The sequence below is a fragment of the Lederbergia graminis genome, assembly GCF_042655485.1.
In the GTDB taxonomy this organism is placed as follows: domain Bacteria; phylum Bacillota; class Bacilli; order Bacillales; family Bacillaceae_C; genus Lederbergia; species Lederbergia graminis.
Map to the genome: position 1 here is coordinate 115,344 of NZ_JBHSMC010000005.1, position 49,022 is coordinate 164,365.

The window sequence follows — 49,022 nt, forward strand, 5'->3', positions numbered from 1 at the left end:
TAATTGTGGTGTTTCTATATTAACTCCGGCATGTTCTCCAAGCTTTTTTAAAGCCATTCGATTTTGTTTCAAACTATCAATCGCAATTTTTCCATTGTCATCTAAGAAACTATTGATTAAATTGTTTACTGCAATTTTACTTTCTTTTAAAAATAGATCATATAATGATGGTTGTTCTTGCTTTAGTTTCATAACAATGTTCACCATTGGAGCGGTAGATGCCTCACTGCTTGTCCATCCAACAACTAAATTAAAATATTCCGGAGGTGTCAGTGGCTTAATTATTAAACCTGGCCATTGCTCGCTAAGTAATGTTGAAATATGAACTTTTTCCTCTATTTGTTTCTTTATCCAATTCAATTCGAACGTACTGAACCCTAACCATCCGCCAAATGTCGAAGCAGCAATATCAGCGCACGAACCGTTACCTTGTGTCTTAATATGTGCCATAGCAGCTAACTTGAAGATATTTTCCTTCATTGGCTTTATTTTTTCATTTTGATAAAAATGAAATAGAGCAGAAATGACAGAAACTACGACTGCTGCGCTAGACCCTAACCCGTACTTCTTACCTGATACATCATCTAATTCACTCGTTATCGATAAAGCAAACGGTCTTATTTCAACAGAGTTTTCCTGCAAAAGCGTATAAAACAATGAAATTGCATTCTTGATAAAAGCTAATTTAGAACCTTCCGGATGAAAGGTAAGCTCACCATCTTTCCAGCTCCAACTAACCGAATCATACCCTAACTGTGGCAAATGTAATTGATTTTCCTTATATGCTTTAATTTCCGTTTCCATATAACGATTAACAGCTATTACAATCGCTAAGTTTCCAGGCTCCAGAACTGCATATTCTCCTGCAATAAATAATTTACCAGGAACTTTAATTTTATATGAATTATACATTTGTTACATCCTCATTTAGTAGATCACAGGAATGAATCTTCTTCTTATTTGCTAAGTAGCTAATTCCTGGGCCAGGTTGACAAGTATGGATATCTTTCACCATTGGAAGTCCTTGTAGTGTTTTATAAACTATTTCTTCATTTTTAGATTCACATATAACTTTGACATTTGGACCAGCATCAATTGTAAAATATGCTTCAATACCTTTTGCACGCAATTCTTGAATCACATTCATTATCTCTATCGTAGCACCTTGCCAATACATAAACGGTGGATTAGCACCTAAAGTAGTGGCATGCATCTTCAAAGCATTTTTCTCTAAAACAGTTCCCAGCTTTTCAAAATCACGTTCATTTATTGCATGACGTGCAATAGAAAGATCTTGGTCAATCGTTTCTAGCCAACCCGAGTAGAAAACTGAAGTTTGGACGGTTCGTTTCATCCCTTCTCTACTTAATATCTTTTTCGGTTTAGATTCCAACAGTACAGACAGTATGCTTAGCTTCCATTCATTTGGGTGTAACAGTTGTTCTGCATAGGAGTCGGTTCCATCCTCTTTTTCCCCTTTATGCCATTCTACAAAGCCACCATATATGGAGCGACAAGCTGATCCTGAACCTTGTCGTGCAATTTGTGATAATTCTCTAGAATCTAAATCTAAACCAATTGCCTTTGTTGCTGCAGCTGCCAATGCAGCGAAGCCAGATGCAGATGATGCAAATCCTGCAGACGTCGGAACATCATTAATGGAATCTACTACCGCAAAAATATTCCGTCCCACTAGCTTTCGAATTATATTCAAGGGCCGTGAAATCTTTTCTGTTTCCTCTTTACTAGCGATATTTCCATTTAATAAAAACATATCTTCATTTAAACAAGAACAAAATTGCACTGTTGTTGTCGTATAAAACTTATCTAATGTGATGGAGATACTATTATTCATAGGTAATATAAGTTCTTCATTACGTTTACCCCAATATTTTATTAGTGCAATATTCGTGTGGGCACGTGCTGTTACTGCCTCCAATTCATTCACCCCTATCTAAGCCAAATTGAAAATACCATGTTTGGTTCGCTCCTGCTTTTTTTAATTGTTTTGAAACGATTCTTGCATGTTCGATACTATTTGCCAAAGCAATTATGCAACCGCCTCTTCCTCCACCTGTTAATTTAGCTCCGAGTGCTCCTTCTTGCAATGCTACATCTACTAAATAATCTATACCTTGATCACTTACACCTAATAGAACTAATTCCTTTTGTGCAAGATTCATCATTTCTCCAAGTGTAGTCGCATCACCTATTAGTAGAGCTTCTTTTGCTTTATACGTATATAGTTCTAATAGATTGATGGAATTCTCTGTTCTACTTGGTTCTGCTATATACTTTTCACGTATACTTTCTACTGCAGTACGTGTATCACCGACTCTACCAGAATCTCCTACAACGACATAAAACGGGTCTTGTATATGTAACGGAATGATAGGTTTCTTTTTTTGAAACCAAATGGGGTGCTCGCTGGATGCAGCAAACATATCTATCCCACTAGGATTCCCGTGAGCATATTTTTCAGCATTATGGACTAAATGCATTAGTAGTTTTTCATCGATTGGTAGCTTATAAAAGGAAAATAAACTGCGAACAATCGCAATTGCTAATGCAGCACTAGACCCTAATCCTCTCCCAATAGGAATGCTGGAAGATATTCTTATAAGAAAACCCTCCTGAGGCTTATTTAACAACTTACAGGTTTCCAATATACAAGCAGAAATTCCAATAAGCATATCTGGGATTTCTGATAGTAAACCACTATAGTAAGGAGATTCCATCATAATCGGACCATTCATCCCAAATACTTCTGACTTCGCCTCTATCGTTGGAAAAGGAAGTGCTATTGCAGGTTTTCCATAAACTACCGAGTGCTCACCAATCAATATTAGTTTGCTGTAGGATGTACCAATGCCGAAATCATTAGAGGTTTTATTCAAATAATACACCTCCATCTTTCCATCTTTTTTACATGTTGATTATCCCGCTAATTTACTTATTAACCAAGGTGCTGAATAAAGTATCATGAATAAGACACCGTAATTTATTCCCCAACGATGTAATAATCCCGCAACTAAACCAATTAGAATTACACCACCAATGTTTAACCAACCTGCGTCCATAAATGCAAGTAAGATAACAAGACCAAAAAATAATCCTAGCATTGCTTCATGAGGAACCCATTTAAAAACAAAAACACAAATTTGTTGAGAATACTTCACAATCACAAAATAGGTTATGCCTAGTGCAACGATAGCACCTATTATAGTAGCCCATACAAAATCAGACATCGACAATATATGATGCATGTTATGTTCTAAAGTAAATACAGGAGGTGCATTAAATAAAGCATTTGCAGGTCCCAAGGCAACAGAAGACAAAGGGATTCCTAATGCAATTAATGGGATAAGTGTACCGGATATGTATGTAGCATTTGCTAAAGCCTCCATACATGCTATTGCTAACGATGATTTCTTTACTGAATCTTTGATTCGACTTGAAAACAATTCCCCAACTAATACAGTTGTTCCAACAGCACTCAATATAAAGGTCATTGAACCAATTACAGAAGAAATAGAGCTTTTCACAACTTCTTCCCTTGTTAATATTTTAAATGGATTTGGAAATTTCATTTTTTCTTTGTTTTTATTTAGGAGAATTGTTTTTTTACCATAACGTTCAAGGCTATTTCGTTTTTCTTTATTTAGTAATTCAAATAATGTAATAATAACTGGCCCAATTGTAATTCCTAAGAAAAAAGATATAAATACATTTGTGCCTTCAGGGACAATTCCTAACCCCCAATATAAATGTCTTAATCCTTGTATTAGTAATGCAAATGGAATGATAGCTGCTAGTGCAAGTAACCTATTTTTTGATAAAAGTGCTAATATAATCGTACCGATGAAAAAAAGAGGATTGGCAAAATCTTTTATGGCGTCGGCTACTGGTATTAGTGCATTTGCAAGGAGCAAACTAACTGGTACTGCTACTAATGTTCCAACAACGGATCCGGAGACCATCTTACGAATACTCACATCTGCAAATCCATGTTTTTTTAATACTAGAGCATGTTCTACCATAGGAGTTGCCATTACTCCCCCAGGAATTCCGGCAACAGCAACTGGGACAGAATCAGTTAATTTATTTGCAATGATTGCAGACATAAAGAAAGTTAGAACTAATATTGGTTCTAGCCCAGATAATACAATTACTAACATTACAGGCGCTATCGTTGCCGTTTCATCTGTACCGGGGGCTATTCCAACGATTGTATAGATTACTGCACCTAATATCGCAACCATTACCATTTGTAATATTAATATCGGATCCATTATTCATCGTCCTCTGCATCTTGAAAAGTTCGTTTTGGTTTTACTAGAATACTGCATATAATAAAACCGATTATTGCGCCTCCTAAACCGAAAAACAATGGCTTTGGTGGATCATTAGGTGCAATAAAATACCCAACTAACGTCGTTACACTACATATTAGAAGTGATAGTACTAGGTCTTTAATATTAACAAGGTCTTCCCATACCTCCACATTGTTCCTATCTTTATCGATAATTATCCGATTACTATCTCGATTATTTCCCATTATCAAAACCTCTTTCTCTTTCAAACCTTCATACCTAGTTTCAGTACAATTGAAAAGGATTATTCACAAACTTATTATATTGATATTGAGAATCATTATCAACTATATTGTTGATAACTTCACAATATCTCATATATAAAATTATTTGCACAGTATATTAAAAAATTTTAGTTCTTTAAGAAGTGCATATGATTAGCTTTACCGTTATTAGTTACATTATATTAAGGTATATAATATTGATGGAGGTTGATAATGATGTCATCTATATCCTTACAACATTTTCAATTTGCTAGAAGTGGAACATTAGGTTTGCTGAAAGGAATAAATGAAACAAAATGGGATGAGCAACCTATTGGATTTCCCAATAATATCCGATGGAATGCTGGGCATATTTTTGTTTCAGCTGAATTCTTTTTACATCAAGCGGATGAAGAGTATGAAATGAAGCATGGTGATTGGGCGGGGCTTTTTGCTACTGGTACAAAACCAGCAGATTGGAGCAATAATATTCCTAGTGCTTCTGATATTATTTCAGCTCTTGAAGAGCAAGCTAAACGAGTTGAAGCTCATTTCAGAGATAAAACTGTGAATAGCGCAAGTAAATCAGTCACAATAGGTCCACTTGAAATGAATACTGTTGACGCTTTAGTTCAGTTTAATACATTTCATGAAGGAAATCATATAGGCATCATAAAATCGCTAAACAATGTTTTAAAGTAATCCACACCACTACGGAGGAATCTATCAATGAAATGTAAATTAAATCGAAACGCAGCAAAATACTTCAAAAAGTTGTTAGCTACGGAAGAGGCAGAAGGAAAGATGATTAGAGTGTTTGTAACTCATCAACATGGTGACCATGCGCACTATGATTATATGTTAGATACACCAACTGAAAACGATGAAGTGGTTCATACCGATAAAGAAATTGATATTATTTTGGAAAAAAACAACCCATTCTTAGATGGAGTTTGGCTACAGTATTTTTATGTTCCAAGAGAAGAAATGTCTATTACAAATCCTTCATTTGGACATCATCATCATTAAGTTCTTTTAGGCATTAACCAAATGTCATATCGAACAATGCGCATGTAATAATAGTGCAAAGGAGAGACAGATCGCTTTCCCATAAGCCCTCTGGTATTTCCTCCGATTATTAAAATTAAAATAAGATCTGAGCTTCCTTGAAGAAATTCAAGTAAAAGTTCAGATCTTATTTTTTATCTATTAAAGCATTATACGAAAGAAGGTTACTTCTTACGTTTCATACTCTCACTCTAATTTCATTTAAGAAATTGCTTAACATTTGTTTTCCTGTCTCTGTTCCCACTGACTCTGGATGAAATTGTAATCCATATAATGGATATTTTTCGTGCACCATCGCCATAATTTCTTGATCATCATTAGATGTAGCGGTTACTTTCAATTCATCAGGTAACGTAGTTTTTTCTACAATTAATGAATGATAACGCATTACATCTAGAGGATTTGGTAATTGTTCAAAGATACCTTCCTCTCCATGTGTTATAGAAGAAATTTTACCGTGCATGACCTTCTCGGCTTTTTCTACTCTTGCTCCAAATGCATAACCGATGGATTGATGGCCTAAACAAATTCCTAATATTGGTATTTTTTTATATAAAGACTTAATGATGTCGACACATATTCCTGCATTTTCAGGCCGACCTGGTCCTGGGGATAATACGATTGCTTCTGGATTTAAGTCTTCAATTTCTTTGATAGTTACCTTATCATTTCGCTTAACAACGATTTCTTCACCAAGCTCACCTAAATACTGATATAGATTAAAAGTGAATGAGTCATAATTATCGATAAGTAAAATCATTTGTCTTCCTCCAAAAATGCTCTTAGTTTATGAATCGTTTCTTCATATTCTTTTTGAGGTACAGAATCATACACAATACCAGCACCTGCTTGAATATAAACTTGATTATCTTTAATAAACGCAGTTCTAATTGCTAATGCAAAATCCATATTACCATTTGCTGATAAATACCCAACAGCTCCTGAGTAGACTCCACGTTTTACATCTTCTAATTCATTAATTATTTCCATTGCTCTTATCTTCGGTGCACCAGAGACAGTACCAGCAGGTAAGCATGCAATTAAAGCATCAATTGGTGAATAAGCTGAAGTAAGTTCTCCGCTCACTTCTGAAACAATGTGCATCACATGTTTATATTTTTCAATCTTCATATACTTATCAATCTGTACAGACCCAAATTCACTAACTCTCCCAATATCATTACGACCAAGGTCTACTAACATTCGATGTTCAGCCAATTCTTTTTCATCTGCAAGTAATTCTAGCTCCAGTTGCTTATCTTCTTCCTGCGTATTTCCACGTGGCCTAGTCCCTGCAATTGGATTTGTTATTACTTTATTGTCCGTAGCTTTAATTAAACTTTCAGGTGATACGCCAGCAACAATAAAGTCGTCAAAATCAAAGTAATACATATAGGGTGAAGGGTTCTTCACTCTCAACTTTCTGTAAAAGGAAAAAGCCTCTCCTTCAATCGTAGCTTTCATACGCTGTGATAACACAACTTGGAAAATATCTCCTTCTACAATGTATTCTTTCGCTTTTTTTACCATTTGTATAAAATCATCTTCTGTAATTGTAGATTCATAAGCGGAAATGTTCACTGGTAATTGATCCATTTCTTTACCATCTTGAATTTCAGCTTTAATGTCTTGAAGTCGTGATTGCAATTGCTCACTTGTCGTACTTTCACGTAGCGGTGTAGCTACTAAGTATACTTTCTGCTCTAAATGATCAAATACGATGACTTCTTCAAACATCATGAAATGCACGTCAGGAATTTGCAATTCATCTTTTGGAATTTCTCCAATTTGTTCATAATGACGTACAACATCATACCCAACAAATCCTACCGCACCACCAATAAAAGGAATCTTTTCCTTACCAACAGAAATTTCCTTTGGCATTATGTCTTTTAACAATTCTAATGGTTTTTGAGATATCGGTTCTTCTCCTTCCTCCGTTACAAGAATAGAACCATATTCATACCCTTTTAATTCAAAAGTAGGTTGTGCTCCAATAAAAGAATAACGACCAGAATTTTCATGTTTTAACGAACTTTCAAGTAAAAACTTTTTCTTCCCAGATAACCGTTGATAAATGGAAATAGGTGTCAATGTATCTCCTTGCAATTCCTCCACAAAATAATTACTTTCACTAATTGTCTTTATCATCTAAGTATCTCCTTTCGGCTCTATGAAATAAAAAAGTCCTCTATACACAATTAGTCATTGTATATAGAGGACGATTGGACTGACCGTGGTGCCACCTCAATTGGAGCATAATTGCTCCCGCTCAACAGGTAAATTTCATACCTTTCCATTAACGGTGGATGCCGTGCAACCATACTGTTAATTCAGGCTGCCTCTCATAAGTCCATTCCACGGAATGTTCATACCGGTTCCCAGCTAACCCGGCTCTCTGAAATGAACATACTCCATGTACTACTCTTAATCATCGATTTATTAAAATATTTTTTTTATACACAAAAAGGGCCTCTATCCATAAAAAGGACGAGAGACCCGTGGTGCCACCTTTATTAGCTAAATACTTTAGCTCACTTTCCTATTACCTGTAAGATAATATTGTCTCTTATAACGATGAGACTGTTCGCCAAAGCCTACTACATTCGTTAAATCGGTTCGGTTTGGGGGCTCGGAAGTCCATTCGCTTAGCATCCACACTGATTTTCACCAACCATCAGCTCTCTACAAGTTTCAGCTAAGGTACTACTCTTCGTCATTGCCGAAGTTATATTAGCTTTATAATAATGATAGTTAATTCAAAAGTCAATAATTTATTTCCCTGTTTCAGAAAATTCTTTTATTCTTGTTTCGATTTGATCACGTACCCGTTGAAAAACTTTCCATTTTTCTTCCTCTGACCCTACTGCTTTTGCAGGATCGTCAAAGCCCCAATGCCATCTTGTTTTTTCTGGAGGTGTTGTTGGACATTTATCATTTGCATCTCCACAGAGTGTGACAATATAATCTGCCTTTTCTAATAATGATTTGTCAATGATATCTGAAGTTTGAAAAGAAATATCCACTTCAACTTCTGCCATTGCTTTCACAGCGTTTGGATTTAGTCCATGTGATTCAATTCCTGCAGAATATACTTCAAATCTATCCCCAAGATATTTCTTTCCAAAACCTTCTGCCATCTGACTTCTGCATGAATTTCCAGTACATAAAAAGTATATTATTTTCTTATCCATAGATAAATCTCCTCTTATTGAATGATTAATAGCCATACATATAATCCGACTAACGTTACAAATAGGGTAGGAATCGTTAAGATAATACCGACTTTAAAATAATAACCCCACGAGATATGAACTCCTTTTGTTTTCAGAACATGCAACCACAATAAGGTAGCTAATGAACCGATAGGAGTAATTTTAGGACCTAAATCAGAGCCAATTATATTTGCATATATAAGTGCTTCTCTTGTAATTCCAATAGTATTAGTATCATAGATTGCTAGCGCATCTATCATTACTGTCGGTAAATTATTCATGATAGATGATAATATAGCAGCAATAAACCCCATACTAATCGTTGCAACAAATAAGCCTTGATCAGCAGTATACTGAATAATATCTGTAAGTACATTTGTTAAGCCAACATTTCTAAGTCCATAAACAACTACATACATTCCGATTGAAAAGAAGACGATTGACCATGGAGCTCCTTTTATGACGGACTTTGTATTTATCGCAGGTCTATTATGTGCTGCTATTAGAAATATGATGGCAATTATTCCAGCAATAACTGAAACTGGCACACGGAAAAATTCACTCGTGAAATAACCTATAAGTAAAATGGTTAGGACAAACCAAGATATACGAAACATCTTTTTATCTCTTATTGCGTCATTTGGTGTTTTCAATTGACTTATATCATATTCTTTTGGAATACTCTTGCGGAAAAATAAATATAAAACAGTAATACTTGCTAATAAACTAAAAATATTAGGAACTATCATGCGAAAAGCATACTCAGCAAATCCAATTCCAAAAAAATCAGCCGAAACTATATTAACGAGATTACTCACAACAAGTGGTAGCGAAGTTGTATCCGCAATAAATCCCGACGCCATGATAAATGGTAGAATCATTTTTTCTTTAAAATGAAGTGTACGGACCATAGCAAGTACAATCGGTGTTAAAATAAGCGCAGCGCCATCATTAGCAAATAAACCGGCCACTAGAGCACCTAAAATGATGACTAGCAAAAACATTTTTACACCACTGCCTGCTGATATTCTTGCCATATGCAATGCAGCCCATTCAAAAAATCCAATTTCATCTAAAATCAAACTAATAATGATTAATGCTACAAATGTAAGTGTTGCATTCCAAACGATACTAGTTACATCCATTACATCACTAAATGTAACTACATTAAAAAGTAATGCTAGTAGTGCACCACCACATGCTGACCAACCTATTGATAAGCCCTTAGGCTGCCAAATAACAAAAATGAGTGTAACGATAAAAATCGTAATTGCCAAAAAAACGGACATCATTTTCCCCTTTTCCTAGTTGCATATACAACGATCTGATGATATATCTACTGAAGGCATAAGATTTACAATATGTAAAATGACAGGATACATTTCACATTGCTTATTTAAAGAATAATAAACCCATCGCCCTCTTTTTTCTTCACTCGTTATTCCTGCATCCCGTAATTTTTTCATATGCTGACTAACAGCAGGCTGACTCATGCCTAGAAACTCCATTAATTCACAAGCACAAAAGGAATCTCGAACTAAATAGGAGATTATTTTAAGTCTTGTTTCATCACTGATAGCTTTTAATAATGAATCCATTTCTTTTATTTGCACTTAATCACCACCTAATTACATAAGAAAACACTTATGTATAGTAACATATTTACATAGTAATTTATATACTTATTTTTTACCTCACTACTCTGACAGTTGGTTGATTTCCGCTGCAGGAGCTCGCTTTCCGCGGGCTTCGAAAAGCAAAAGGCGCTTGGGACTTGAAGGAAGGCTAATTTCGCAACATCCTGTTGGCAAGCTCAAACAGCGACGTCCTGTCGCTTCGCCTGCATTAGTACATCCGTGTACGTCGCAACGCCTCCCTGACCCGCCCCGTGCGGGCCCGCGACAAGCAAAAGTTCTGAGAAAAAGAAAGGCGTTCTTTGCTTTCATATCTCAGGTTATTTACTTCGAGCCGATATCGCCTGCAGCTAGACAAGGTTCAGAAGCCTCCTCGGCGCTTTTTGCGCCTGTCTAGCTCAGGCTCCTAGCGGCTAGCGAACTCGACATTCCTTCCCCTACAATCAACATAGTGTTACAGTTTAAAAAAATAAATATTAATATACAAACAAAAAATCGTGCATTATCATAAAGTTGTAAGTGGGAAAAACATACAATTAAAAATGAACGATTTTACATTAATATTCATTGTTACTTTTTATATAAAGGCTCTGTTAAAGTTCATTGTTGTTATCAACTTAGTTGATTGTAGCGGATGTACACGAGACTCCTGCGGGAACAGCACGAGCCGAAGATCCACTTGGCAAAGCGGTTTTCTTTGCCAAGTTAGCTGAGGCCGTGCCCGCGGAAAGCGAGTGTACAGGAGCGAAAATCAAAACCAGTAGAGAAAACGCAGAAGTTTTCTTTACTGGTTTCAGTTTATGAACTTATTAGTTAGTTTATCGTTGTTAGAATTTGAATTCTTCTCCGACTTTATATTGTTCGTCTTCTAAAACTAAAATACCTTTCTCTTGTGGGGCATTTGGTAGTTCTAGTTCTCTCGCTGCGCAAATCATACCGCTAGATGGGACACCACGTAGTTCGGCATCCTTTATCACTAATCCGCTTGGCATTACTGCTCCCACTTTCGCTACTACTACTTTTTGTCCTGCTTCGACATTAGGAGCACCACATACAATTTGTAACTCTTCTGTTCCTACATCGACTGTACACACACTTAATTTGTCTGCATTCGGGTGCTTCTCTTTTTGCTTAACATAGCCGACTACAAATTTAGGTGAAAAATCAGCTTCTATTTTCTCATCAATGCCATTTTGTTCAAGAGCTTTATTCAGTTTAGACACAATATCATCGTTTAATTCTACTACCCCATTTGCATCTAGTTGCACATAGTTTGATGCATTAAAGATATTGAATCCACCTGTTTTATTTGTTTTTGCATCAAAAATACGAGCTACATCGCCTTTTCGTTCAAAAGTTTTATTTTCAACTTCATTTATACTAATTAAAATTACATCTCCGATACCATTTCGATTATAAAATACGTTCATTATTTATCTTCCTTTCCTGTTTCTCTTGTGCGATTTTTTCCCAAAATAAAAATAGGTTCAAGCTTTCCATTTTCATAAATGAAAGATAGAGCCGTAATTGGCACATGTCCCGAAGTAAAAAAGCTCATTGTCATTTGCGCTAGAACATCATAACCTGTACCATTACGAATGTCAGCTATAATTAGAACATCTTGATGCGGAACAGCAACAGCCATTTCCCCTTTTATTGTTTCAGCTTTTTCTTCCAGAAACTTCTCATTTAGAATACGGCTAGCATCATATCCATCATTTGTATTTAAAAAGTAAAAATCATTTCCGGCAACTGTATCTTTTTTCATTTTTGTAGATAAAGATCTCACATTAAAACGTGCAATTTCTCGTATATTTGTTGGATCTAATCCTTCTTTTTCAATTAAGTTATCATCTATTAGACGATATGTATTACCAAGATCAAGAGCATAGTATATTCTTGTTTCTGCCGTATGTTCATCGGTCATAAACTTTACATCATCCTCTGAACTCGTTGGAAATGAAGTGGATCTAATAACAGGTAATATTTTTTTCTCGCTTCCTGAAATAGTATGTTCCTTACCCATAACATTAAGTGCATTTTCAACATAATACACTACTTCGTCTATAGCTTTTTCTTTTTGTTCATGCCATTTTGCTACAATTCCGGAAAGCGCAACGACAGTCCCTTTCCCTGTTTCTTCATTTTCAATCCGCAAACTTTCTTTGTCGCGGTCATATGTAAAAGTACGTCCTGGTTTTGCTAGACGTTTCTCTAGTTCTCTTCGTAATTTACTTTCATTCATTTTATTCACCCCTCCTTGGGCACAATTACATACATTCCATTTTACACGATTCATCATTAATCCACAAAAAAATAAAACCTCTACCAACTCGGCAGAGGTTTCGAAACATATTAATTTGCTAAGCCATTAATAAATTCTTCAATTTCTTCTTGCGTTTTACGATCTTTACTTACAAAACGACCTGCTTCTTCCCCATTGTGGTAAGCGATGAAACTCGGTATCCCAAAAATATCTAATTCGCTGCATAAATCGATGAACTCATCACGATCTACAAGGATAAAATTATATTCCGGATAGTCTGCTTCTATTCTTGGTAAGAATGGCTCAATGAATCTGCAATCTCCACACCAATCAGCAGAAAACATAAAAATTGTTCTTTCTTCTTTCTTTAATTCTTGAAACTGCTCGACAGACTGTAACTTTTCCATTATGATTCCTCCTGTATTTTAAGCTTCTACTTTTTATCATACTTATCATAGCAAAAGGAGAAATAAGTACAACAACAATTTTTAATTATCTGTAGATTCATCTTCATTTTCGATAAAAGAAGTTGAGGCTACAATCTCCATTAATAATTTGGCATCTTCTGCTACATTCTTTAAAGCAGATTTAGTAGAGGCTTTCACCCCACCAATCCCAACTGTAACAATATATTCATCTTCCTCATTAGAATTATTTATAATAATAAATCCAAATCGATTATCGTCTTCAAAAGATTTCTCACCAAGAACTTTGTCAGGAGCAGCAATTAGTCCATTATATAATGCTTTACTTGTTGCTTCTTCAAATTGATTATAAAAAAGGATAATCGGCTCTTCCCCATGTTCTAGAAAGATATTATTTGCTGTTTCCTTTTCTATTTTACTATCTGAAGGGAGATGAAAAGAAATCGATTGAACTTCTTTATTTGCTTCTTTAGGCTTTGCTTTAAAAGCTTGTTCCACATTTTCTATAGCTTTTTCTTTTTGTTCTTCTATCGTTGTACCACAAGCTACAAGAATTGGAACAATCATGAGGAGAATCAAGCTTAGGGTGACTTTTTTCACATTCATTCCTCCTTTACTACAGGGCATATAGTACTATCATACTACTGAAAAAAATAATATTACAACCCTTATCATTATTTTTTCTATACTAATCATAATAATGGAAGAATTACAAATCACAAATAATTGATTAGTTATCTTGTGAATACTGTCTCTGACCAATTAACAGTTTACATATATGAGTAAACATCTCCGTCCTGTCAATTAGTCCATTTGTGAAAATACCAATAGCCCCTTCCTTTGATCTAATATTTTCACGTTTGCAATACTCTTCCATTACATTTCCTAAAACTTGTCCATTTCTGAGCTTGGAAGCAATAATCTCTGGTAATTTAATTCTTGCACCACCAGATAAAATAGTTTCCTTTCCTTTTTCAGCCAGCGCGCCATAATTAATTAAATAGAGTCCATAGGGGGTTTCCGTCACTCCACCTTCTAAACCAAATGCCATTTCTACATCGGCTTGCAGTAGACAATATTCTGCTCGATTTACAGCCCCTCTCATCGTTTCTTCATCCGAAAAAGGCATATCACTCACACTTGATGGTGCATCAATTGGAAACAATGTATGAATGAGTTCAGCACTATCTAGTGCAAGTTTAGCAGCATTAATTTTCGCTTTGTTTTTGGACCCAATTGCAATATTCACTAGGAACTGCTCCTTTCCATTCCAACAATAGAAATAGAGACGATAGATTATCCATCGCCTCTATAGCATTCCACTACTATTTTTGAATAATCTCATTTATAGTTGTTTTGTCACAAGCTTTTACTAATTTCACAATTAATTCTTTTGCTGCTGCGTAATCATCCACATGAACAATAGAAGCATGTGTATGTATGTAACGTGAACAAATTCCAATTACTCCACTTGGAACTCCTTCATTCGATACATGTACTCGCCCTGCGTCTGTACCACCTTGAGACACAAAGTATTGATATGGAATACGATTGGATTCTGCCGTATCAAGGATAAATTCACGCATTCCTTTATGTGTCACCATCGAGCGATCAAATATTCGGAGGAGTGCCCCTTTCCCAAGTTGACCAAATTCGTTTTTATCTCCTGACATATCATTTGCAGGACTTGCATCCAACGCAAAGAAAATATCTGGTTTTATCATATTTGCCGCAGTAGCTGCTCCTCTAAGACCAACTTCCTCTTGAACTGTGGCTCCAGAGTAAAGGATATTTGGTATATCGCTTCCTTGTAGTTCTTTTAATAACTCAATGGATAATCCACACCCATATCGATTATCCCAAGCTTTTGCCATAATTTTTTTTGGATTTGCCATTGGTGTAAAAGGACATACAGGTACAATCTGTTGCCCAGGCTTAATCCCAATTTTTTTTGCATCACTAAGATCATCAGCACCAATATCAATTAACATGTTTTTAACATCCATTGGTTTTTTCCGTTGATTATCACTTAATAAATGCGGTGGTATGGACCCAATAACACCAGGTACTTTCCCGTTATCTGTAATAATTTCTACTCGTTGTGCTAGCAGTACTTGACTCCACCAGCCACCTAAGGTTTGAAAACGAATCATTCCGTTATCTGTAATATCTGTCACCATAAAGCCAACTTCATCCATATGACCTGCAACCATAACAGTTGGTCCATCTTCATTACCACGTTTTATACCAAAAATCCCACCGAGGCGATCCTGCACGATTTCATCCGCATATTTCGCTAATTGTTCACGCATAAATCTTCTTACTGCATGTTCATTTCCCGGTGTTCCAGGAAGTTCGGTAAGGGTTTTAAACAATTCCATTGTTTCATTATTCATCATCTGTCCTCCTGAATTATATCGAAATCTTATGACACTAACTCATATTTTACAGAATTCCCTACTTAGACGCCATTAATATTACTTCGTAACTCGTAATAATTAAACTATCGTAGTTGGTATACAATTATTGTATACTGATATTATGTAAATTTGCGGGGGTGTATTGCTTGAATTGGAAAACATTTGTTATTGGGACAGCTACAGGTATTATTGGTGGCTATCTTGTAAGTAAAAGTATTCAAGACCAAATGCCGATTCCAGGTGAAAAGGTGTTGGCAAGTGTAAAGCGTGCATTTAAGAAAGAAGGTAGTATTGATGGTTCTTGGCTACAAATGAAACCTGAAAATTATTCCAAGTATGCATTACATACAAAGGTTTATCGTGGTGGAATCATGCGCACAGTAAATGGAGAACGCCAACAATTTGAATTTATTGCAGATGCATATACAGGAAGCGTCATTGATATTTATCCCATATGAGAGTGAAAGCAATAAATTTAACTATAAAGCTTGTTTAATCCGCAACGGAAACTAAGTGTATTTCCGTTGCGTTATTATTTCCAATAGCCTTTCATTTCTTCTTATCTAAATGGAATTACTCTATTCTTTCCCTCATTACTGAAGCAATAATACTTCCTTCTTCATCCCATTTTATGGCTCTATAGTGAGCGTCATGATAAAAAATGAACCAATCCTGAGCTTGCATTGTCTCCGTTACCCATTTCTGCTTGTTACGAATTGAGTCCATTGGATAATCGTCATATGCTAGTACCCAAAGTACATTTTGATGTGCATGTGTTGGCATTAAATCCCCCATATGAACTACTCTTTCCCCAGCGCTTTCAATTACAATCAAGGAATGCCCCGCACTATGACCACCAGTGTGAACCATTTTTATTGTATCCTCAATGATTAACTCATTTTTAAACGTTACCATTTGTTCCTCAATACATTTCCAGTTTTCTTCCCAATATGTATTACGTGATCGTATATTTGGATTACGCATTTCATTCCATTCCACTTCAGATGTGTAAATAATTGCATTAGGAAAAACAGATTGATAACCATTATTCGAAGGTGTAGTTAAACCACATGCATGATCAAAATGGAGGTGAGTCATACAAATGATATCAATATCTATAGGCTTAAGACCGAGACGTGCTAACGATGTATTGATGGAAGACTCTTCCGTCACACCAAAATTCCGCTTTTGTTTATCGGTTAATTTACCGTTCCCTATTCCAGATTCAATTAATACATGTTTCCCATTCACGTTTAAGTATATGGGATCTGTGCGTAGTTCAATTTGATTTTTCTCATTTACAGGATATTTACGAGACCAAAGCGGCTTTGGGACAACTCCAAACATGGCACCACCGTCCATATGTGTAACACCACCATTAAGCCAAGTCAAGGTAATTTCTCCAATTTTTAATGTCTCCATATCGTCGCCTCGATTCTTTTTGTCTTCATTTTAACAAAAAAACCACTGAAATTAATCAGTGGTTAGATCTATTTTTATATTGTACTTCGCAGCGATAAATTGGGTGCCCCATACTTGAGAACTTTTCTTCATATTCTGTCATAATATTGCCTTCAAAATCACTATTGTGTAAATCAAGACTGACAAATTTCAATAATAATCCGTATTTTGAAAAACTCATTAATGAATATTCAAATAGCCCGCGATTATCTGTCTTAAAATGAATCTCCCCTTCGTCAATTAACACTTCTTCATAAATTCTCAAAAATGATTCATATGTTAACCGACGTTTTTCATGACGGTTTTTAGGCCATGGATCAGAGAAGTTCAAATACACACGGGATACATCACCTTTTTCGAAAAATTCTCGTAGGTCTTCCCCATTCGTGTGTAAAAGCTTTACATTAGGTAGTTCTGCTTCGATTAATCGATCTAGGGCAGTTACAATGACACTTTCTTGCAGTTCAATTCCAATATAATTTATTTCTGGGTTCATACGAGCCATCTCTGTGACAAACTGTCCTTTACCTGTACCCACTTCTATATGGATTGGATTTTTATTATCAAATAATAAATTCCATTTACCTCTATAATTTTCAGGATTTGGTACTATATATTGAGGATAATTTTGAATTTTTTCCTTCGCCCATGGTTTATGTCTTAAACGCATTTCATTACACCTCATTACCAGATTTTACATTTAAATAACGTATAAAGATGATAGTTCCTGAGTAAACTACCTTCGATTGTATCAACGTATGAAAGGGAGTTTACTATGTCATTAAACCATCAAGATCAAGTTAATTTAATACAAGATATATTAGTGAATCATCTTGAGGATTGTTGTGGTTCTGTTTCCGAATGTGAACAACTAGGGAGGTTGGTTAAGTCACTCCTCACGAATAGTGCTGTTCCTAGCGAAATGCAACCTGTTCTTGAAGATATTTATAACTATTGTCAATCCGGAAAAAACTCCCCTGATTTAGAAAATCATATAAATACCCACCAGGACGAACTATCCCAGTGGGTAGGACAAATTAATAGTTTTTCATAAATATTGGGGGGTGCACAAGCACTCTCCCAAGTTTTAATTAAATTCCATTCCGCTAATAAAATCCATCCAAAATTCCACTTCATCCATACGGTCTTTACTTTTTAGCCATTGTATGGATTGCAATGTTTGTGCCAATGTATACCACTTCATTCGTAGTTCCAAATGTTTTGTTAAGTTTAAACCATATTGTTTTAACCAAACATCCCAATCCTCTTTGGGAATATACCAATGAAGTAATAAACCTAAGTCAAGAGCAGGATCAGCTATCATTGCGCCGTCCCAATCAATTAAATATAGTTCATTATCGTCAGAGAGTAACCAATTATTATGATTGACATCACCATGACAAACAGCCCACTCGTCACATTTAATATTTGGAATTTCTTTTTTTAGAAATGTAATCACTTTTTTAACAATATTCAATTGTAACAAATCAGCATCCAATTTGGATTCTATATCTTTTACCATTTCAATTGGTTCATAAGGAGTTTTGCCTAATCTCATCAACATAGTCAAAAGCGGGCGTGATTCATGAATTTTTCTAAGTAGCTTAGCTGCTCTTTCTTGAGCCATTTCCCTAGGTTTAAACTCTCTACCAATTAAACATTGCTGTGCGGTAATTACATCACCATTTTCCATTCTCTTCGTCCAAATTAGTTTAGGTACAATACCTTCAGCTGACAAAACAGCTAGGAATGGAGAAGAATTACGTTTCAAAAATAACATTTCATTATCTTTTTTTGCAAAGAAAGCTTCACCTGTTGCACCGCCAGCAGGGGTTATCTCCCAATCCTGCCCTAATAAATGTTCCACCTAAATTCACCTTCATTTATGTCAACGAGAATATTACCCCGAATCATCAGTTCAAAAGATACAGATAAGCCCCAAAATAAACAAATTAAGGAGCAAATACTGCAAAAAATTATTATACTATAGCTATCCATTATTAGATTTTATCCTTAATCGACTTTTTTCGTCAAGCTGTTTTTACAAAAGTTCATTTTTCATTAAGTTTTATTATTTGTTAACACTCTCCATCTATGCTTGGAAAGTTTTATGAACAATGGTGTTTCGCCAATGTTCTCACCATCTGCATGTGCTGGCAATGGGGATGAATAATTAATGGATATGTTCTTTCCTTTATATAAATCTACTTCTTTATAATTTATATGAGTACCCCAAAAAACGGAAATAAAAACAAAGAGAAGTTTAATTCTAGAAAGATTGTGAACTACCACTATATTAAATTCTCCATCTTGTGGATCAGCTTTAGGTGCTATCTTCATTCCACCACCATAAAAAGGTTGATTAGAGACAGTTACGAACCAGGTTCGATAAAATACTTCCTTCTTACCATCTATTATGAGGTTTAATGTCGTTGGTTGATAACGAAATAACTCCATTATTAAGTAAAAAACATATATTAGACTACCTAATGAAAAAATATTTAACCATTTCTTCATTTTTGACCCATTCGCTTTTCTAGAGATCTCTGCATCAAAGCCAGCACCAATACTATTGATAAAATAACCAGACTGTTTTCCCGCATAATAACCCGCATCAAAACTCTCAGCTGATTCATTGAGAAGCGTCAAAATAACTTCTGTCGCTTTTTTCGGATTAAGTGGGATTTGATAACCTCTTGCAAAGTCATTACCAGATCCTGCCGGTATATATCCAACAACTGCATGTGGGTATGAAATCGCGCCATTAATTACTTCATGTATCGTTCCATCTCCACCCACAGCGATGAATAATAATTCTTTTTTCTCAGTGGATGCAATTCTTTTCACTATATTAGTTGCATCTCCACGTGCTTCTGTAAAATATGCTTTGTATTGTAAATTAGCTAAATTTCCTTTAATTTGCTTCCATACTCTATAGCTAAGTCCATTTTTGGCTAGCGGGTTGATAATAAAAAATAATTTGCGATTAATATTCGACATTACTCTCTTGATTCCAATCTGGTCTTGTAAAGGAAATTGTATGACATTGGTCTAACAATGTTTTTGCTGCTCGTAATTGCATCATCTTTATCGGTGTTGTAGAACTTCTCATTCTCTGAAACCATTGATCATACGACCGTTTATCTAATATTTCAAGATCATCAGGTGCATCTGGATAATCAATGTAACCATTTCTAGAAACAATTGCTTTTCGTATAGGGAGATCTACTGTTCCAATTTTAAATAGTTGTGTAACAATTTTCTCCATGCGCTTAGCTGACATTACTGGATTTAATACTTTAAATTCTTCTCTATTGTTGGATTTTACGAGCCAAAAATGTTCTTTTGATCCTATAAAAGAATCGTTCTCCTCTTCCTCTACGAAAGCAAGACACCAAATTTCTGTCGGTGTAATAAGTAGCACTTCTAATTCCACTGGTGCCTTTTTAAGTAAAAATACTGGCTCATACAATACAAAAAACGAATCAGGAAAACGTTGTAAAAAGTAGCGAATTTTTTTATCCTCGTAGTATTGTGAGTCGATAAATGATTTTTCGGCAATTGTTGAACTTGCCCAATTCAGTTGAAATTTTAATAAGTTATCAAGGAATTTTTGTTTTAATTCTGCTTTTGTAGCTATTTCGTGAAGGGAATTTAACTGTATCGTTTCATCGTTCTCTTCCACAACAACGACCTCTTCATCTTTCTCCTTTTTACGGAATAATCGAAATAGAATTCCTCCTTTTTGTTTTTCTTCATTTGTATCATCCGCTTGATGATACACTGTTGGAGATTCCCATTCCTTCACTAAGCTTTCCCAATGTTGCTTCTTTAGCCTAACAAATTGTGCTGGATATCGGGATATATCCATTTCATATCGTGATATATAATCTTGTAATTTAATTAACTGAGCCACTTTAATATCCTTCCTCATCCTTCATATTTGCAACTTGAACCTCTTCCGTATTTCGTATTTAGGTGTCCTATCAAGATGGGTTTGAAATAATGTTACAGCTTGAATAGTATCACTTAATACAGGAAATTTCTGCTCACTATAGCTCCTAAACTCTTGAAGATTAAATGGATCGTCACTGTCCCATTTTCTAGCAAGAGTTATATGAGGATTATATGGACGTTTATCCAGTTTCAATCCATTTTCAACACAATGTTCATATATGATTTTTTGTAACTGTATTAACGGTTCTGATTGCTCCATACCTGCCCACAGAATCCTTGGTGCATCACTTTTACCAAAAACTCCTGTATGCTCAATAGTGAGGTTAATTTCTGATGTATTCTTTAATTTCCAATCTAAGTCTTGATTTAAGCTTGTTAATTGTTCACTGTTGATATGACCTAAAAATGCTAATGTGATATGGTAATCCTCATGATGTACCCATTTTTTAAAAGGAAACCTTTCTTTCATCTCATTCGAGAACATTAATAATGATTTTTTTACCTCATTTGATAATGACAATGCATAAAAATAATGGCTTTTTGTCATAGATGTATTTTCCTTTCTCGATACATATATAATGTTAAGTTTAACAAAATTAAGATACTAAAAAAAGCTGGCTTCCAGCTAGGAAACCAGTTTATTAAATAGGAATTAATACATTAAACTTTACTTACATGCAAGTTCATATATTGCTTGTGCGTATATTGCAGTGGCTTTGAACAAATCATCCAATTCTATGTATTCGTCTTTTTGATGAGCTACATCCGGGCGTCCTGGAAATAGTGCACCAAATGCAACGCCTGATTCCAACGCTCTTGCATATGTTCCTCCACCTATAGCTAATAATTTAGCCTGTTCTTGAGTTTGTTCTTCATATACTTTTTGTAAAACTTTTATGAGTGGATTATTTTCTGGAACATGATGTGGCTTGGAATCAGAAAAATTCTCAATTGTAAATCCAGCCTGATTCACCTTTTCCCTCAGTTTTGTCATATTTTTATCGATATCAAAAGTTACAGGATAACGCATATTAAGTCCGAAACGTCCACCGTCATGTTCATTATATGACATTTTCCCTACATTAATTGTTAAATCTCCCGTTATATCATCCGCGTACTGCACTCCTAATGCTCTTCCACGAGAATCACCAAAAAAGAACTTAACAGCAGATTGTATATATGTGTTTGCTTTTGGATCTAAATCCATTGTGGATAAGAAACTGGCAAGGATTAATCCGGCATTTTTTCCGTTATCTGGTTCCATTCCATGTGCCGATACTCCTTCAAGTTCAAGAACTGTAAAACCACTTTCTAGATAATAGTTCCCTTTTAATTGCTGTACTTTTAAAAACTCATTGAATGTTTGCATTATCTGTGTATGGTTTTTATCCACATCGATAATTGCTCTTGCATAATCAGGTACCATATTATAACGTCTTCCAGACTCAAATGATAATAAAGTAATTGCTCCTTTAGATGGAGTTAGTTGATTTTTTTGTACTAAATCATAATCAGCAATTCCTTTTTCAGCATGAATAATCGGAAAATCAGCATCTGGTGCAAATCCCATCTCTGGCATCTCTTCATGTTGGAAATAATGCTCCACACAACGCCAATCACTTTCTTCATCAGTTCCTATGATCATTCGTACTCTTTTCTGAAATGGAACCCCTAACTCCTTGACAATTTTCATCGCATAATATGCTGCCATTGTTGGTCCTTTATCGTCAATTGATCCGCGCGCATATATTCTTCCTTCTTTTACTTCACCACCATATGGATCAACAGACCATCCATCCCCTTCAGGAACAACATCGACATGACATAAAATACCAATCAAATCGTTACCTGTCCCTATTTCTAAGTGACCAGCGAGATTGCCTGTATTCTTAGGAATAAATCCATCTTTTTCCCCTAATTGCAACATATAGTCTAATGCCTTTTTGACATTTTGACCTAACGGTGCATCTGGTGTTGCATCTTGCTCGTTTAAAACACTAGGAATTTTTAAAAGCCCTTGTAAATCCGCAATAAGGTCCTCTTTCCGTTTATTTACTTCTTCCTGCCAGTTTATATTGTTCATTCCTTTGACTCCTTTTCCAAAAAACATTAATTATATTGTACATTTTATCTTCCATTAATAGAAATTAAATAAAAGGTAACTTACTACGTATCCATATATTAAAAATCATTGATAAACTGATAAATATAACAAAAGGAATTACAAGCACAATTGTTAACTGTTTTCTACCTGCAAAATAACCTTCCTCATTTTTGTATTTTTTTGTAAAAGGATGATTTCCTAATATTTTATCCCATAACGAATTTATCCAACTAAGTAAAAATAAAGACCCAGCTATAATAATTGTTATTTTTAGCCACATAGGTGGAAGAATAATAGTTGCAGCACTTGTTATTCCAATTATTTGAAAATAACCTGTTATATATTGTATATTCCGTGCATTTACTTTCATAAACAATTCAAGAAATCCATTTTTAGGTGTTCTTCGGTTAAATATCCTACCTGATTTGGAAAATGTAACTGGACTTTTTCTTGATGAGTATCGCTTGGGCATTTTCTCTATATCCATAGATAATGAGAAAATCATATCGATTATCTTTGTCTTTTCAAATCGATCTATCGCTAAATCTTGTTCAAGGCGATGGTTATCTTTATACCTTGGCCAAATAAGGATAATGGAAACAATAGTTAATGTAATAGTTATCCCCAAAATTATCGCTATTTGATTATTAATAAAGGCTTGATAACAAAAACTCCAAACGAGAATAGTACCAAGCAATAGAGGTATACCGCTAATTAATGTACGCCATCCTGTTACCTCTACATTTAACTTTCCCTTTATCCCCATAATTACCCATTTAATAGATAAACATAAGCCTCCAAAAAGGAGTAATTGATGCAGATTATAGCCATAATGTTGAAACCAAAAAGGCGCGATAAAAACAAATGAAAATAGAAGGAGTACAATTTCATAGATATAGGAGTAAATAATCCCCCAACGTCTCATGTGTAACAACAATACTTCGTTTTTTCGCAAAAAAATGCTATCTGCTTCCTTAACATATGTCCGAAAATGGTTACCCCAAAAAAATAAAAAGAAAACAATGAATATCCAATAGAAAGAGATATTATGTATCCAATTAGGTAACTCTTCCCACCAGGATTTGTAGATTGCTATCGTGATAACGGTAAGGGGGATGACAAAGTAAACGAAAACTGTCCAATCAACTACCGACTTCATTATTTTATATTGGTAAGTCCAATTTTGTTTCACTCTTATACATAATAATTGGATACCATTCATTCTGTATCACCTTCGAGTGACAAACATGAATAAAGTGTTCCATCTGTTGCATTACATTTCTCTAGAACGGTTTCTAATGTTCCAGCAGCCTTCATAGTTCCTTGTTCAATTATGACGAAAGAGTCACATATGCGTTGCGCCGTATCTAATATATGTGTACACATTAATATACCTGTACCTTTATTTCGTTCTTCCTCAATCATATTTAACAATAGTATCGTTGATGCTGGATCAAGTCCCATAAAGGGTTCATCTATTATTAACAAATCAGGTTTTGTAAATAACGCAAGAACTGTCATTCCTTTTTGTTGCATACCCTTTGAAAAAGTATTAGGGAATTCGTGTATATGTTGTAATAAATGAAACTTTTTTAGAAGCTCCTTAGCATAGATTAGACTTGAATCATGTAAATTTTCCACTGCAGCAACAAACTCAAAATGTTCCCACAGTGTTAATTCATCATAAAAAACGGGACGTTCTGGAATATAGGAATATGTACTATTTTCTTCTCTATGTATCTCTCCTTCCACAAAAGCTAATTGTTCCAAGATTGATTTTATCGTGGTACTTTTACCAGCACCGTTTGCTCCAATCATTCCAACTAGTTCAGAACGTCTTATAGAGAATTCGATGTCTCTAATGATCTCCATGTTTTGCTTGTAACCTGCTTTCTTAATTTTCACATCAAGTAAACTCAAATATAACCACTCCTAGGAATAACTTATATCTCTTTACGTATTTCTCTCTAGAAAGTTCCGCTAATTGATTATTTTATAGTGATTATACACAAAAGGGCGATAACCCTCAGTAAACTAAGGATGACTGCCTAAACAAGCTTTCCCGTCCTTAATATACTAACTTGTAAAAGGAGGGAAATACTTTGAGTGAAAATGAAATGAATAATCGAAGAAAAAGAAAAAGAAGAACTACTAGAGACTTTGAAGAAAATTGGTATGAAGGATATGAAGATGACATTGAAGAAAATGTAGGTGCATATTCAAACGCGGATGCGGAATCTGATGCAGATGCGGACGCGGATTTAGATAGTGATATCGATGTTACTGCATACGCTAAAGCATATGCAGATGCTGACGCGGATGCTGATGCTGATGCTGACGCAGATGCCGATGCCGACGCAGATGCCGATGCCGATGCCGACGCAGATGCTGATGCCGATGCGGATGCCGACGCAGATGCCGATGCCGATGCCGACGCAGATGCCGATGCCGATGCCGATGCCGATGCCGACGCAGATGCTGATGCGGATGCATGTGCTGATGCGGATGCGGATGCTGACGCAGATGCCGATGCGGATGCTGACGCAGATGCCGATGCGGATGCCGACGCAGATGCTGACGCAGATGCCGATGCTGATGCTGACGCAGATGCCGATGCTGATGCTGATGCCGATGCCGATGCGGATGCTGATGCGGATGCCGATGCCGATGCCGATGCCGATGCGGATGCTGATGCGGATGCTGATGCCGATGCCGATGCCGATGCGGATGCTGATGCCGATGCGGATGCCGATGCCGATGCCGATGCCGATGCGGACGCCGATGCTGATGCCGATGCTGATGCTGATGCTGATGCCGATGCCGACGCCGATGCCGATGCTGATGCTGATGCTGATGCGGACGCCGATGCCGATGCTGATGCGGACGCGGATGCCGATGCGGATGCTGATGCCGATGCTGATGCTGATGCTGATGCCGATGCCGACGCCGATGCCGATGCTGATGCTGATGCTGATGCGGACGCCGATGCCGATGCTGATGCGGACGCCGATGCCGATGCTGATGCGGATGCTGATGCCGACGCGGATGCTGATGCGGACGCCGATGCCGACTCTGATTCTGACTCCGATGCCGATGCTGATGCCGACGCGGATGTAGACTCTGATCTTGATGCAGATGCGGATGCTGATGCCGACGCCGATGCTGATGCTGATGCCGATGCCGACGCCGATGCGGACGCCGACTCTGATTCTGATGCCGATGCCGACGCTGATTCTGACTCCGATGCCGATGCCGACGCTGATTCTGACTCCGATGCCGATGCCGACGCTGATTCTGACTCCGATGCCGATGCCGATGCCGACGCGGATGCCGACTCTGATTCTGACTCCGATGCCGATGCCGATGCCGACGCGGATGTGGACTCTGACCTTGATGCGGATGCCGACGCGGATGCCGACTCTGATTCCGATTCCGATGCTGATGCAGATGCTGACGCGGATGTGGACTCTGACCTTGATGCGGATGCTGATGCGGATGCCGATTCTGACTCTGATGCGGACTCTGATGCGGACTCTGATTCTGATGCAGATTCTGAAGCTGATGCGGACTCTGATTCTGAAGCACATTCAAATTCTGATGTGGATTCTGATTCTGAAGCGCATTCTGATGCGGATGCGGATTCCGACTCTGAAGCGCATTCTGATGCTGATTCTGATTCTGATGCTAATTCAGAATCCGACTCTAATGCATGTGCTGATTCCGACGCCGACGCCGATGCAGATGCAGATTCAGATGCAACTTCCAATTCAGATGCTACATCTAACAACGATTCAGACACTACTTCCAATTCAGATGCTACATCCAACAATGATTCAGATACTAGATCTAATTCAGATGCTACATCTAACAATGATTCGGACACTACTTCCAATTCAGATGCTTCATCCAGCAACGAATCAGATAATAGATCAACTTCAGATGCTACAGCAAATAACGATTCTGATACTACATCTACTTCCAATTCAGATTCTACTTCTAGTGTGGATTCTGATACTACTTCTGAAGCTAATGCAGGTGGCAACACATTTACGAACGGTAATAACACCATTATCAATGTAAGTGACAATACTGGAACAGTTCTTGCAGTAACATTATCTACAATTGCAATGTTGCAGGCTCTTAATGGAAATACAGGTAGTGTCGATCCAATCTTATCTAGCTTAAATAATATGCTGAATAGGTTCATGGAAGACGATAATGCAAGCCGTCAAGCAGTTCTCAATGCAATTAATGAATTAAAAAATAATAAACAATAATAACTATTAATAAGTTAATCTTTAATTCTTCGCCACAGCCTATCATACTATGAGATTGGAGGAGACAGTATGTCAAAAACTAATATATCTCGTTGTACAGTAAATGCTGCTGAAAAAGATAATTCGCTTTACGTAAAAGTGATAAATTCAAATAAAACAGAATCAAGACAATTCGATATTAAAGTTTATAAAAAAGAAACACCTAACAAATTATTAGCAGTTACACCCAATAGTAAAGAAGAGAATCAATTAAGACCAGGTGCTGAAAAAATATATACTATTGACACTTCCACTACAAAAGGAAAGCTGATCTTCGAGATAAGTCAATATTCCGGAGGTTCTGGTTTAAAGGTATCAAAAAACAGTAACAGAAAACATTCTTTAGAAATTCATTTAAAATAGATTGTTATGGGATCTTAGGCTCTATGCCTAGGATCTCTTTAACATATTGAACAACATAACCAATTACCCTTTTAATTTTTCAATAAATAAGATAGAATAGAACTGTCTGATATTTCAATTATATGAGAAGGAGTTGTCCAAAAGAAAAAATTGACTGAAAAAGGCCAATGTAAAGTCTAGGCCAAAAGCCGTCCGTACCATCTGCCAAGGGATTAAAGATGAGGGAGTGGTTTTTTGAAACCTTCGACAAATAGAATGCTCACTCGAATAAAAGACATCTACTTCTTTATTAAAGAAAATGGCCCCGTCACAACACGGGAGCTTGCAGATGAATTCGGGAGCACTCCTCGCACCATTCAAAGAGATTTGAATGTGTTAGAATACAATGACCTAATCAGCAGCCCCAGACGTGGGAAATGGACAACAACCGAGAAAAAAGTCAAAATTACATCGTAATTAATAATGTGAAAATGCCAGGTTCAGAGGCTAGACAGTAGTCTAAAATCCTACCTGGGAGACAAAAGATTAATAATTTTATTGAAGGAAGTTACTCTGGAGAGTCATTGGATTAGGTTATTACTGTAGTAATCTAACTAGACCAAAGGTATTTATATTATTAAAGGAGCTACGTAATACGTAGCTCCTTTTTTCATTCTTATAATTTTTTTAATTTCCAAATCTCAGCAACATACTCTTGAATCGTTCGATCACTAGAAAATTTACCAGAATAAGCAATGTTTGTAACACTCATATTAAGCCAAGTTAATTTATCTCTATACGCCTGCTCCACTAACTCATGTGTTTCAATATAAGGCTCAAAATCCTTTAACACAAAATATGGATCATTATGATAAAGTATATTGTAATAAATATCTTTAAATTCAATTTCATGAGATCCAAATTCACCTTGATTTAACTGATCCAATATTCTTTTCACACGATCATCTGTATTATAGATATCTATTGCGCGATAGCCACCATTTTGATAATAATTCAAGACCTCGTCTGCAGTTAAACCAAATATAAACATATTCCTTTCCCCGACTAAGTCTCTAATTTCAATATTTGCGCCATCTAATGTTCCAACAGTTAAAGCACCATTCATCATCATCTTCATATTACCAGTTCCAGATGCTTCCTTACTTGCAGTTGATATTTGTTCACTTATATCTGCAGCAGGTATAATTTTTTCTGCTAAGCTAACGTTATAGTTTTCTAGAAATATTACCTTTAACTTATTTTGAATGGTTGTATCATAATTCACAATCGATGCTACTTTGTTAATAAGTTTTATAATTTCCTTTGCTAAATGATAGCTTGGTGCTGCTTTCGCTGCAAAGATGAAAGTTCGTGGAACCATATTTAAATTCGGGTTTTCCTTTAACTCATTATATAAATATAAGACGTGAAAGATATTTAGTAATTGTCGTTTATATTCATGGAGACGTTTTATTTGTACATCAAATATGGAATGATGGTCGACTAATACGCCTGTTTGTTCATATATATAATTTGCTAACCTCTGTTTATTTTCTGATTTTACAGTATCAAATCGCTCCAGAAGTGAGCTATCTTTTGAATACTTTAATAAACTTATTAGTTGCTTTGGTCTTTGTATCCATTGTGGTCCAATAACATCCGTAATGAGTCCAGCTAACTTAGGATTCACTTGAAGTAACCAGCGTCGGTGATTAATTCCATTTGTTTTATTATTAAAGCGCTCAGGATAAAGTTGATAAAATATCTTCATTTCCTGTTTCTTTAGTATCTCCGTATGAATGCGTGCTACTCCATTAATACTGAAGCTACCTACAATTGCAAGACGTGCCATATGAACATAGTTATCCGCAATAATTGCCATATTAGGTATTTGATTTCTTAATTCCTCATGGTCAAACCAGATACCTTTACAAAATCGTTCATTAATTTCATTGATAATCATATATATACGGGGTAAAAGTTCCTGCATCATCGAAGTTGGCCAAGTTTCAAGTGCTTCACTCATAATTGTATGATTCGTATAGGCTATCACATTAGTTGTAATTTCCCATGCATTATTCCAACTAAAATTTTCTTCATCCATCAAAATCCTCATTAATTCAGGAATAATTAAACTTGGATGTGTGTCATTTATCTGTATGACGACCTTTTCAGGTAATCTTTTTAATGGTAGCTTATAATTCTTTTTAAAATGATGAATTATATTCTGGATACTGGAGGAAACCAAGAAATATTGTTGTTTTAGCCGTAATTCTTTCCCTTCATGATTAGAATCATCCGGGTATAAGAAACCTGAAATTTGTTCAATGGAATGTTTATGATCAAGGTCATGATAGTATTTTGACCCCTCTCTATATACATTATCTTTATCCTCGTAATATGGCTCAGCACTCCACAAGCGCAATGTATTTACCACTTGGTTTTGAAAACCTACGATAGGTACGTCATAAGGAACTGCTAACACTTTATCCGTGTTTTCATATTTAAATTCAAGGTTGCCATCATTCTTTCGAAACATATGAACATCGCCTCGAAAATGAATACAAATAGCCTCTTCCTCTTTTCTTGTTTCCCAAGCGTAATTATCCTTTAACCAATAATCAGGTAACTCTATTTGATTACCGTGTATAATCCGTTGTTCAAATAATCCATATCTATATCGAATACCAAACCCATGACCAGGATAACTTAATGATGCTAATGAATCCATAAAACAAGCAGCTAGTCGCCCTAATCCCCCATTACCAAGTCCAGCATCATGTTCTTGAGAATAGACTTCTTGCGGGTTTTTACCAATGCTTTCTAGCACTTCATTAGAAATTTGTAACATTCCACAATTCAATAAATTGCTCTCAAGTAAGCTTCCAATCAGGAACTCCATTGATACATAATATACTTGCTTACAGTTCTCTTCTTTATACTTTTTTTGCGTAGCTACCCATTGCGGCATTATTTCCTCATTTACCATGGAGGAAATAATATCATATATATCTTTATTGGAAGCATCCTCTAATTCTTTCCCTTTATCTGATTTTAGCTTTGAGATTATTTTTTCTTTCCATAAATCTCTAGTTAGTTGAGGCAATATTTCACAACTCCTATACAAAAATTGGTATTAATTGCTCATACAAGTTTGCATATTTATGTGCAGATTCCTTCCAACTGTATTGACATTTATTAATGTTTTTTAATAATTGTGACCATTGCTCCTGATTCGAGTACACTTTTAGTGAATAACGTAAAACAGTTAATAATTCATGAGCATTATAATTTAAAAAGCTAAAGCCGTTACCTTCATTTGTTATTTCATTAAAAGGTTGAACCGTATCTTTTAAACCACCCGTTTCCCTAACAATTGGGGCTGTTTTATATTGTAAGGCAATAAGTTGCGCTAAACCACAAGGCTCAAATTTCGATGGCATAATAAAGAAATCTCCACCTGCATACATTTGGCGTGCCACTTTTTCATTAAAGGTTAACAACGTAACTAATTTTTGAGGATATCGATTTGCCGCTTCTGAGAAGAAAGTTTCAAATTCCTCATCACCAGTACCTAGAACTATTAATTGAATGTCCTCTTGCATAAATTCATCGAGTATATGTTGTACAAGATGCAATCCTTTCTGCTCAACTAACCGTGTTACCATAATATATAGTGGTATATCACTATTTACTGGTAAATCAAATTTCTCTTGAAGGAACATTTTATTTTCTTTCTTCCTAACCTTTGATGAACGATAATTCACATGAATGTTAGGATCTGTAAGAGGATTATATTCCTTTGTATCAATTCCATTTAATATACCAATTACATCTTCTCCTCTGTCTAAAAGAACAGGATGAAGTCCTTCGCCATAATAAGGAATCTTTATTTCCTCTGCATAACTCTCACTAACCGTCGTTATTTTATCTGCATGGAATAACCCTGCTTTAAGACAATTAAGCATGCCATTCCATTCAAGACCAGCAATATGTTCTGTTGGTAAATCAAAGAAGTCGTGATATGCACCTAGTGGCATTACACCTTGATATTTTAGATTATGAATGGTGAATACCGTTTTCATATCGTGAATAGGTTCACTTATTTTTGCGAGTGCTACTGTTAAAGCAGCTTGCCAGTCATGAGCATGAAGAACATCTGGTATAAAATCCAAATGCTTTAATGCTTCAATGACCGCTTGACTGAAAAAGACAAATCTTTCGCCGTCGTCATAATAACCATATATTCCTTTACGATCAAAGTAATATTCATTTGAAACAAAATAATAGATTATTTGATTGTATTCCATCGAATAAATTGTAACTTCTTGATTTCTCCATCCCACTTGAACATGGAAGGATGAATGGTATTCCATTGCATTTCGATGTTCAATAGAAATTTCATTATATAAAGGTAAAATTACACGCACTTCCATTTTCTCATTTTGTTTTAATGCTTGAGGTAGAGATCCAACTACATCAGCCAATCCCCCCGTTTTTATAAATGGTGTACACTCAGAGGCAACAAATAATATATTCTTCATGCTTCGTATCTCCTTCCTACGATATTTTCTATTGATAAACTGTGATTATTTCGTTGATTTTCTCCTGATTTAGCACTAACGGATCTTCATGAATATCCACTTGTATTCGAGTGCCATCTGGTATCTCTGTATTTTCCATTACAATTACACGTTCTAGCAGACAATTTTTCCCTACTTTTACGTTTGGATGGAGGATTGATTGTTTCACTACACTCTCTCTATCTATTAACACATTTCTAAAAAGAATGGATCCTGTCACAGTACCACAAATTTTACTTCCTGATACGACAATTGAATTTCTGACAACCGCCATTTCCCCTAAATATTGGGGTGGTAGATTATATTGTTTAGAATAGATTCTTGAATTTAGCAAGGAGTGTATCCATTCTTCTTCTAATAGATCCATATTCGCATCCCAATAACTTTGTATAGTTCCAACATCTTTCCAGTAACCTTCGAATCTATATGCAAATAACCGTAAATTACTTTCTAACATAGCTGGTATAATATCATTTCCAAAGTCGTGACTAGAGAGCATGTTCTTCGCATCTTCTAACAAGAAAGCTTTTAACACGGACCATGTGAAGATATATACTCCCATGGAGGCAAGATTACTTTTAGGTATTTTCGGCTTTTCATCGAAAGCATAGATTTGCATATCTTCTGTAGTATTTAGAATTCCAAATCTAGATGCTTCTTCCCAAGCTACTGGTACGACTGAAATTGTTACATCTGCACCAGTTTTTTTATGTTGATCTAGTAATTTGCTATAATCCATTTGATAGATGTGATCTCCTGAAATCACAAGCACATACTCCGGATTATATTGTTCAATAAAATTGATATTTTGATATATTGCATCTGCAGTTCCAGAATACCAATTACCACCATTACAACCTTTGTATGGTGAAAGTATGGTAACACCACCATCTTTTCTATCTAAGTCCCAATGTTGACCATTTCCAATATGTCTATTTAATTCTAGAGGAGAATATTGGGTCATTACCCCTAAAGTATCAATACCAGAATTTGCACAATTGCTTAGTGTGAAGTCAATTATGCGGTATTTTCCACCAAAATGGACAGCAGGCTTTGCAGTGGTTCTCGTTAATTCCCCTAACCTTTTACCTTCTCCCCCCGCTAATAACAAGCCTATACATTCTTTCATCCCATGTCCTCCTCCACTAGATTTGTTGTTTTATTTTTCTGTCTAAAGATAGCCATCGCTAATGGGGGAATTTTAATTTTTATATGTTGATCTAACCCATGCCATTCTTCTGAATAACAACGATAATTCCCATTATTTATTTGGCCTGAACCCCCAAATAGCACAGCATCTGTATTAAATATTTCTATATAATCTCCTGGAGCTGGTACTCCAACCTTATAGTTTTCATAAACATTTGGTGTGAAATTACAGACAATAATTAAATCATCATCTGGATCTACACCTCGTCTTCTGAAAGCAATAATACTTTGATCAATATTATGGGGATCAATCCATTCAAAACCATCTTCCTTGTGATCTAATTCGTACAAGGCTTTATTTCTCAAGTAAAAATGATTTATTTCCTTCATATATGTAAAAAAAGCTTTATGAAGAGGATAATCTAACAAATGCCAATCTAACTGCTCCTTATCTTTCCATTCAGCATATTGAGCAATTTCGGCTCCCATAAATAGCAATTTTTTTCCTGGATGTGCAAACATATAGCCAATTAATAATCTCAGATTAGCAAACTGTTTCCATTGATCCCCCGGCATCTTATCAAGCAATGATCTTTTTCCGTGTACAACCTCATCATGCGAAAGTGGTAATAGAAAGTTTTCTGTATTTGTATACATGAAAGAGAATGTAATCAAATTATGATGCCACTTACGATGGACAGGATCCTTCTCCATATATTTCAACATGTCATTCATCCAGCCCATATTCCATTTATAATTAAAGCCGAGCCCACCTGCATATATTGGAGATGTTACGAGTGGAAGATCAGAGCTGTCTTCAGCCATCATTAACGCTTTTGGCTCATAGGCAAAAATTACTTCATTCAACTTTCTTATGAATGCGTATGCCTCTAAATGTTCCTCACCACCAAATGAATTATAAATCCTTTCTTCATGAGCCTCCTTATCAAAATTAAGATAAAGCATGCTGGCTACAGCATCTATTCTTAATCCATCGATATGATACTCCTTTAGCCAAAAAAGAGCGTTTGAAATTAAAAAACTTTGTACCTCGGGACTCCCAAAGTCAAAAGTTAATGTTCCCCAAGCTTTTTTTTCAGCTTTTCTCGGGTCAGAGTATTCATATAATGGTGTCCCATCAAAAGTACGCAGCCCAAAATCATCCTTACAAAAGTGGCCTGGCACCCAATCCATAATGACTCCAATATTATTTTTATGGCATTGATCCACAAAATATTTAAAATCATTTCGGTTTCCAAAACGAGAAGTAACCGCATAGTAACCAGTTACTTGATATCCCCAAGAGATATCTAAAGGATGTTCTGCTAATGGCAGTAATTCAATATGGGTGTAACCGAGCATCTTCACGTATGGAATTAATTCCTCCGCAAGCTCTCGGTACGTATAGAAGTCACCATTATCTTTCTTCTTCCAAGAACCAAGGTGGACTTCATAAATGGATATTGGAGATGAAAAGGCATTAAAGCTCTTCTTTCTCCTTTTCCATTCTTGATCATGCCATTCATATTTGGAAGATGTTGGTGTTAAAGAGGCTGTATTAGGACGAAGCTCCGATTGCAAAGCATAAGGATCAGCTTTTAATAGTACATCACCATTAGCAGTAGTTATTTCATACTTGTATGGAACTCCTTCTGGTATATCTGGAAAAAAACCAACCCATATTCCTTTATCATTAACTTTTTTTAATGAGTAATCCTTACCCTGCCACTCATTAAAATCACCAACAACATGTATCTGTTGTGCGTTTGGTGCCCAAACTGCAAACCTATAACCAGAAATATTGTTTAGGTTTACATGATGACAACCAAACATCTTATAGCTATGAAAATTAGTTCCTTGATGAAAAAGGTATATCTCCTGTTCTGAAATGTTGTAATGCAAATAGCTGACTCCTTTCTAAGTTGAACCGTAAATCTATATTAAATCCTATTATAAATTATAATTGCGTGAATTTATCCAAAATTCTTTCGACAACTTTTTGTGAAGTTTACAGACTTTATTTGCATTTTGTCGAAAGAATTATTTGAATATAATGGAATAAATTTCTAAAGATATGCTGATAAATAGAGCATAATTATTGCCAAATCTAAGAATTAACATATGATAAAGTGAATTCGATTAATGTAAAAAAGGGGTTGCTTTTGTGGAGAGTTCCATCGCTTGGATAGATGATATCCGCATGTTAACTGTTAACTTGGATGATAATGTCAATGTGCTCCAATCACAAGAACAGCCTATCATCTATTGGTTGACGGAAGAAAAATTTATTCACACTAAGATTGAGCAGTGGGTAGATAAACATACGGTGAAAATCCGTTTTTTTGAGGATATTCCGTTAGGTGAGAACCTTCGCCTTTTATGGGCACAAGAAAGTATCCCTATTTACCCAAGAGATATTGTGAGAAACCCTTGGTTTGATGAACAATATGCTACAGATGATGTGATACTTGGTGCTACTTGTAGTTTGCATGCTACTACATTTTCACTTTGGGCCCCTACCGCAATATCTGTTACATTATATTTAAATAATAAAAAAGAAATATTAAGTCGACAAAATCGTGGTGTATGGAGTACAACTATTTCTGGTGATTATCATGGATATTCATATGAGTATGAATTAAATATAAATGGAACTCTAGTAAGAGTGAATGACCCATATGCCAAAGCCTTACTTCCGAACAGCGAAAAAGGAGTTGTGGTTGATTTTTCGAGGCTAAACAATCTTGTAAAGAACTCTGACAGACCTTATGTAAAGAACTTACAAGACTCGATTATATATGAATTACATGTTCGTGATGCTACCATCCAAAAGGAAAGCGGTGTCATAAACCGCGGGAAGTTTCTAGGATTAACAGAATTTCAGACGAAAACAACCAATGGTGCATCAACAGGAATAACCTATATTAAGGAACTAGGTTGTACTCATGTTCAACTACTACCAATAAATGATTTTGCTCGTATAAACGAATTACAACCTCTTGAAACCTATAATTGGGGCTACGATCCACTATTTTTTCAAGTACCAGAAGGAAGTTATTCTGTTTCACCAAATGATCCTTTCTCAAGAATTATGGAATGCAAGAAAATGATTAATAGCTTTCATGAGGCAGATTTGTCCGTGATACTTGATGTTGTATATAACCATGTATTTATAATGGAAGACTCTCCTTTTGACAAAATAGTACCTGGTTATTATTTCCGTTATCACTCTGATGGTTCATTAAGTAATGGAACAGGCGTCGGGAATGACTTAGCAACGGAAAGAAAGATGGTTCGTAAATTTATATTAGATACGATTGATTTTTGGCTAACAGAATACCATGTTGATGGATTTCGTTTTGATTTAATGGGAGCAATGGATATTGAAACAATAAATGACATTCAACAGCGTTGTGAACGTGAATCTCCACCGATTATGTTACTAGGAGAAGGGTGGGACTTACCGACAGCACTACCATCTGATAAAAAGGCAACATCTGCAAACTCTGTTAAATTAAATGGTATCCGTTTTTTTAATGATTATTTTCGCGATACTTTAAAGGGAAATCTATTTGAGGTCTCAGATGTAGGATATATTAATGGAAAAGGTCGCTATATAGAAAGACTTAACTTCCTCGTATCAGGGTCCGTATTAGAAGAATACGGAGAACCATTTGTTACTGAGGTAAATCAAACGATTAACTATGTAGAATGTCATGATAACCATACTTTGTGGGATAGATTGCTAATTACGAACAGTCAAGAGCGTGAAATAGTAAGGAAAAAAATGCATCAATTAGCAACTGGCTTAGTGCTATTAAGTCAGGGAGTTCCATTCATTCACGCTGGTCAAGAATGGTATAGGACGAAGAATGGTGTAGAGAATAGTTATATATCTAATGATGAAATAAATAAATTAGACTGGCGTAAAAGAGAACTAGAGAAAGAGAATATTGAATTTATTAAAAAGTTAATTTCGATTAGAAAAAAACATCCTGTTTTCCGACTTACAAATAAACAAGATATAAGAAAAAGATACTACCCACTGCAAACACCACAGCCAGTGTTTGGTTATGCTTTGATTGGAGATTGTGAGGATATTGCTGTATATGCAAATCCAACAAATGAATCTTATAAAATACAATTACCCTCTGCGGGAACTTGGGAGGTTTCTGCTAGTAATTCTCATGATAAGCAAAAAGCAATTACAAAAGGTGAGTTTACAATTATTTCACCGTTTGAACTAATCGTATACAAAAAAGCACGCTACTAAAAGTGAAAAACTTCGACGGATACGTAATCTCGCCGAAGTTTATCGCTTTTAGTTTTTTCCTTTTCTCCCTTGTTTCGAGTTACGGTTTGCACCTTTCATTGGGCTTTCACCAGCAGCAAACTCTGCTGAATAATCAGATTCACCAATATTCTTTTTCGGTGTTTTACTGTGCTTTTCCACAGCATTTCTTTCTGCTTTCCGCTTTGCCATATATACCAGCCTTTCTTTATTGGATTTTTACTACTGCTGTTAGTTTGTCCGATGTAGATACACCTATCCAAAAAAGAAACCGACATATATTGTCGGCATGGTTTAAGCTTTATCTTTCAATTGTTCTAACTCTTCTTTCGTTAACTCTCTATATTCTCCTAAATCAAGACTTTCATCAAGTTGTAATGGCCCCATTGAGATCCGCTTCAAATAAATAACTCTCTTCCCAATTGCTTCAAACATCCTTTTTACTTGATGGAACTTCCCTTCCGTTATTGTCAATTCAATATCGGAAGTTAATCCAGACTTTAATATTTTTAAATAACCTGGTTTCGTCTCATATCCATCATCTAGGGTTACACCTGCTTCAAATAACCGTACATCCTCCTCTGTAACCTCAGAGTTTATGACAGCAAAGTATGTTTTAGGTACATTCTTTTTTGGCGACAACAATGTATGGGCAAGCTGTCCGTCATTAGTGATTAATAATAAACCTTCCGTGTCTTTATCTAGCCTGCCAACCGGAAAAGGGTTGAATTGTGCATCATTAATATCAAGTAAATCAATTACAGTTTTTTCTCGTAAATCTTCGGTTGCAGATATTACTCCTTGAGGCTTGTTCATCATAATATAAATAAATTCGCGATAATAGACCTCCTCATTATGTACAACTACAAGATCATGATTTGGGTCCACATGAGTTTTTGCATCTTTTACAACCGTACCATTCACTAGAACACTTCCAGATTTCAGTAATTGCTTAACTTCTTTTCTACTACCGTAACCAGTATTTGACAGGAGCTTGTCGATACGCACCAGGCAACACCTCTTTTTCAATTTTTGGGCTACTGCCCATACCTTTTATTAACTCCATCATAGGCTAATGTGCAGGCATTAAAAGAATGGAGTGAATATCAATAATGGATTATCGTCAACAAATGCTCCCTCAAGGAGGCGGGCAACCTCAGCAGCAATTTTTCCCTGGCTTCCCAGGATTTCCTGGTGGTGGAAGTTCTGAATTAGAGCGCAGAGTTACCCGTTTAGAACGACAAGTGGAACGATTAGAACGCGAACAAGAACGTCTTGAAAGACGAGTACAAAGATTAGAAAGACAAGGTCAACCTGGAAATCCTGGTTTTCCTGGTTTCCCAGGTTATCCAGGACGCCCACAAGAAAACGGATATTATTAATATGTAATGATGAAAGAGACTAGTTACTAGGTTAAACTAGTCTCTTTCCATTATCCCAATCTTAGTTTTCGTTTCAATTTACCAAGGCGTTCACCAAATAATCGATCGGCTAAACCAGATTTCAAACTCAAATATCCGTATATTAATCCCCCTATAGCAGCACAGATCGCGATGATAAGTAAAGATTGAAACTTAGATTCGATATTCATAACCGAATCTAGACCTTTATATACAAAGTAAACAGGAATAATCATCATCAAATTAAAGATGACAATTAATAAACTTCTTCTAAAAACAATTTTAAATGGATACTGGGCAAACATTTTTATGACGAATAGATTAATGACAATGGAAATTCCATACCCTAAAGCAGTTGCATAAACTGCACCTTCTGTACCAAAAGCTTTAATAAATGGAATATTTAATGCCAATTTCGTGAGAATACCACAAAGCAAACTTAAAATTGTGTACCGCTGTTCATTAATTCCTTGTAAAATAGCTGCCGTTACAGAAAATAAAGCAAACAATATCGCGACAGGAGCATACGTTTTTAGAATTTCCGCTCCTCTTATATCGTGCTCATAAAACACCGTGTAAAATGGATCTGCTAAGATAGCAAGTCCCAGTGCAGCAGGTAATGTAATAAATAATAATATTTGTAGTGTTTGATCTAGTTGGCGAAACATGACACGTCTTTCGCCATTAACGAATGATTCCGTAACAAGTGGCACAATAGTTAAAGCAAATGCAGTAGCTAACGATACCGGAATGATGACTAGTTTGTGGGTTGTAACATTTAGGATTCCTAATTCGTCTAGAGCTCTTGCAGAATTCCCTACCAATGCCATGGCTTTTGTAAAAGTTGTCTGATCAATAAATTGATATAAGGGATTTGCTATACCAACTAGAATGAACGGAAAAGCATACATAATAATTTCTTTATACATACTTGGCAGAGATACATCTAATGTACCTTTATTATGCTGTAGCAGTTCATCCAAGCCTGGTTTCCGCTTTTTCCAATACCATAACAATACAATTAGACTGGCTATCCCCCCAATAAATGCAGCAAATGTGGCAACACTCATTGCCGTAACGATTGTTCCATTTAGAACATACAGAACAATAAAAGCTCCAGCTAATAAAAAAACTATCCGAGCAATTTGTTCTACTACTGTTGATACTGCTGATGGCCCCATTGATTGATGACCTTGGAAAAATCCTCGTATTAAACTCATGATAGGAATAATGATTAATGCAAAACTGACAGCACGAATAACCGTAGCTACCTCATCAATAGAATAATCATCTACTCCATTTAACGATATTTTAGCGAACAATGGTGCAAGGCCATACATTAATGCAAATGATAATATTCCCGTTGCAAACATGACGACCATACCTGATTTAAATAACTTACGACCAACTGCATATTCGCCCAATGCATTATATTTAGCTATATATTTGGAAACTGCTAAAGGGACACCAGCAGTTGCAATACTTATGAATATGGTATACGGAACATAACCAAAATTATATAATGCCATATGACTCGATCCACCAATAATGGCATAAAACGGAATCACATAGAAAAGACCAAGAACTTTAGATAATATCGTACCTAATGTTAATATAAATGTTCCCCGAATTAATTTAGATGACATACATTCTTAACTCTCCATATTTTTATTTACACTTATATGCTCATTTTTAGTGATGATAAAATGAACACCATCTATCATGTATATTGTAAAAAACTTTATATCAAAATGAAACTCTATAGCAAGTTTACAGCTATCGACGCTATTTGACAAATGAAAGTCTATCGCTTTGTTGCTTTTCAACCCTTATCATTCTAAAATAAGATTACTAAATCGCAAGGTGTTGAAATGAATATGTATGATGTAATCGTAATTGGCGGTGGGCCTTCTGGTCTTATGGCGTCTATTGCAGCAGCTGAAGAAAATGCAAAAGTATTGCTTATTGATAAAGGTAATAAACTTGGACGTAAGTTAGCCATCTCTGGTGGTGGACGCTGTAATGTAACAAATCGTTTACCAATAGAAGAAATCATTCGTCATATACCTGGTAATGGCCGATTTTTATATGGGGCGTTTTCCGTATTTAACAATGAAGATATCATTCAATTCTTTGAAAATCTCGGCATTGCATTAAAAGAAGAAGATCACGGGAGAATGTTTCCTGTAAATAATAAAGCTCAATCTGTTGTCGACGCTTTGCTTTTACGAATGGAAACACTAGGAGTGGCGATAAGAACTAATAGTGCTGTAAAAGAAGTTCTCTACGAAGATAATAAAACTGTTGGTGTCTATCTAGAATCTGGGGAAACAATTCAAAGCGAGGCAGTTGTAGTAGCAACAGGAGGAAAATCTGTTCCACAAACAGGTTCAACAGGAGATGGGTTTCCATGGGCTGAAGCTGCTGGTCATACAATATCAGAGCTTTTTCCAACTGAAGTTCCTGTTACGTCTTCAGAAGCCTTCATTAAGGAAAAAGTTTTACAAGGCTTATCTTTACGTGATGTTGCAGTAAGTGTATTGAATCCGAAAGGGAAAGCAATTATTACCCATCAAATGGACATGATTTTTACCCATTTTGGTATTTCTGGCCCAGCAGTACTTCGTTGCAGTCAATTTGTTGTAAAAGCCTTAAAAAAGTGGAAGCTGAATGAGGTAGTTATGGAGATTGATGCTTTACCAGACAAAAAAGAAGGCGTGCTTTTTGATGAAATTCAACAATTAAGTGGTGAAGAGGCGAAAAAGGCAATCAAAAATGCATTAAAAGGACTACTTCCTGAACGCTATCTACTATTCCTTTTAGAAAAAGTAAATATTGACCCTAATGCTATATTTGCAACCGTCTCGAAAGAAAAAATACGTGCATTCGTGAATGAGTGTAAACATTTCCGCTTTACGGTTAACGGTACATTACCACTGGAAAAAGCCTTTGTAACTGGTGGAGGGGTATCAATAAAAGAAATAGAACCAAAAACGATGGCATCTAAATTGATGCCAGGACTATATTTTTGTGGAGAAGTATTGGATATATATGGCTACACTGGGGGTTATAATATCACCTCCGCTCTTGTAACTGGGAAACTAGCTGGTATGAATGCCGCTCTAAAATATTAGAGGTTATCATCTCCATCGAGTTGCGAAGAAAATAGGGATTAGAATTGCTCTATTAAACATTTTATATACAGTTTATGTATAAATGTTTATTAGGGCTAGAGCCCTCCTATTAGACATTTTGAACACTAACTCATGGGGAAGTGTCTATTAGAACCTTTCTATTAGACATTTTATACACCAACTCATCGGGAAATGTCTTATAGAACCACTCTATTAACCCATTCAAGTCTAATTGCCGATTAGGAACACATTCCCTATTAGGCATTAAAAAAAAGGTAGTTCCATCATCTGTTACGAGATGGATTGAACTACCCTTTTATTATGCGGCTTTTATATACAGCACCATTGCACTAAAGCAATAAACTTGTTCATCTTCAGGATCTCCAATTGCAGCAATATGATATTTCACATCTATTATATCCTTTTTATTCAACCCTGATAAAAATGCATTCATCTCTTCTTCCAAGTCTTTTTCATGTTCACAATCAAATACTTTTACTTGAACCACCTTTATCACCCCTATATGTTTTATTAGCAATTATCACCACCATCAGACTCTTTTATACTATTCAGAAAATATTTATAAAAAAAAACAGCTATTCTCATAAATCTCATGAGAATAGCTGCAACGTTCATTATACTTCAATTTCTCCTGTCCATTTCAACATGCCACCATCCATATTCGTTACATCAAAGCCTTGTGCATGTAAATATTCACATACTCGACCACTGCGACCACCGGAACGGCAAACAATAATATATTCAACTGTTTCATCTAATTGATCCATATGTTCTGGAATTGCTCCCATTCTTATATGAACTGCACCAGGAATCATTCCCTCTGCAACTTCCTCATCTTCACGAACATCAATGATGTGTAAAGTCTCTCCAGCATCTAGACGGTTTTCTACTTCTTTAGGAGTTATTGACTTAAACTCTGGCATATATAATCCTCCTGATTTTAGTTAGCAACGATATTAACAAGTTTCCCTGGAACAGCGATAACTTTTCGTATCGTTTTACCTGCAACCATTTCTTTAATCTTCTCGTCATTCATTGCAAGTTCCTCCAGTTGTTCACGTGATACATCACGGGCAACCATTAATTTTGAACGAACTTTTCCGTTTAATTGAACAACGATTTCAACTTCATTGTCTATTAATTTTGCTTCATCATATTCTGGCCACTTTGCATAAGTAATTGATTCTGTATGACCTAGCTTCTCCCACAGCTCTTCGGCAATATGTGGACAAATAGGAGCAAGTAGTTTCACAAAACCTTCTACGTATTCTTGACGTATTTTATCTACTTTGTATCCCTCGTTGATAAATACCATCAATTGAGAAATCGCAGTATTAAAATGAAGATTTTCATAATCAAGCGTCACTTTTTTCACTGTTTGATGATAGACTTTTTCTATTTCCTTTCCACCATCTTGAGTGATTTTACTTGAAAGTGTTCCATCTTCTTCATTTACAAATAATCTCCAAACACGGTCAAGGAAACGACGTGAACCATCTAAACCATTAGTTGACCATGCAATAGATGCATCTAGTGGTCCCATAAACATTTCATATAGACGAAGTGTATCGGCACCATGACTTTCCATAATATCGTCCGGATTTACTACATTTCCTTTCGATTTACTCATCTTCTCATTACCTTCACCAAGAATCATTCCTTGGTTGAATAGCTTTTGGAATGGCTCTTTCGTTGGCACTACCCCAATATCATATAAAAACTTATGCCAGAAACGAGCATATAATAAGTGAAGAACAGCATGCTCCGCTCCCCCAATATAAATATCTACAGGTAGCCATTTTTTCAATAGTTCATCAGAAGCTAGTGCGTCATTGTTGTGAGGATCAATATATCGTAAGTAATACCAGCAGCTTCCTGCCCACTGTGGCATTGTATTTGTTTCACGGCGTCCCTTTTTACCTGTAACAGGGTCAACCACATGAAGCCATTCTTGAATATTAGCTAAAGGAGATTCACCTGTACCTGAAGGTTTAATTTCATCTGTTACTGGAAGTAAAAGTGGAAGTTCCTCTTCTGGAACACCAGTCATTGTGCCGTCTTCCCAATGAATAACTGGAATAGGCTCTCCCCAATAACGTTGACGACTAAATAGCCAGTCACGAAGGCGATACGTTACTTTCTTCGTACCTACTCCTTCTTTCTCAAGCCACTCTATCATTTTTGTAATAGCCTCTTCCTTGTTTAGGCCATCTAGGAAGTCAGAATTCACATGCTTACCATCACCAGTATAAGCGGATTCTTCAATATTACCTCCCGCTACTACTTCGACAATATCTAAACCGAATGTCTTTGCAAATTCATAGTCACGCTCGTCATGTGCTGGTACAGCCATTATTGCTCCCGTACCATAGGACATTAGTACATAATCTGCAATCCAAATAGGGATTTTCTTGCCGTTAACAGGATTAACAGCATAAGCACCTGTAAATACACCTGTTTTTTCTTTTGCAAGATCTGTTCTTTCTAAATCACTCTTTGATTTAATACTATCTAAATAACGTTGAACTGCTTCACTTTGTTCAGAAGTAGTGATTTTGTTAACGAATGGATGCTCTGGTGCTAAAACAGCATACGTTGCACCGAATAGAGTATCAGGACGAGTTGTAAATACAGTAAATGCTTCATCATGACCATCGATTCCGAAAGTAACCTCTGCTCCTTCAGAGCGACCAATCCAATTTCGTTGCATATCTTTAATACTTTCTGGCCAATCCAACTCTTCTAAATCATCCAATAAACGGTCTGCATAAGCCGTGATTTTAAGCATCCATTGTTTCATCGGACGACGTTCAACTGGATGTCCTCCACGTTCACTCTTACCATCAATTACTTCTTCATTCGCTAATACCGTTCCTAATGCCGGACACCAGTTCACAGCCACTTCGTCGACATATGCAAGTCCTTTTTCAAATAGCTTCAAGAAAATCCATTGTGTCCATTTATAGTAATTTGGGTCAGTAGTGTTAATTTCTCGATCCCAATCATAAGAAAAACCTAATCCTTTAATTTGTCTTTTGAAAGTTTCGATATTTTTTTGTGTAAATTCAGCTGGATCATTACCAGTATCTAGCGCATATTGCTCTGCTGGTAATCCAAATGCATCCCATCCCATTGGATGTAAGACATTATATCCTTGCATTCTTTTCATGCGCGATAATATATCCGTTGCTGTATATCCTTCTGGATGACCTACATGGAGTCCAGCTCCTGATGGGTATGGAAACATATCTAATGCATAATACTTTTCTCCATCACCATAAGCATCCGTTTTAAATGTTTTATTTACTTCCCAAAAATCTTGCCACTTTTTCTCAATAACCTTATGGTTAAAACTCATTTCCATTTCCTCCTGACTCTATATATACAGAAAACCTCTCATCCCAAGAACGATTAATTCTTGGGACGAGAGGTTATATCTCCCGCGGTACCACCCACATTAATGCACAACTGCATTCACTTTGTTCGTCCTTAACGCGGATTACGGCATACATTACTAAGATTAGAAAATCTGTTCACTTATGCAACTAAGAAGGCGAGTTCATGATATAAACTGATTGGCTTGCACCTACCGCCAACTCTCTAAACAATTTAAAATCACTACTACTCCTTCGTTATACGTTTCAATCTATATACAATTCAGATATTACCAATTGTAATCAAATTTATACTCTGTTTCAAGTATAATATGACAAAAAGTGACGAAGGTAATTTCAGCATACACTAATTATTGGACTGCCCGCTTTAAATGAGCAACTTTAGGAGAACATGTTATAACACAACTTCACTAGTTTCTTTCTCCTTATTTGTGGCTTTTAACGGTTGATCATAAAGAGCAGATAAAATAAGTGACAAGAATAATAATCCTATAATAATGCTAAATAGCATGTTCATTCCGTACATATCTACAAGAATTCCACCAAAAAGTGGTCCAACCATTCTACCACCAGTAGCTGTACTGTTTACTATTCCTTGATAAAAACCTTCTCTGCCTTTAGGTGCTAGTTTATTTGCAATCGTTGGAATGACTGGCCAAACTAGCATCTCTCCAATTGTTAAGATAATCATAGCAGCAAGGAATCCTTTAAAGTTAGAAGATGATCCAACTACTCCAAATGAAATGATGAAAATACTGAAGCCTACAAACATTTGACCTTTCAAATTATCTTCAAATCTCTTCAGAATACGTTGTAACAAGGGTTGTGCAAAAACAATTAGCGCTCCGTTCACAGTCCATAGCATACTGTATTGTTTTAATGTAATGTTTATTTCTTGTGTATAGGTTGAAATTGTTGCTTGCCATTGCACATACGCAACCCAACCTAAGAAATAAGCGACACAAATAATAACAAGTGCTATTATTTTTTTCTTATTGCGGATTGGTTTCAGTTGCTCCAAAACGTTCGTTTGAGAAAGTTGCTTTGGTGCGATATTTTTATAACCAAAGAAAGCAATGAATAGAAAAGCTATATACATGAATAAATTAGCGAGGAAAATATAATCGAAGGAAAACGAAGCTACAAATCCTCCTAATGCAGATCCAATAGCAACTCCAGCATTTTGTGCTACGTAAATCGCATTAAAAGCTTTCCTTCCCCCTTCTTTCCAAACAAATCCCGCCATTGCGAACATAGACGGAAAAACAATCCCACTTCCTAGTCCAAGAAAAATGAGGAATATCACATAATGTGGCCAACCATGCCATATTGTCATTCCAGCTAATGATAAAACAGAAATGATAATTCCAAGTAAGATGGAACGATAGCCACCTAATTTATCGTATAAAAAGCCTCCACATAAATTACCTATGACACTTGCACCTGAATTTAACATTAATACAATGCCAGCTACAGATAAGGCTTTACCTAAGTGATCATGTATATAAATAGCATTTAAAGGCCATAAAAAAGATGCTCCAGTAACATTTACTAGCATCCCAATAATAAGTAACCATAGAGCTTTTGGCATTATATTAACACCTACCCACAATTTATTTCGTTTGACTAAACTAATTCTAGTATGTAAATGTGGTAGGTGCAATTTAAAAATAAATTCAGGTAAATCAGGCACTTTAGGATTATCTAAAGTGCCTGATTTTAGCACATTATTTTATTGCCATGTGCTGTATAAGGGATGATCATGGTTTTGGAGAATCATTTCATTTTGCAACTGTTGCACCTTAACACGTTGTCGATGAAGTTGTTCACGTTGTTGCGCGTTAGAGCTATCGAGTAGTTTTTCGATTTCCATTACAGCAGTCTCTAACCCTTGTTGAGCTTCACTGAACTCAATGTCATAGTAATGCTCTTGCTTCATCGCTTCATTATATTGCTCTCTAGCAAAGAGAATAGCCGATTCACAACGATTAATACAATCTTCAATTGATTGGCGCGTTGCCATGTAAAATCCTCCCCTTCGACCAGATTTCCTATTAGGGAATGAACCCTAATAGTAGTTTGTTCCCAAATGACAATTGCTATGTTAGAATTTTTTTGAAACCGTAGAGGAGATGATGATAGATGAACTTAGAAAACATATTAACATTTGCACGAACCTCCCTACAAAAATCAGTACAGAAGGGTGATGTAGCAATAGATGCAACCGTTGGAAATGGACACGATACTAAGTTTCTTGCTGAATTAGTTGGAGAAAATGGACATGTATACGGTTTTGATATTCAAGCGGATGCAATTAAGGAAACTGAGACCCTCCTTACAGCACATGGACTAATGAATCGAGTAACTCTTTTTCAAACAGGACATGAGAATGCTTTAGACATAATCCCTGAAGAAGATTATTTTAAAATTAGCGGTGTAATCTTTAATCTCGGCTATTTACCACGTGGAGATAAATCGATTGTGACACTACCAGAAACTACCATTGCAGCAGTTGAACAATTTCTTGATGTAATAACTGTAGGCGGTATTATTGTACTCGTTATATACCATGGTCATCCAGGAGGTTCCTTGGAAAGGGACGCATTGTTAAGTTATACAGCTTCATTAAGACAAGACAAATTTAATGTTCTCCAATATAATTTTATAAATCAAAAAAACAATCCACCCTTTATCATTGCGATAGAAAGGAAAAAATAGAGGCAAGGATTAAAAAATATATATCAAAAGAAAAGGTTGAGACAAAACATAATGATGCTAGAGTAGTTAAACCGCTTCGGAAATACACTTCGCTTTCCGCGGGCGGCTAATGAGCCTCCTCGGCGCTAAACGCCTGTCTAGCTTAGGCTCCTAGCGGCTAGCGAACGATCCAATCCTTTCCCTACGATAAGTCAACATCGGCTCTTTCCTCGCCGTGTTTCCTTTATCTCAGTACAGGATTGGCTCCCGTTCGTACGCCGCTGATCAGTCGCCTTCGCTTTTCTGTCTGCGGGGTCTCATCGAGGCCTTTATTCCCGCAGGAGTCTTCGTGTATTTCCTCCGCTGGTAACTATAAAATTTTTGTAATTGAAAAATGGTCACCGAACTATCTTGTTTTAAAATCAAGTTATAGTTCGGTTTTTATTTGCATCCATATCCCTCAGTCCCAGCCTCTTTCCTACGATTAGTCAAGTGTAAATTTAACATTTAATTATTATACAATATAAATTTTTGGCATAGGAAATAAACCTCAGCAATTTAGATTTTT

The 49,022-nt window shown here is 36.0% G+C and carries 49 protein-coding genes and 3 other annotated features (1 of these 52 only partly in view); of the genes, 11 read left to right on the forward strand and 38 right to left on the reverse strand.

What is annotated here, in order from left to right:
- The 5 genes in view from ACFPM4_RS06715 to ACFPM4_RS06735 are tightly spaced (at most 39 nt apart) and all read right to left on the reverse strand, a layout consistent with a single transcriptional unit that may run on beyond the window.
- Positions 1-912, reverse strand: partial view of a phosphomevalonate kinase gene (locus ACFPM4_RS06715; RefSeq protein ID WP_382349311.1) — the 5' portion only. The gene continues 204 nt to the left of window position 1, outside the view; the window shows 912 of its 1,116 coding nt (coding positions 1-912); it begins with the start codon at positions 910-912; the stop codon falls past the left edge of the window.
- Entirely contained in the window at positions 905-1,939 is a 1,035-nt protein-coding gene (gene mvaD / locus ACFPM4_RS06720; protein WP_382349314.1) for a diphosphomevalonate decarboxylase, read from the reverse strand. The genes ACFPM4_RS06715 and mvaD overlap by 8 nt, the downstream gene beginning before the upstream one ends.
- A 1-nt stretch (position 1,940) precedes the next feature.
- Positions 1,941-2,897: a mevalonate kinase gene (gene mvk, locus ACFPM4_RS06725; protein WP_382349317.1), complete on the reverse strand. Its 957-nt coding sequence runs from the start codon at positions 2,895-2,897 to the stop codon at positions 1,941-1,943.
- A gap of 39 nt (positions 2,898-2,936) precedes the next feature.
- Positions 2,937-4,292 carry a tripartite tricarboxylate transporter permease gene (locus ACFPM4_RS06730; protein WP_382349320.1) on the reverse strand — a complete coding sequence of 452 codons (1,356 nt, stop codon included), beginning with the start codon at positions 4,290-4,292 and terminating at the stop codon, positions 2,937-2,939.
- The gene (locus tag ACFPM4_RS06735) at positions 4,292-4,558 is read right to left on the reverse strand and encodes a hypothetical protein (RefSeq protein ID WP_144921117.1); all 267 of its coding nucleotides are present in this window, start codon (positions 4,556-4,558) and stop codon (positions 4,292-4,294) included. Before ACFPM4_RS06735 ends, ACFPM4_RS06730 begins: the two co-directional genes overlap by 1 nt.
- A 255-nt stretch (positions 4,559-4,813) precedes the next feature.
- Between ACFPM4_RS06735 and ACFPM4_RS06740 the strand changes: the two genes are divergently transcribed.
- Positions 4,814-5,278: a DinB family protein gene (locus ACFPM4_RS06740; RefSeq protein ID WP_382349325.1), complete on the forward strand. Its 465-nt coding sequence runs from the start codon at positions 4,814-4,816 to the stop codon at positions 5,276-5,278.
- Positions 5,279-5,305: 27 nt separating this feature from the next.
- On the forward strand, positions 5,306-5,605 hold the full coding sequence (locus ACFPM4_RS06745; RefSeq protein WP_144921121.1) for an iron-sulfur cluster assembly accessory protein: 300 nt from the start codon (positions 5,306-5,308) through the stop codon (positions 5,603-5,605).
- Between the two features lie 217 nt (positions 5,606-5,822).
- Here ACFPM4_RS06745 and ACFPM4_RS06750 read toward each other — a convergent pair whose 3' ends face one another.
- The 11 genes from ACFPM4_RS06750 to ACFPM4_RS06800 all read right to left on the reverse strand — a co-directional run bounded on the left by ACFPM4_RS06750 (position 5,823) and on the right by ACFPM4_RS06800 (position 15,580).
- On the reverse strand, positions 5,823-6,404 hold the full coding sequence (locus tag ACFPM4_RS06750) for an anthranilate synthase component II (RefSeq protein WP_144921123.1): 582 nt from the start codon (positions 6,402-6,404) through the stop codon (positions 5,823-5,825).
- The gene (trpE, locus tag ACFPM4_RS06755) at positions 6,401-7,795 is read right to left on the reverse strand and encodes an anthranilate synthase component I (protein WP_382349330.1); all 1,395 of its coding nucleotides are present in this window, start codon (positions 7,793-7,795) and stop codon (positions 6,401-6,403) included. The genes ACFPM4_RS06750 and trpE overlap by 4 nt, the downstream gene beginning before the upstream one ends.
- Positions 7,796-7,858: 63 nt before the next feature.
- Positions 7,859-8,088, reverse strand: a binding site (T-box leader).
- Between the two features lie 39 nt (positions 8,089-8,127).
- Positions 8,128-8,373 (reverse strand) — a binding site (T-box leader).
- A gap of 45 nt (positions 8,374-8,418) precedes the next feature.
- Positions 8,419-8,838: an arsenate reductase (thioredoxin) gene (gene arsC, locus ACFPM4_RS06760; RefSeq protein WP_144921125.1), complete on the reverse strand. Its 420-nt coding sequence runs from the start codon at positions 8,836-8,838 to the stop codon at positions 8,419-8,421.
- Positions 8,839-8,852: 14 nt separating this feature from the next.
- The gene (locus ACFPM4_RS06765; protein WP_382349335.1) at positions 8,853-10,151 is read right to left on the reverse strand and encodes an arsenic transporter; all 1,299 of its coding nucleotides are present in this window, start codon (positions 10,149-10,151) and stop codon (positions 8,853-8,855) included.
- A gap of 12 nt (positions 10,152-10,163) precedes the next feature.
- Positions 10,164-10,472, reverse strand: a complete 309-nt coding sequence (locus ACFPM4_RS06770) for an ArsR/SmtB family transcription factor (protein WP_382349338.1) — start codon at positions 10,470-10,472, stop codon at positions 10,164-10,166.
- An 848-nt stretch (positions 10,473-11,320) separates the two neighbouring features.
- Positions 11,321-11,923: a YtpR family tRNA-binding protein gene (gene ytpR / locus ACFPM4_RS06775; RefSeq protein WP_382349341.1), complete on the reverse strand. Its 603-nt coding sequence runs from the start codon at positions 11,921-11,923 to the stop codon at positions 11,321-11,323.
- Entirely contained in the window at positions 11,923-12,738 is an 816-nt protein-coding gene (locus ACFPM4_RS06780) for a DUF1444 domain-containing protein (RefSeq protein ID WP_382349344.1), read from the reverse strand. Before ACFPM4_RS06780 ends, ytpR begins: the two co-directional genes overlap by 1 nt.
- Before the next feature lie 110 nt (positions 12,739-12,848).
- Entirely contained in the window at positions 12,849-13,166 is a 318-nt protein-coding gene (locus tag ACFPM4_RS06785; RefSeq protein ID WP_144921133.1) for a thioredoxin family protein, read from the reverse strand.
- An 81-nt stretch (positions 13,167-13,247) separates the two neighbouring features.
- On the reverse strand, positions 13,248-13,784 hold the full coding sequence (locus ACFPM4_RS06790) for a hypothetical protein (protein ID WP_382349348.1): 537 nt from the start codon (positions 13,782-13,784) through the stop codon (positions 13,248-13,250).
- 130 nt (positions 13,785-13,914) lie between these two features.
- Complete coding sequence (locus tag ACFPM4_RS06795) at positions 13,915-14,433, reverse strand: DUF84 family protein (RefSeq protein ID WP_382349351.1); 519 nt, start codon at positions 14,431-14,433, stop codon at positions 13,915-13,917.
- A gap of 76 nt (positions 14,434-14,509) precedes the next feature.
- Entirely contained in the window at positions 14,510-15,580 is a 1,071-nt protein-coding gene (locus tag ACFPM4_RS06800) for a M42 family metallopeptidase (protein ID WP_382349354.1), read from the reverse strand.
- Between the two features lie 161 nt (positions 15,581-15,741).
- On the opposite strand from ACFPM4_RS06800, the gene ACFPM4_RS06805 reads away from it, so the two are divergent.
- On the forward strand, positions 15,742-16,062 hold the full coding sequence (locus tag ACFPM4_RS06805) for a PepSY domain-containing protein (protein ID WP_318280922.1): 321 nt from the start codon (positions 15,742-15,744) through the stop codon (positions 16,060-16,062).
- A 115-nt stretch (positions 16,063-16,177) separates the two neighbouring features.
- On the opposite strand, the gene ACFPM4_RS06810 is transcribed toward ACFPM4_RS06805, so the two are convergent.
- Both ACFPM4_RS06810 and trmB read right to left on the reverse strand, forming a co-directional pair.
- On the reverse strand, positions 16,178-17,026 hold the full coding sequence (locus ACFPM4_RS06810) for a YtnP family quorum-quenching lactonase (RefSeq protein WP_144921143.1): 849 nt from the start codon (positions 17,024-17,026) through the stop codon (positions 16,178-16,180).
- A gap of 55 nt (positions 17,027-17,081) precedes the next feature.
- Positions 17,082-17,735: a tRNA (guanosine(46)-N7)-methyltransferase TrmB gene (trmB, locus tag ACFPM4_RS06815; RefSeq protein ID WP_144921145.1), complete on the reverse strand. Its 654-nt coding sequence runs from the start codon at positions 17,733-17,735 to the stop codon at positions 17,082-17,084.
- Positions 17,736-17,840: 105 nt separating this feature from the next.
- On the opposite strand from trmB, the gene ACFPM4_RS06820 reads away from it, so the two are divergent.
- Positions 17,841-18,119 carry a YtzH-like family protein gene (locus ACFPM4_RS06820; RefSeq protein ID WP_382349359.1) on the forward strand — a complete coding sequence of 93 codons (279 nt, stop codon included), beginning with the start codon at positions 17,841-17,843 and terminating at the stop codon, positions 18,117-18,119.
- Positions 18,120-18,152: 33 nt separating this feature from the next.
- On the opposite strand, the gene ACFPM4_RS06825 is transcribed toward ACFPM4_RS06820, so the two are convergent.
- From ACFPM4_RS06825 to ACFPM4_RS06860, 8 genes are all read right to left on the reverse strand, one after another.
- On the reverse strand, positions 18,153-18,932 hold the full coding sequence (locus ACFPM4_RS06825) for a phosphotransferase family protein (protein WP_144921149.1): 780 nt from the start codon (positions 18,930-18,932) through the stop codon (positions 18,153-18,155).
- Positions 18,933-19,126: 194 nt separating this feature from the next.
- A complete protein-coding gene (locus tag ACFPM4_RS06830) occupies positions 19,127-20,065 on the reverse strand; it encodes a diacylglycerol/lipid kinase family protein (RefSeq protein ID WP_144921151.1) in 939 nt (312 codons plus the stop codon).
- Positions 20,052-20,999, reverse strand: coding sequence for a nuclease-related domain-containing protein (locus ACFPM4_RS06835; RefSeq protein ID WP_382349364.1), 948 nt, complete (start codon positions 20,997-20,999; stop codon positions 20,052-20,054). Before ACFPM4_RS06835 ends, ACFPM4_RS06830 begins: the two co-directional genes overlap by 14 nt.
- Before the next feature lie 3 nt (positions 21,000-21,002).
- Positions 21,003-21,569, reverse strand: coding sequence for an RNA 2',3'-cyclic phosphodiesterase (thpR, locus tag ACFPM4_RS06840; RefSeq protein WP_144921155.1), 567 nt, complete (start codon positions 21,567-21,569; stop codon positions 21,003-21,005).
- Positions 21,570-21,689: 120 nt separating this feature from the next.
- Entirely contained in the window at positions 21,690-23,105 is a 1,416-nt protein-coding gene (gene pepV, locus ACFPM4_RS06845) for a dipeptidase PepV (protein WP_144921157.1), read from the reverse strand.
- A gap of 64 nt (positions 23,106-23,169) precedes the next feature.
- A complete protein-coding gene (locus ACFPM4_RS06850; protein WP_144921160.1) occupies positions 23,170-24,348 on the reverse strand; it encodes an ABC transporter permease in 1,179 nt (392 codons plus the stop codon).
- Positions 24,345-25,046, reverse strand: a complete 702-nt coding sequence (locus ACFPM4_RS06855) for an ABC transporter ATP-binding protein (RefSeq protein ID WP_144921162.1) — start codon at positions 25,044-25,046, stop codon at positions 24,345-24,347. Before ACFPM4_RS06855 ends, ACFPM4_RS06850 begins: the two co-directional genes overlap by 4 nt.
- Positions 25,047-25,387: 341 nt before the next feature.
- Positions 25,388-26,713, reverse strand: a complete 1,326-nt coding sequence (locus tag ACFPM4_RS06860) for a hypothetical protein (RefSeq protein ID WP_382349371.1) — start codon at positions 26,711-26,713, stop codon at positions 25,388-25,390.
- A gap of 12 nt (positions 26,714-26,725) precedes the next feature.
- Between ACFPM4_RS06860 and ACFPM4_RS06865 the strand changes: the two genes are divergently transcribed.
- The 3 genes from ACFPM4_RS06865 to ACFPM4_RS06875 all read left to right on the forward strand — a co-directional run bounded on the left by ACFPM4_RS06865 (position 26,726) and on the right by ACFPM4_RS06875 (position 28,261).
- Positions 26,726-27,403 carry a hypothetical protein gene (locus ACFPM4_RS06865; protein ID WP_382349374.1) on the forward strand — a complete coding sequence of 226 codons (678 nt, stop codon included), beginning with the start codon at positions 26,726-26,728 and terminating at the stop codon, positions 27,401-27,403.
- Positions 27,404-27,472: 69 nt separating this feature from the next.
- Positions 27,473-27,805 (forward strand): hypothetical protein, encoded by a 333-nt coding sequence (locus tag ACFPM4_RS06870; RefSeq protein ID WP_382349377.1) that lies wholly within the window; start codon positions 27,473-27,475, stop codon positions 27,803-27,805.
- A gap of 234 nt (positions 27,806-28,039) precedes the next feature.
- Entirely contained in the window at positions 28,040-28,261 is a 222-nt protein-coding gene (locus ACFPM4_RS06875) for an HTH domain-containing protein (RefSeq protein WP_144921165.1), read from the forward strand.
- Between the two features lie 199 nt (positions 28,262-28,460).
- Here ACFPM4_RS06875 and ACFPM4_RS06880 read toward each other — a convergent pair whose 3' ends face one another.
- The 4 genes from ACFPM4_RS06880 to glgB are packed head-to-tail and all read right to left on the reverse strand — an operon-like array spanning position 28,461 to position 35,418.
- Positions 28,461-30,890 carry a glycogen/starch/alpha-glucan phosphorylase gene (locus ACFPM4_RS06880; RefSeq protein WP_382349381.1) on the reverse strand — a complete coding sequence of 810 codons (2,430 nt, stop codon included), beginning with the start codon at positions 30,888-30,890 and terminating at the stop codon, positions 28,461-28,463.
- Between the two features lie 13 nt (positions 30,891-30,903).
- Entirely contained in the window at positions 30,904-32,328 is a 1,425-nt protein-coding gene (glgA, locus tag ACFPM4_RS06885; protein WP_382349384.1) for a glycogen synthase GlgA, read from the reverse strand.
- A 28-nt stretch (positions 32,329-32,356) separates the two neighbouring features.
- A complete protein-coding gene (locus ACFPM4_RS06890) occupies positions 32,357-33,496 on the reverse strand; it encodes a glucose-1-phosphate adenylyltransferase (protein ID WP_382349387.1) in 1,140 nt (379 codons plus the stop codon).
- A complete protein-coding gene (gene glgB, locus ACFPM4_RS06895; RefSeq protein WP_382349390.1) occupies positions 33,493-35,418 on the reverse strand; it encodes a 1,4-alpha-glucan branching protein GlgB in 1,926 nt (641 codons plus the stop codon). Before glgB ends, ACFPM4_RS06890 begins: the two co-directional genes overlap by 4 nt.
- A gap of 262 nt (positions 35,419-35,680) precedes the next feature.
- Here glgB and pulA point away from each other — a divergent pair, with 262 nt between their 5' ends.
- Entirely contained in the window at positions 35,681-37,789 is a 2,109-nt protein-coding gene (gene pulA, locus ACFPM4_RS06900) for a type I pullulanase (RefSeq protein ID WP_382349393.1), read from the forward strand.
- 48 nt (positions 37,790-37,837) lie between these two features.
- Here pulA and ACFPM4_RS06905 read toward each other — a convergent pair whose 3' ends face one another.
- Both ACFPM4_RS06905 and ACFPM4_RS06910 read right to left on the reverse strand, forming a co-directional pair.
- Positions 37,838-37,999: a hypothetical protein gene (locus ACFPM4_RS06905; RefSeq protein WP_382349396.1), complete on the reverse strand. Its 162-nt coding sequence runs from the start codon at positions 37,997-37,999 to the stop codon at positions 37,838-37,840.
- A 102-nt stretch (positions 38,000-38,101) separates the two neighbouring features.
- Positions 38,102-38,815: a pseudouridine synthase gene (locus tag ACFPM4_RS06910; RefSeq protein WP_382349399.1), complete on the reverse strand. Its 714-nt coding sequence runs from the start codon at positions 38,813-38,815 to the stop codon at positions 38,102-38,104.
- Positions 38,816-38,919: 104 nt separating this feature from the next.
- Between ACFPM4_RS06910 and ACFPM4_RS06915 the strand changes: the two genes are divergently transcribed.
- Complete coding sequence (locus tag ACFPM4_RS06915; RefSeq protein ID WP_144921172.1) at positions 38,920-39,189, forward strand: hypothetical protein; 270 nt, start codon at positions 38,920-38,922, stop codon at positions 39,187-39,189.
- A 50-nt stretch (positions 39,190-39,239) separates the two neighbouring features.
- Here ACFPM4_RS06915 and ACFPM4_RS06920 read toward each other — a convergent pair whose 3' ends face one another.
- Complete coding sequence (locus ACFPM4_RS06920; RefSeq protein ID WP_382349404.1) at positions 39,240-40,853, reverse strand: putative polysaccharide biosynthesis protein; 1,614 nt, start codon at positions 40,851-40,853, stop codon at positions 39,240-39,242.
- Positions 40,854-41,084: 231 nt separating this feature from the next.
- Between ACFPM4_RS06920 and ACFPM4_RS06925 the strand changes: the two genes are divergently transcribed.
- Complete coding sequence (locus tag ACFPM4_RS06925; protein WP_382349407.1) at positions 41,085-42,341, forward strand: BaiN/RdsA family NAD(P)/FAD-dependent oxidoreductase; 1,257 nt, start codon at positions 41,085-41,087, stop codon at positions 42,339-42,341.
- Positions 42,342-42,660: 319 nt separating this feature from the next.
- On the opposite strand, the gene ACFPM4_RS06930 is transcribed toward ACFPM4_RS06925, so the two are convergent.
- The 5 genes from ACFPM4_RS06930 to ACFPM4_RS06950 form a co-directional block, all read right to left on the reverse strand.
- Positions 42,661-42,849 carry a sporulation protein Cse60 gene (locus ACFPM4_RS06930; protein WP_144921175.1) on the reverse strand — a complete coding sequence of 63 codons (189 nt, stop codon included), beginning with the start codon at positions 42,847-42,849 and terminating at the stop codon, positions 42,661-42,663.
- Between the two features lie 127 nt (positions 42,850-42,976).
- Positions 42,977-43,285, reverse strand: a complete 309-nt coding sequence (locus ACFPM4_RS06935; protein WP_382349411.1) for a rhodanese-like domain-containing protein — start codon at positions 43,283-43,285, stop codon at positions 42,977-42,979.
- Between the two features lie 17 nt (positions 43,286-43,302).
- Positions 43,303-45,720: a leucine--tRNA ligase gene (gene leuS, locus ACFPM4_RS06940; RefSeq protein WP_382349414.1), complete on the reverse strand. Its 2,418-nt coding sequence runs from the start codon at positions 45,718-45,720 to the stop codon at positions 43,303-43,305.
- 58 nt (positions 45,721-45,778) lie between these two features.
- Positions 45,779-46,008 (reverse strand) — a binding site (T-box leader).
- Positions 46,009-46,151: 143 nt separating this feature from the next.
- Positions 46,152-47,348, reverse strand: coding sequence for an MDR family MFS transporter (locus ACFPM4_RS06945; protein WP_382349416.1), 1,197 nt, complete (start codon positions 47,346-47,348; stop codon positions 46,152-46,154).
- Positions 47,349-47,489: 141 nt separating this feature from the next.
- Entirely contained in the window at positions 47,490-47,780 is a 291-nt protein-coding gene (locus ACFPM4_RS06950) for a YtzC family protein (protein ID WP_144921183.1), read from the reverse strand.
- A 119-nt stretch (positions 47,781-47,899) separates the two neighbouring features.
- On the opposite strand from ACFPM4_RS06950, the gene mnmM reads away from it, so the two are divergent.
- Positions 47,900-48,475, forward strand: coding sequence for a tRNA 5-(aminomethyl)-2-thiouridylate-methyltransferase MnmM (mnmM, locus tag ACFPM4_RS06955; protein ID WP_382349417.1), 576 nt, complete (start codon positions 47,900-47,902; stop codon positions 48,473-48,475).
- Positions 48,476-49,022: the final 547 nt, after the last annotated feature.

Coding starts and splice junctions, on each gene's coding strand:
- ACFPM4_RS06730 (WP_382349320.1), bottom strand. CDS start 4,292: ATGGATCCGATATTAATATTACAAATGGTAATGGTTGCGATATTAGGT.
- ACFPM4_RS06735 (WP_144921117.1), bottom strand. CDS start 4,558: ATGGGAAATAATCGAGATAGTAATCGGATAATTATCGATAAAGATAGG.
- ACFPM4_RS06740 (WP_382349325.1), top strand. CDS start 4,814: ATGTCATCTATATCCTTACAACATTTTCAATTTGCTAGAAGTGGAACA.
- ACFPM4_RS06745 (WP_144921121.1), top strand. CDS start 5,306: ATGAAATGTAAATTAAATCGAAACGCAGCAAAATACTTCAAAAAGTTG.
- ACFPM4_RS06750 (WP_144921123.1), bottom strand. CDS start 6,404: ATGATTTTACTTATCGATAATTATGACTCATTCACTTTTAATCTATAT.
- trpE (WP_382349330.1), bottom strand. CDS start 7,795: ATGATAAAGACAATTAGTGAAAGTAATTATTTTGTGGAGGAATTGCAA.
- arsC (WP_144921125.1), bottom strand. CDS start 8,838: ATGGATAAGAAAATAATATACTTTTTATGTACTGGAAATTCATGCAGA.
- ACFPM4_RS06765 (WP_382349335.1), bottom strand. CDS start 10,151: ATGATGTCCGTTTTTTTGGCAATTACGATTTTTATCGTTACACTCATT.
- ytpR (WP_382349341.1), bottom strand. CDS start 11,923: ATGAACGTATTTTATAATCGAAATGGTATCGGAGATGTAATTTTAATT.
- ACFPM4_RS06780 (WP_382349344.1), bottom strand. CDS start 12,738: ATGAATGAAAGTAAATTACGAAGAGAACTAGAGAAACGTCTAGCAAAA.
- ACFPM4_RS06785 (WP_144921133.1), bottom strand. CDS start 13,166: ATGGAAAAGTTACAGTCTGTCGAGCAGTTTCAAGAATTAAAGAAAGAA.
- ACFPM4_RS06800 (WP_382349354.1), bottom strand. CDS start 15,580: ATGAATAATGAAACAATGGAATTGTTTAAAACCCTTACCGAACTTCCT.
- ACFPM4_RS06810 (WP_144921143.1), bottom strand. CDS start 17,026: ATGGAGACATTAAAAATTGGAGAAATTACCTTGACTTGGCTTAATGGT.
- trmB (WP_144921145.1), bottom strand. CDS start 17,735: ATGCGTTTAAGACATAAACCATGGGCGAAGGAAAAAATTCAAAATTAT.
- ACFPM4_RS06820 (WP_382349359.1), top strand. CDS start 17,841: ATGTCATTAAACCATCAAGATCAAGTTAATTTAATACAAGATATATTA.
- ACFPM4_RS06830 (WP_144921151.1), bottom strand. CDS start 20,065: ATGTCGAATATTAATCGCAAATTATTTTTTATTATCAACCCGCTAGCC.
- ACFPM4_RS06835 (WP_382349364.1), bottom strand. CDS start 20,999: ATGAGGAAGGATATTAAAGTGGCTCAGTTAATTAAATTACAAGATTAT.
- thpR (WP_144921155.1), bottom strand. CDS start 21,569: ATGACAAAAAGCCATTATTTTTATGCATTGTCATTATCAAATGAGGTA.
- pepV (WP_144921157.1), bottom strand. CDS start 23,105: ATGAACAATATAAACTGGCAGGAAGAAGTAAATAAACGGAAAGAGGAC.
- ACFPM4_RS06850 (WP_144921160.1), bottom strand. CDS start 24,348: ATGAATGGTATCCAATTATTATGTATAAGAGTGAAACAAAATTGGACT.
- ACFPM4_RS06860 (WP_382349371.1), bottom strand. CDS start 26,713: ATGTGCTTCAGAATCAGAGTCCGCATCAGCTTCAGAATCTGCATCAGA.
- ACFPM4_RS06870 (WP_382349377.1), top strand. CDS start 27,473: ATGTCAAAAACTAATATATCTCGTTGTACAGTAAATGCTGCTGAAAAA.
- glgA (WP_382349384.1), bottom strand. CDS start 32,328: ATGAAGAATATATTATTTGTTGCCTCTGAGTGTACACCATTTATAAAA.
- ACFPM4_RS06890 (WP_382349387.1), bottom strand. CDS start 33,496: ATGAAAGAATGTATAGGCTTGTTATTAGCGGGGGGAGAAGGTAAAAGG.
- ACFPM4_RS06905 (WP_382349396.1), bottom strand. CDS start 37,999: ATGGCAAAGCGGAAAGCAGAAAGAAATGCTGTGGAAAAGCACAGTAAA.
- ACFPM4_RS06915 (WP_144921172.1), top strand. CDS start 38,920: ATGGATTATCGTCAACAAATGCTCCCTCAAGGAGGCGGGCAACCTCAG.
- ACFPM4_RS06920 (WP_382349404.1), bottom strand. CDS start 40,853: ATGTCATCTAAATTAATTCGGGGAACATTTATATTAACATTAGGTACG.
- ACFPM4_RS06925 (WP_382349407.1), top strand. CDS start 41,085: ATGTATGATGTAATCGTAATTGGCGGTGGGCCTTCTGGTCTTATGGCG.
- ACFPM4_RS06935 (WP_382349411.1), bottom strand. CDS start 43,285: ATGCCAGAGTTTAAGTCAATAACTCCTAAAGAAGTAGAAAACCGTCTA.
- leuS (WP_382349414.1), bottom strand. CDS start 45,720: ATGAGTTTTAACCATAAGGTTATTGAGAAAAAGTGGCAAGATTTTTGG.
- ACFPM4_RS06945 (WP_382349416.1), bottom strand. CDS start 47,348: ATGCCAAAAGCTCTATGGTTACTTATTATTGGGATGCTAGTAAATGTT.
- ACFPM4_RS06950 (WP_144921183.1), bottom strand. CDS start 47,780: ATGGCAACGCGCCAATCAATTGAAGATTGTATTAATCGTTGTGAATCG.
- mnmM (WP_382349417.1), top strand. CDS start 47,900: ATGAACTTAGAAAACATATTAACATTTGCACGAACCTCCCTACAAAAA.